General features: G+C 71.1%; 45 protein-coding genes (1 of these 45 cut by a window edge). 19 read left to right on the top strand and 26 right to left on the bottom strand.

Going from position 1 to position 51,813, the window contains the following annotated elements; translation table 11 throughout:
- Positions 1-137 precede the first annotated feature (137 nt).
- The gene (locus ACWC2B_RS28310; RefSeq protein WP_450721413.1) at positions 138-530 is read right to left on the bottom strand and encodes a VOC family protein; all 393 of its coding nucleotides are present in this window, start codon (positions 528-530) and stop codon (positions 138-140) included.
- 57 nt (positions 531-587) lie between these two features.
- Between ACWC2B_RS28310 and ACWC2B_RS28305 the strand changes: the two genes are divergently transcribed.
- The 3 genes from ACWC2B_RS28305 (at position 588) to ACWC2B_RS28295 (ending at position 3,432) form a co-directional block, all read left to right on the top strand.
- The gene (locus tag ACWC2B_RS28305) at positions 588-1,220 is read left to right on the top strand and encodes a nucleoside/nucleotide kinase family protein (protein WP_450721411.1); all 633 of its coding nucleotides are present in this window, start codon (positions 588-590) and stop codon (positions 1,218-1,220) included.
- A gap of 41 nt (positions 1,221-1,261) precedes the next feature.
- Positions 1,262-2,215 (top strand): hypothetical protein, encoded by a 954-nt coding sequence (locus ACWC2B_RS28300; protein ID WP_450721409.1) that lies wholly within the window; start codon positions 1,262-1,264, stop codon positions 2,213-2,215.
- Positions 2,216-2,301: 86 nt separating this feature from the next.
- On the top strand, positions 2,302-3,432 hold the full coding sequence (locus ACWC2B_RS28295; RefSeq protein ID WP_450721407.1) for a M24 family metallopeptidase: 1,131 nt from the start codon (positions 2,302-2,304) through the stop codon (positions 3,430-3,432).
- A 37-nt stretch (positions 3,433-3,469) separates the two neighbouring features.
- Here ACWC2B_RS28295 and treZ read toward each other — a convergent pair whose 3' ends face one another.
- Both treZ and ACWC2B_RS28285 read right to left on the bottom strand, forming a co-directional pair.
- The gene (gene treZ / locus ACWC2B_RS28290; protein WP_450721405.1) at positions 3,470-5,209 is read right to left on the bottom strand and encodes a malto-oligosyltrehalose trehalohydrolase; all 1,740 of its coding nucleotides are present in this window, start codon (positions 5,207-5,209) and stop codon (positions 3,470-3,472) included.
- A gap of 73 nt (positions 5,210-5,282) precedes the next feature.
- Positions 5,283-6,209 (bottom strand): GNAT family N-acetyltransferase, encoded by a 927-nt coding sequence (locus tag ACWC2B_RS28285; protein ID WP_450721420.1) that lies wholly within the window; start codon positions 6,207-6,209, stop codon positions 5,283-5,285.
- A 216-nt stretch (positions 6,210-6,425) separates the two neighbouring features.
- Between ACWC2B_RS28285 and ACWC2B_RS28280 the strand changes: the two genes are divergently transcribed.
- On the top strand, positions 6,426-6,983 hold the full coding sequence (locus ACWC2B_RS28280) for an FHA domain-containing protein (RefSeq protein ID WP_450721403.1): 558 nt from the start codon (positions 6,426-6,428) through the stop codon (positions 6,981-6,983).
- 68 nt (positions 6,984-7,051) lie between these two features.
- Here the strand turns inward: ACWC2B_RS28280 and lpdA are convergent, their stop codons facing one another.
- Positions 7,052-8,446 carry a dihydrolipoyl dehydrogenase gene (lpdA, locus tag ACWC2B_RS28275; RefSeq protein WP_450721418.1) on the bottom strand — a complete coding sequence of 465 codons (1,395 nt, stop codon included), beginning with the start codon at positions 8,444-8,446 and terminating at the stop codon, positions 7,052-7,054.
- A 256-nt stretch (positions 8,447-8,702) separates the two neighbouring features.
- Between lpdA and ACWC2B_RS28270 the strand changes: the two genes are divergently transcribed.
- Both ACWC2B_RS28270 and ACWC2B_RS28265 read left to right on the top strand, forming a co-directional pair.
- Positions 8,703-9,650, top strand: a complete 948-nt coding sequence (locus tag ACWC2B_RS28270) for a LysR family transcriptional regulator (RefSeq protein WP_450721401.1) — start codon at positions 8,703-8,705, stop codon at positions 9,648-9,650.
- 89 nt (positions 9,651-9,739) lie between these two features.
- On the top strand, positions 9,740-10,837 hold the full coding sequence (locus ACWC2B_RS28265; RefSeq protein ID WP_450721399.1) for a cytochrome P450: 1,098 nt from the start codon (positions 9,740-9,742) through the stop codon (positions 10,835-10,837).
- Here the strand turns inward: ACWC2B_RS28265 and treY are convergent.
- Positions 10,797-13,148, bottom strand: a complete 2,352-nt coding sequence (gene treY, locus ACWC2B_RS28260; RefSeq protein WP_450721397.1) for a malto-oligosyltrehalose synthase — start codon at positions 13,146-13,148, stop codon at positions 10,797-10,799. The genes ACWC2B_RS28265 and treY overlap by 41 nt on opposite strands.
- Before the next feature lie 81 nt (positions 13,149-13,229).
- Here treY and ACWC2B_RS28255 point away from each other — a divergent pair, with 81 nt between their 5' ends.
- Entirely contained in the window at positions 13,230-14,492 is a 1,263-nt protein-coding gene (locus ACWC2B_RS28255; RefSeq protein WP_450721395.1) for an MFS transporter, read from the top strand.
- Between the two features lie 111 nt (positions 14,493-14,603).
- On the opposite strand, the gene glgX is transcribed toward ACWC2B_RS28255, so the two are convergent.
- Positions 14,604-16,724 carry a glycogen debranching protein GlgX gene (gene glgX / locus ACWC2B_RS28250; protein ID WP_450721393.1) on the bottom strand — a complete coding sequence of 707 codons (2,121 nt, stop codon included), beginning with the start codon at positions 16,722-16,724 and terminating at the stop codon, positions 14,604-14,606.
- 324 nt (positions 16,725-17,048) lie between these two features.
- On the opposite strand from glgX, the gene ACWC2B_RS28245 reads away from it, so the two are divergent.
- Positions 17,049-18,284, top strand: a complete 1,236-nt coding sequence (locus ACWC2B_RS28245; protein ID WP_450721391.1) for an SAV2148 family HEPN domain-containing protein — start codon at positions 17,049-17,051, stop codon at positions 18,282-18,284.
- Between the two features lie 106 nt (positions 18,285-18,390).
- Complete coding sequence (locus ACWC2B_RS28240) at positions 18,391-19,113, top strand: exonuclease domain-containing protein (RefSeq protein WP_450721389.1); 723 nt, start codon at positions 18,391-18,393, stop codon at positions 19,111-19,113.
- A gap of 83 nt (positions 19,114-19,196) precedes the next feature.
- Here the strand turns inward: ACWC2B_RS28240 and ACWC2B_RS28235 are convergent, their stop codons facing one another.
- A complete protein-coding gene (locus tag ACWC2B_RS28235) occupies positions 19,197-20,108 on the bottom strand; it encodes a phosphotransferase enzyme family protein (RefSeq protein ID WP_450721387.1) in 912 nt (303 codons plus the stop codon).
- A 128-nt stretch (positions 20,109-20,236) separates the two neighbouring features.
- Here ACWC2B_RS28235 and ACWC2B_RS28230 point away from each other — a divergent pair, with 128 nt between their 5' ends.
- Genes ACWC2B_RS28230 through ACWC2B_RS28220 form a run of 3 tightly spaced genes read left to right on the top strand, consistent with a single transcriptional unit; the run spans position 20,237 to position 23,321 of the window.
- The gene (locus ACWC2B_RS28230; RefSeq protein WP_450721385.1) at positions 20,237-21,175 is read left to right on the top strand and encodes a carbohydrate ABC transporter permease; all 939 of its coding nucleotides are present in this window, start codon (positions 20,237-20,239) and stop codon (positions 21,173-21,175) included.
- A complete protein-coding gene (locus ACWC2B_RS28225; RefSeq protein ID WP_450721383.1) occupies positions 21,172-22,011 on the top strand; it encodes a carbohydrate ABC transporter permease in 840 nt (279 codons plus the stop codon). Before ACWC2B_RS28230 ends, ACWC2B_RS28225 begins: the two co-directional genes overlap by 4 nt.
- Positions 22,011-23,321 carry an ABC transporter substrate-binding protein gene (locus tag ACWC2B_RS28220; protein ID WP_450721381.1) on the top strand — a complete coding sequence of 437 codons (1,311 nt, stop codon included), beginning with the start codon at positions 22,011-22,013 and terminating at the stop codon, positions 23,319-23,321. The genes ACWC2B_RS28225 and ACWC2B_RS28220 overlap by 1 nt, the downstream gene beginning before the upstream one ends.
- A 69-nt stretch (positions 23,322-23,390) precedes the next feature.
- Here the strand turns inward: ACWC2B_RS28220 and ACWC2B_RS28215 are convergent, their stop codons facing one another.
- Positions 23,391-25,679, bottom strand: a complete 2,289-nt coding sequence (locus tag ACWC2B_RS28215; protein ID WP_450721379.1) for an MMPL family transporter — start codon at positions 25,677-25,679, stop codon at positions 23,391-23,393.
- A gap of 412 nt (positions 25,680-26,091) precedes the next feature.
- Here ACWC2B_RS28215 and ACWC2B_RS28210 point away from each other — a divergent pair, with 412 nt between their 5' ends.
- Positions 26,092-27,300, top strand: a complete 1,209-nt coding sequence (locus ACWC2B_RS28210) for a S8 family serine peptidase (protein ID WP_450721377.1) — start codon at positions 26,092-26,094, stop codon at positions 27,298-27,300.
- Between the two features lie 77 nt (positions 27,301-27,377).
- Positions 27,378-27,938 (top strand): DUF1697 domain-containing protein, encoded by a 561-nt coding sequence (locus ACWC2B_RS28205; RefSeq protein ID WP_450721375.1) that lies wholly within the window; start codon positions 27,378-27,380, stop codon positions 27,936-27,938.
- 101 nt (positions 27,939-28,039) lie between these two features.
- On the opposite strand, the gene ACWC2B_RS28200 is transcribed toward ACWC2B_RS28205, so the two are convergent.
- Positions 28,040-28,891: an aldo/keto reductase gene (locus ACWC2B_RS28200; RefSeq protein ID WP_450721373.1), complete on the bottom strand. Its 852-nt coding sequence runs from the start codon at positions 28,889-28,891 to the stop codon at positions 28,040-28,042.
- Positions 28,892-29,085: 194 nt separating this feature from the next.
- Between ACWC2B_RS28200 and ACWC2B_RS28195 the strand changes: the two genes are divergently transcribed.
- The 3 genes from ACWC2B_RS28195 (at position 29,086) to ACWC2B_RS28185 (ending at position 33,244) form a co-directional block, all read left to right on the top strand.
- Positions 29,086-29,718 (top strand): mycothiol-dependent nitroreductase Rv2466c family protein, encoded by a 633-nt coding sequence (locus tag ACWC2B_RS28195; RefSeq protein ID WP_450721371.1) that lies wholly within the window; start codon positions 29,086-29,088, stop codon positions 29,716-29,718.
- 110 nt (positions 29,719-29,828) lie between these two features.
- Positions 29,829-30,407, top strand: coding sequence for a TIGR03086 family metal-binding protein (locus ACWC2B_RS28190; protein ID WP_450721369.1), 579 nt, complete (start codon positions 29,829-29,831; stop codon positions 30,405-30,407).
- 182 nt (positions 30,408-30,589) lie between these two features.
- Entirely contained in the window at positions 30,590-33,244 is a 2,655-nt protein-coding gene (locus ACWC2B_RS28185) for a fibronectin type III domain-containing protein (RefSeq protein WP_450721368.1), read from the top strand.
- Positions 33,245-33,278: 34 nt separating this feature from the next.
- Here ACWC2B_RS28185 and ACWC2B_RS28180 read toward each other — a convergent pair whose 3' ends face one another.
- The 14 genes from ACWC2B_RS28180 to ACWC2B_RS28115 form a co-directional block, all read right to left on the bottom strand.
- Positions 33,279-34,019: a sirohydrochlorin chelatase gene (locus tag ACWC2B_RS28180; protein WP_450721366.1), complete on the bottom strand. Its 741-nt coding sequence runs from the start codon at positions 34,017-34,019 to the stop codon at positions 33,279-33,281.
- A 9-nt stretch (positions 34,020-34,028) separates the two neighbouring features.
- Positions 34,029-34,919: an ABC transporter permease gene (locus tag ACWC2B_RS28175; RefSeq protein WP_450721364.1), complete on the bottom strand. Its 891-nt coding sequence runs from the start codon at positions 34,917-34,919 to the stop codon at positions 34,029-34,031.
- Positions 34,906-35,700 carry an ABC transporter ATP-binding protein gene (locus ACWC2B_RS28170; RefSeq protein WP_053726031.1) on the bottom strand — a complete coding sequence of 265 codons (795 nt, stop codon included), beginning with the start codon at positions 35,698-35,700 and terminating at the stop codon, positions 34,906-34,908. Before ACWC2B_RS28170 ends, ACWC2B_RS28175 begins: the two co-directional genes overlap by 14 nt.
- Before the next feature lie 45 nt (positions 35,701-35,745).
- Positions 35,746-36,861: an aliphatic sulfonate ABC transporter substrate-binding protein gene (locus ACWC2B_RS28165; protein WP_450721361.1), complete on the bottom strand. Its 1,116-nt coding sequence runs from the start codon at positions 36,859-36,861 to the stop codon at positions 35,746-35,748.
- Positions 36,862-37,097: 236 nt separating this feature from the next.
- Complete coding sequence (locus ACWC2B_RS28160) at positions 37,098-38,447, bottom strand: sulfate adenylyltransferase subunit 1 (RefSeq protein ID WP_450721359.1); 1,350 nt, start codon at positions 38,445-38,447, stop codon at positions 37,098-37,100.
- Positions 38,448-39,383, bottom strand: a complete 936-nt coding sequence (gene cysD / locus ACWC2B_RS28155; protein WP_450721357.1) for a sulfate adenylyltransferase subunit CysD — start codon at positions 39,381-39,383, stop codon at positions 38,448-38,450.
- On the bottom strand, positions 39,380-39,925 hold the full coding sequence (gene cysC / locus ACWC2B_RS28150; RefSeq protein WP_450721355.1) for an adenylyl-sulfate kinase: 546 nt from the start codon (positions 39,923-39,925) through the stop codon (positions 39,380-39,382). Before cysC ends, cysD begins: the two co-directional genes overlap by 4 nt.
- A 29-nt stretch (positions 39,926-39,954) precedes the next feature.
- A complete protein-coding gene (locus ACWC2B_RS28145) occupies positions 39,955-40,668 on the bottom strand; it encodes a phosphoadenylyl-sulfate reductase (protein WP_450721353.1) in 714 nt (237 codons plus the stop codon).
- Complete coding sequence (locus ACWC2B_RS28140) at positions 40,665-40,844, bottom strand: hypothetical protein (RefSeq protein WP_053726037.1); 180 nt, start codon at positions 40,842-40,844, stop codon at positions 40,665-40,667. The genes ACWC2B_RS28145 and ACWC2B_RS28140 overlap by 4 nt, the downstream gene beginning before the upstream one ends.
- Positions 40,841-42,538, bottom strand: coding sequence for a nitrite/sulfite reductase (locus tag ACWC2B_RS28135; protein WP_450721351.1), 1,698 nt, complete (start codon positions 42,536-42,538; stop codon positions 40,841-40,843). Before ACWC2B_RS28135 ends, ACWC2B_RS28140 begins: the two co-directional genes overlap by 4 nt.
- Positions 42,539-42,651: 113 nt before the next feature.
- The gene (locus ACWC2B_RS28130; protein ID WP_310591794.1) at positions 42,652-42,735 is read right to left on the bottom strand and encodes a putative leader peptide; all 84 of its coding nucleotides are present in this window, start codon (positions 42,733-42,735) and stop codon (positions 42,652-42,654) included.
- Positions 42,736-42,852: 117 nt separating this feature from the next.
- On the bottom strand, positions 42,853-43,416 hold the full coding sequence (locus tag ACWC2B_RS28125) for a GNAT family N-acetyltransferase (protein ID WP_450721349.1): 564 nt from the start codon (positions 43,414-43,416) through the stop codon (positions 42,853-42,855).
- A gap of 42 nt (positions 43,417-43,458) precedes the next feature.
- Complete coding sequence (locus tag ACWC2B_RS28120) at positions 43,459-44,751, bottom strand: GAF domain-containing protein (protein WP_450721347.1); 1,293 nt, start codon at positions 44,749-44,751, stop codon at positions 43,459-43,461.
- 277 nt (positions 44,752-45,028) lie between these two features.
- Positions 45,029-46,663, bottom strand: a complete 1,635-nt coding sequence (locus ACWC2B_RS28115) for an acyl-CoA dehydrogenase family protein (RefSeq protein ID WP_450721344.1) — start codon at positions 46,661-46,663, stop codon at positions 45,029-45,031.
- 17 nt (positions 46,664-46,680) lie between these two features.
- On the opposite strand from ACWC2B_RS28115, the gene ACWC2B_RS28110 reads away from it, so the two are divergent.
- Positions 46,681-47,874: a YihY/virulence factor BrkB family protein gene (locus ACWC2B_RS28110; protein ID WP_450721342.1), complete on the top strand. Its 1,194-nt coding sequence runs from the start codon at positions 46,681-46,683 to the stop codon at positions 47,872-47,874.
- 37 nt (positions 47,875-47,911) lie between these two features.
- Entirely contained in the window at positions 47,912-48,637 is a 726-nt protein-coding gene (locus tag ACWC2B_RS28105) for a helix-turn-helix domain-containing protein (protein WP_450721340.1), read from the top strand.
- Here the strand turns inward: ACWC2B_RS28105 and ACWC2B_RS28100 are convergent.
- The 3 genes from ACWC2B_RS28100 to ACWC2B_RS28090 all read right to left on the bottom strand — a co-directional run.
- Positions 48,577-48,969, bottom strand: coding sequence for a VOC family protein (locus tag ACWC2B_RS28100; RefSeq protein ID WP_450721338.1), 393 nt, complete (start codon positions 48,967-48,969; stop codon positions 48,577-48,579). The two genes, ACWC2B_RS28105 and ACWC2B_RS28100, sit on opposite strands and share 61 nt — an antisense overlap.
- A 61-nt stretch (positions 48,970-49,030) precedes the next feature.
- Positions 49,031-50,509 (bottom strand): hydrogenase large subunit, encoded by a 1,479-nt coding sequence (locus ACWC2B_RS28095; RefSeq protein WP_450721336.1) that lies wholly within the window; start codon positions 50,507-50,509, stop codon positions 49,031-49,033.
- On the bottom strand, positions 50,506-51,813 hold the 3' portion of the coding sequence (locus ACWC2B_RS28090; RefSeq protein ID WP_450721334.1) for a proton-conducting transporter transmembrane domain-containing protein. It continues 306 nt past the right edge of the window; 1,308 of the gene's 1,614 nt are visible here — the last part of the coding sequence; its start codon lies beyond the right edge, outside the window; its stop codon occupies positions 50,506-50,508. The genes ACWC2B_RS28095 and ACWC2B_RS28090 overlap by 4 nt, the downstream gene beginning before the upstream one ends.

Here is a 51,813-nt window from a genome sequence, read left to right as displayed (position 1 = left end):
GGACCCTGTGGGAGAGTAGGACGCCGCCGAACAAATTGTGGGGAAAGCCCCGCACCCGACCGTAAGGGATTACGGTCACGGTGCGGGGCTTTCTCACGTTCAAGATCTCTGCGCCTGAGGCCCGGATGCAACGGCCCCTAAGCCGGCTGCAACAGATCCCAGCGGTTCCCATAGAGGTCCTCGAACACCGCCACCGAACCGTACGGTTCGTGTCGCGGCTCCTCCAAGAAGCGGACTCCGGCCGCCAGCATGCGGGCATGGTCGCCCGCGAAGTCCTCGGTGTGGAGGAAGAAGCCGACCCGCCCGCCGGTCTGGGCGCCCACGCTCGCCAGTTGAGCCTCGTCCTTCGCGCGAGCCAGAAGCAGCGAGGCCGCGCCGTTCGTCGTGCCGGGCGGGCTGACGACCACCCAGCGCGAGCCGTCCCCGCGGTCGGTGTCCTCGGCCAGTTCGAAGCCCAGAGCGCGAGTGTAGAAGTCGATGGCTTCGTCGTAGTCACGCACGACGAGCGTGATCAGTGCAATGTGCGGCATGCCTTCAAGGTTATACGTACCACCTCGCGCCGAGGAGGTCGGTGGAACAATGCGCGTATGGATCTCGACCTTGACGAGCTCGTACGCCGCGCCCGCAGCCTCGTCGTTCCCGGGCGGCGTCGCATTCTCGGCATCGCGGGGCCGCCCGGGGCCGGAAAGTCCACCCTGGCCCGGGAGTTGGTGCGGCGCCTCGACGGGCAGGCCGTGCTCGTGCCCATGGACGGGTTCCATCTCGCCAACGGGGAGCTGCGCCGGCTCGGACGCGCCGAACGCAAAGGCGCGCCTGACACCTTCGACGCTGCCGGATATGGTGCGCTGCTCGCCCGGCTGCGTTCGCCCGATGCCGGCACGGTCGTATACGCGCCGGACTTCGACCGGTCGTTGGAGGCGGCCCTGGCCGGGAGCATCCCCGTCGCCCCTGAGGTCCCGCTCGTCGTGACCGAGGGCAACTACCTGCTGCATGACGAGGGGGCCTGGGCGCAGGTCAGGGATCTCGTCGACGAGATCTGGTATCTCCATGTCGACAACCGGGAGCGGGTGCGCAGACTCGTCGAGCGGCATGTGCGGCACGGGAAGGCCCGACCGTACGCAGAGCGGTGGGTCGAGCAGTCCGACGAGGTCAACGCACGTCTTGTTGCCGCTGGGCGCGCGCGGGCGGATCTTGTCATCACGGGTGCGCTCACTGGGTAGGCTCGCAGCTCTGGCGACCGTGCGAGGGGAAGGCAGCAGACGTGGGGATATTCCGACGAGGGCCCAAACGGGACGCGAGCGACGTTCCGAGGGACCCCGAGTTCGGCTTCTTCTCGAACGGCGAGGGCGCCCGGTTCCGTGCGGTGGTCAGGGAGGCGTTCGCCGAGCTGGGCCTGGAGGTCACGGTCTACGCGGACATGGTGAAGGACAGCGGTGGCCGCCAGTTCGGCCTGGGCAATCTCGCCGCCGTCTGTCACAACGAGCCGCGCGGCCCGCGCGTGTGGCCGGAATTGATCCGTAAGCACGTCGGAATGGTGCTGCGCACCATGGACGCGCCTTCCGCACTTGAAACCATGCCGCCCGAACAGATCCGCGCGCAGCTCTACCCCCGGGTGATCAGCGGCGACGGACTCGACCCGCAGAGCTTCGGCTATGCGCGCAGTGTCGCGCCCGGCCTCTACGAGATCCTCGCTCTCGACCTCCCCGAGAGCGTCATGATGCTCACCGACGAGGCTCTCGAACCTCTCGGTAAGGTTCCTGACCTGCGCGAACAGGCCTTGCGTAATCTGCGGGAACTGCCCGTCGAGGGGCACGAGACGGTCAAGGGCGACGATGGGATGCGCTTCGACATCGTCGTCGGAGACTCGTTCTACACGGCGAGCCGGGTGCTCGCCCTGGAGGCTGTCGTACGCCAGGTCACCGGCCGCGAGGTGCCGCCGGAGGGCGCGCTCGTGGCGATGCCTTTCCGCCACCAGCTCGCCTTCCACGTCATCCGCGACTCCGGCATGGTTCTCGCCCTGAACGCCATGGCCTCGTTCGCGGCCTCCGGGTACGAGGACACTCCGGGGTCGATCAGCCCGTTCGTCTATTGGTGGCGCGGCGGCACGCTCACCCAGCTCAGCGACCGGGACGGCGAGGGGCTGCGCATCGTCGTCGGTGAGGACTTCGGCGAACTCCTGGAGCGGCTTGTCGACGACGAGACGGAGGGACTCTGACGTGCTGAGCCGAGGCTGAAAGGAGGCGGGCGGAACGGCAGTCCATCCCACTCGCGCGCCCACGGGCGTCCGGGCAGGATGAGGCCATGCCTACGACGCCCGCCCCCGCGCCTTTCACCGCCGACGACTACCGGGCCCGGATGGCCCGCGCCGCCCAGTCCGCCGCCGACGCCGGACTGGCCGGCGTGCTCGTCGCGCCCGGTCCCGACCTCGTCTACCTGACCGGCTACCAGCCGACCGCGATCACCGAACGGCTCACCGTGCTGGTGCTCGCGGCCGGTCAGGACCCGGTCCTGGTCGTGCCGACCCTGGAGGCGCCCGACGCCGCGCACGCCCCAGGGGCCGCCGCCCTGACCCTGCGGGACTGGACCGACGGCAAGGACCCGTACACCGTGACTGCTCCCCTCCTCGACGTCGACGGGCGCTTCGGGGTCAGCGACAACGCCTGGGCGATGCATCTGCTCGGGCTGCAGAAGGAGCTGCCCGGCACTTCGTACGTCGCGTTGACCGAGGCGCTGCCCATGCTGCGGGCCGTCAAGGACGAGCATGAGCTGGCTCGCCTGGAGGCGGCGGGCGCGGCGGCGGACGAGGCGTACGGCGAGATCGTGAAGGTAGGTTTCGCGGGCCGGAAGGAGACAGAGGTCGCCGCCGACCTCGCCGCCCTCCTTATGAAGTACGGCCATTCACAAGTGGACTTCACCGTGGTCGGCTCCGGGCCCAATGGCGCCAACCCGCACCACGAGGCCGGCGACCGGACCATCGAGCACGGCGACATGGTCGTCCTCGACTTCGGCGGCCTCAAGCACGGCTACGGCTCCGACACCACCCGTACCGTCCACGTCGGCGAGCCCGGCGTCGCCGAGCGGCGCGTCCACGACGTGGTGCGCGAGGCCCAGCAGGCCGGCTTCGAAGCGGTCAGGCCCGGCGCCGCCTGCCAGGACGTCGACCGTGCGGCGCGCGCGGTGATCGCGGACGCCGGGTACGGCGAATACTTCATCCACCGCACCGGCCACGGCATCGGCGTGACCACCCACGAACCGCCGTACATGATCGAGGGCGAGGAGCGGCCGCTCGTGCCCGGGATGTGCTTCTCCATCGAACCGGGTATCTATCTGCCCGGCCGGTTCGGCGTCCGCATCGAGGACATCGTCACCGTTACGGATGACGGCGGCCGGCGTTTGAACAACACCGACCGTGCTATGGCCATCGTCGAGTAACCGCCGTCAGTGGAAGAGGCGTTGAGTGGTGCGGACCTCAGCCGCCGAGGACCGCACACGACTCGGGCGGCATCACCAGCAGGCCGTCCGGGCCCGGCGCCCCGACCGGCTCCCAGGCCGCGAGGACCCGGCCGCCGCCACCGAGCTTGATCCTGGCGGCCTCCTTGGAGAGGTTGACCACGACCCGCAGATCGCCGCGCCGGTACGTCAGCCAGCGCGCCTCCTCGTCGTACGCCACCTTGACGGCCGCGAGGTCGGGATCCGTCAGATCGGGGCGGTCGCGGCGCAGCGCGATGAGCTCGCGGTACCAGGACAGGAGCCGGGCGTGCGGTTCGCCCGCGGGCTCCGTCCAGTCCAGGCACGAGCGCCGGCGCGTCGCCGGGTCCTGCGGGTCGGGGATGTCCTCGGCGGACCAGCCGTGGGACGTGAACTCCCGCCGTCTGCCCTCCTGTACGGCCCGGGCGAGCTCGGGGTCGGTGTGGTCGGTGAAGAACTGCCAGGGGGTGCGGGCGCCCCACTCCTCGCCCATGAAGAGCATCGGCGGGTACGGGCTCGTCAGCGTCAGCGTCGCCGCACAGGCCAGCAGGCCGGGCGACAGGGTGGCCGAGAGGCGGTCGCCCTGGGCCCGGTTGCCGATCTGGTCGTGCGTCTGCGCGTAGCCCAGGAAGCGGTGCGCGGGGGTGTGGGCGCGGTCGACGGGGCGGCCATGGGTACGGCCCCGGAAGCTCGAATACGTACCGTCGTGGAAGAACACGCGGGTCAGCGTCTTGGCGAGCGCGGAGAGCGGGGCGCGCGCGAAATCGGCGTAGTAGCCCTGGGATTCACCGGTCAGGGCGGTGTGCAGGGCGTGGTGGAAGTCGTCGTTCCACTGGGCGTGCAGGCCGAGTCCGCCTTCACCGCGCGGCGTGGTCGTGCGCGGATCGCAGGTGTCGGACTCGGCGATGAGGAACAGTGGCCGGCCGAGTTCGGCGGCGAGCACGTCGACGGCTGTCGAGAGCTCTTCGAGGAAGGTGTACGCACGGGTGTCGGCCAGCGAGTGCACCGCGTCCAGGCGCAGCCCGTCGAGGCGGTAGTCGCGCAGCCAGGCCAGCGCGCTCTCCAGAAGGAAGGCACGCACCTCGTCGGAGCCGGCGGCGTCCAGGTTGACGGCCGCGCCCCAGGGCGTGTGATGGGTGTCCGTGAAGTACGGGCCGAAGGCGGGCAGGTAATTGCCGGACGGGCCCAGGTGGTTGTGTACGACGTCCAGGACGACACCGAGACCATGGGCGTGCGCCGCGTCGACAAACCTCTTCAGCGCCTCGGGTCCGCCGTACGGCTCGTGCACCGCCCAGAGGGAGACGCCCTCGTACCCCCAGCCGTGCCGCCCCGGGAACGGACACACCGGCATCAGCTCGATGTGGGTGATCCCCAAATCGGCCAGATGGGGCAGCTGTTGGACGGCCGCGTCAAGGGTGCCTTCGGGGGTGAAGGTGCCGATGTGCAGCTCGTACAGGACGGCCCTCTGGAGGGGGCGCCCCTCCCAGGGATGCTGCCAGCCGAAGGTTTCGTGGACGACGACCGCGCTGAGGCCGTCAGGCCCTTCGGGCTGGCGGCGCGAGCGCGGGTCGGGCAGCACCGGGCCGTCGTCCAGTACGTACCCGTAGCGGTCGCCGGGGTGCCCCTCGGCCTCGGCCACCCACCAGCCCGCGCGCACGGGATGGCGGCCCATGGGATGGATCGCGCCCTCCAGAAGAAGAGCGGTCCGGTCGGCGTGCGGCGCCCACACTTCGAACAGCACTGGTGTGTCCCCCTGTCGTAGCCGGTTGCGACCATGGTGCGACAGACGAGGGGGACACGCCCGCGATTCGTGACTACTTCCAGACCATGTTGATCGCGCGCTCGAAGACGACGTAGCCCGCACGGGTGAACGCGTTCGCCATGGGAACGTTGGGCAGATCGGTGGCCGCGCGGATCCGGGGCACGTCCTGTTCGGCCAGGATCCGCGTCCCCTCGGAGAGGATGTCGTCGATGTAGCCGTGGCCGCGATGGGCGGGCAGCACCCCGATGTAGGCGATGATCGGGTTGTAGCTGTTGCGGGCCGGGATCACGAACCCGACGGGGTCGCCGCCGTCCTTGAGCTCGGCGATCCGCCACCACTCGCGCGGCGTCTTGAAAGACTCGAACTCTTCGTCGTACATGAGCTCCGCGGACTCGCGCGGGGTCATGGTGAGCAGTTCCTCACGGGTGTGCTCGTCGAGCGAGCCCTCCACGACGAGCGCCATCAGGGAGATGAGCTCCTCGCGGTCGGTGGCGGCACGGAACGTCAACCTCGTGGAGGCTTGGGGAAGCGGCGTGCCGGGCCGCCACTCCAGGCGCAGCCGCTCGACGAGCGGGGTCGCACCGGAGGCGGCCATGATGTTCAGCCGGGTCTCGACGACCTCGCGCGCGGCGGGGTCTTCGCGCCAGTCGCCGGGCACGAAACGGCCGTACTCGGGGCGCTCGGCGCCCGCGGCCACCACCTCGGCGGTCGCGGTCTCCAGGAGGCGCAGGCCGATCTCGTGACGCTCGGCCGCGGGCAGGGAGTCGTCGACGTCGAAGAAGTCGAGATTCTGCGGCGCATCGCCGCTCTTCCCGGTCCACCACGCGATGCGCGCCAGTACGCGGCCGTCGCGCAGCGCCACCCACATCCAGGCCGGGATGCGGCGGCCGGTGGCCAGATCGTCCTGGAGTTCGTGGTCCAGGACGTAGGAAAGCTGCTGGAAGAGCCCGAGTTCCTCGGGCCCGGCGAGCGGACGCATGGTTATGCCCGACGCGGAAGTCTGCAAGAGGATCCCCTCAGAGGTTTAAGAAGTCGGCAGACCCTAACAGGGCACGACGGCTGCCCGGCAAGGGAATTACGGCGCCCGGGTGCCTGCGTCGCAGGTCAGACCTGGGGCAGTGGTGAACGCGGGCCTCCTTCAGGAGGGCGACCCTCTGCTGGACACTTCCAGCCTTCTGGAAGGACAATCGCTGATGTGACGCCCTCCTTCGAATTCCAGACCTCCTCGGCGCCCGCGCGGCTCTCCGACGCGGAGCGCGACCGGGTGCTGGAGGTGCTGCGCGAGGGCGCCGCCGAGGGCAAGCTGTCGCACGACACGTTCCTGCGCCGCATGGAACTGGCCCTGGCCGCCCGCAGGTCGGACGAACTGATCGCCCTCACCGCCGACTTGGGCAGCGGCGGAAACCGCTGGTCGAAGGCGGTGTTCGGCGCGGTCAGCCGAGTATCCGAGTTCTCCGTCTCACTGCGCCGCGCCTGGCAGACCGAGCGGCTGCCCAAACTCCTCTTCCCGGTGCCGGGCCCGTACCCGCTGCGCATCGGCCGCGACCCCGCCAACGGGCTCCGCCTGAGCCACGAGACGGTGTCGCGGGTGCATGCCGAACTCGTCTTCCAGGCCGGCATGTGGCAGCTGCGCGACCTCGGCTCCACCAACGGGACATGCGTCAACGGGCGCCGGGTCACGGGAGCCGTCGCCGTGGCCGACGGGGACCAGGTGAGCTTCGGCCGGATGGCCTTCCGGCTCGCCACCCACTGAGTTCCCGGCCGACACCGGGCCTGTACGCGCCGTGCCAACTGGTCGGCAAGCGGCGGGGCTTGATGCCCTCACTGCTGGTGCAGGCCCCGCCCGGCCAGGGTGAGGAAGGTTTCACCGACGGCTTCCGAGAGCGTGGGATGGGCGTGGATGTGGCGCGCCACGTCCGAGGGCTCGGCGTCCCAGCCGACGATCAGCTGGCTCTCGGCGATCATCTCGGACACGTTCGGGCCGACGAGATGCACGCCGAGCACCTGCCCCGCGCGTTCGACGACCACCTTCACCACTCCGCCCTGCCCGTGCACCATTCCCTTGGCGACGGCCGTCAGCGGCATGGTGTTGACGACGACGTCATGTCCGCGGTTGCGGGCCTCCGCCTCGGTCAGGCCCACCGACGCGGTCTGCGGTGAGGAGTAGGTGACCCGGGGCACTGTCGCGTAGTCGACGGGCGCGGAGGCCACCCCGGCCAGCGTTTCGGCGACCAACAGGCCCTCCGCGAACGAGGCGTGGGCCAGGCCGAGGGAGGGAGGCGGCAGTAGATCGCCCACCACATGGATGCCGGGAACCGCGGTTTCGAGCCGGGTCCAGTCGGCCGGGGCGACGAAGCCCCGCTCGTCGACGGCGAGTCCGGCCGCGGCCAGGCCGAGCCCGTCGGTGACCGGCGCGCGGCCCACCGCGACGAGGAGCCGCTCGGCCTCGATCGTGCGGACCTCGCCGCGCGCGGTGCGCACCGAGGCACGCACCCCGTCCTCCAGGACACTCGCGTCCAGGAAGCGCGCGCCGGTCTGCACATCGATGCCGCGCTTCTTCAGTCCGCGGGTCAAGTGGCGGCTGACGTCGGCGTCTTCGAGCGGCACCAGCCGGTCGGCGGCCTCGATCAGCGTGACCTCGGCGCCCATCGACCGGTGGAACGAGGCGTACTCGACGCCGATCGCACCGCCGCCGAGGACCAGTACGGACTGCGGAAGGCCGGGCGCGAACAGCGCGTCGTCGCTGGTGACCACACGCCGTCCGTCCGCTGCGAGACCGGGCAGCATCCGGGGCCGTGAACCCGTGGCGAGCACAATGCCGCGCCGGGCCACGACGTTCCCGTGGTTCTCTACGCATACGCTTCGCGGTCCCGTCAACCGGGCACTGCCGCGCAGCACTTGAACGTCGGCATGCGACAGATGCCCTTCGACCCCCTTGTGATTGCGGGAGACGATGTCGTCACGGGTCGCCACGAGCGCCTGCCAGTCGATCGAATCCAGGCTCGCCTTCACCCCCCACCGCTCCCGCGCCTCGGCGATCCCGTCCACCAGTTCGGCGGCGTGCAGCATCGCCTTGCTGGGGATGCAGCCGCGGTGCAGGCAGGTGCCGCCGACCTTGTCGCGCTCGGCGAGCACGACCGTCAGGCCGAGGGCGGCGGCTCGCAGAGCGGTGGAATATCCACCGGTGCCGCCGCCGATGACGATCACATCGGCCATGAGGCTCTCGGCCTCAAGGTTCCCGGTGGCGCGTTCAGTCACGGATCCAGCGGCGGAACCGGTCAGGGGTTCAGCCGAGAGTCCGGTCGAGGTCTCAGTCGACGTCTCCGTCAAGATCTCCGTCAAGGTCTCAGTCATGGGGCAAGCCTCGCCCGGCCGCTGCCATGAGTCCAAGGCAATGTTCTTGTGGGGCCGATGCACAATGCTCATGGCGTGCAGGGGGCACGCGGGGCCAGTGTGACCAGGGGGACGTGGCGTGAGTCTGCGACAGATGGAGTACTTCGTCACGGTCGTCGAGGAGACGTCGTTCACCCGAGCCGCCGAGCTGCTGCACGTCACCCAGCCCGCCCTGTCCCACCAGATCAAGGCGCTGGAGAAGGCCGTCGGAGGCGAGCTCCTCGAACGACTGCCGCGCGGCGTGCGGCTCACCCCCATGGGCCGCGCCTACCTGCCGCACGCCCGGCTCGCGGTGCGCAGCGCCCTCCAGGCCCGCCGCGCGGCCCGCGCGGCGGCCGGCTCCGAGGGCGGCGAACTGCACATCGCCTCCGTGCACTCGGTCGCCGTCGGCGTGCTGCCCGAGGCATTCGCCCGGTGGCGGCGCACGCACCCCGGCGTGAGGCTCCTCCTCCACGAGTACGCCACCACCGAGGCGCTTGAGGAGTCGCTCGAACGCGGCGCCGCCGACCTGGCCGTCGGCCCGCCGCCCAAGCACTGGCAGGGTCCCGTCGTCCCCGTCGGCGAGGAGGAGATCGCGCTCGTCGTCGCCTTCGACGATCCACTGGCGGGCCGCTCCTCGGTGCGCCTCGAAGAGCTCGCCGACCACGCCTGGGTGCGGTGCACGATGGAGCCCGTCGTCGACGGCCGCCCCTTCCTCGATCTGGTCTGCGAGCGGGCCGGCTTCACCCCGCGCACCGTCGTGCGCACCGAGCACACCTCGACGGCGGTACGGATGGCCGCCGCCGGGGTCGGCGTCGTCGCGGTGCCCACCCACGTCGTACGCGGCGGGGTCGGCGAGGACTGTGTGCTGCTCTCGGTCGATCCCTCCTGGAAGCGCGCCCTGACCGTGTTCTCGCGGGTGGAGCTGGCCGGCGCCGCGGCCGCATTCACCGAGCTGCTGTGCAGGTCAGCGCCGTACGGCACCGGCGCCATCTCACCCGTACGGCCGAACGCCGATCGCGGCTGCCCGGCGGAGGTGGTCCGCTGAGAGCAGTCACCGGGCCGGGCGGCCGCCGTCGTGACCGCCGAAGGCCGCACGACCGCGCCCGCCGGGCGCCGACCGGGGAGGCGCGCGCCATGACGACCGTCGAGCCGCCGCCCGAGACAGCGCCGGCCCCGGCCCCTGCCTCGCCGCCCGAGGCAACGCCGCCCCCCACCGTCGCCTCCCCGCCCGAGACGCCTTCTCTGCCTGAGACGCCCTCGCTTCTCGGGGCCGCCGCCCGCCGCGACCCGTACGCCTTCTACCGGTTCCTGCGCGAGGAACACCCCCTGCTGTGGGACGCCAGACTCGGGGCCTGGCTGGTCAGCCGGTACGCGGATGTCGCCCCCGCGCTCGGCGACCCCGGCCTCGTCGGGCCCCGCCGGGGGCCCTGCTGCGGACCGGGCACGGTGCGCTGCACCCAGGAGTACGCCGCGCCCGAGAGCGCCTTCGCGCTGCTGCGCGAGGTGTGCGCCCGCACCGCCTACGTGCTGGCCCGCCGACTCGCCGGGCGCCAGGAGGCCGACCTGGTGGAGGAGTTCTGCCGATGGCTCCCCACCGGCACGATGGCCGCCGCGACCGGACTCTCGTACGGGGCCGTGATGGGCCGCTCCGGTGCTGTCCCGGCGCGCAGCCGGGCGGAGGCCCCCGCAGCGACCGACCTCGGCCGTCGCCGGGTCGGTACCGGGGTCGCCCTGCTCGCGGCGCGCTGCGCGGACCAGGCGGCGCTCACCGGTCAGGCGCTTGCCTCGCTCCTGGCCAACCTCCTTGACAATCCTGAGCAGTTGGAGCTGGTGAAGGCGGTGCCGGCGCTGATCGGGCAGGCGTGGGACGAATCGCTGCGGCGCAATCCGCCCGTCCATGTGGTGCTGCGCCGGGCCGTCCGTGACCTCGCGATATCTGGAGCCGCCGTGCCGGCCGGAGCCGCTGTCGCGCTGCTCGTCGGGGCTGCGAACCGTGACCCGGACCGCTTCACCGACCCCGACCGCTTCGATCTGCACCGCACCAACCCCGGCGCGCTCGCCCTCGGGCCCTCGGACTGCCCGGCCGCGCGGGTCGCCGAGCTCCAGGCGGAGTGCGCGGTGAACGCCCTGCTCACCGCCATGCCCGGGCTGCGCAGGGCCGAAGCTTTCACACCGGCCGAGAGTGGACTGCTCACCCGGGCCCCTCGCCTCCTTCTCGTTCGGCCCTCCTGAGCAGCGCCACCGGCAGCGGTGCGAACAGCTCGTCCAGAGCCACCGCACCGCTGAACTGCCGCCCCGGGCTGAGGACATCGGCCCAGCGGCCCTCCGGAAGCCGCAGCTCCGTCCCCGCCCAGCCGCCGGCCTCGGCGAGCCGCAGCGAGAGCCGGGTCACCGCCGTCACCACCTCGCCCGAGCGGCAGAACGCCACGCAGTGACCGGCGCGGGAGCCTCGTACGGCGAGCTCCCCATAGGTCGCGGATTCGCCGAATATTCCGGGGAGTTCGCGGCGCAGCCGCAACGCCGCCAAGGTGATCCTGAGCTTGGCGCCGGGGTCGGCCAGGGCGGCCCGGTCGAACCGGACCGGGCGCCGGTTGTCCGGGTCCACCAGCGCCGCGTACTCCGCCTCCGTCCCCTGGTAGAGGTCCGGCACGCCCGGCATCGTCAGATGCAGCAGCGCGGCCCCCAGACTGTTGGCCCGCGCGGCGGCCTCGACCTCCTGCGTGAACTCCCGTACCAGTAAGGCGAGTTGACCACCTGGCCCCGCCTCGACGAAGTCGCTCACGGCCTTCTCGTAGCCGGGGTCCTGCTCCGTCCAGCCCGTGTGCAGGCCGGCCTCGCGCACCGCCTTGAGCAGCGCCGCCCCGAGCCGCTCCGGCTCCGGCAGCCCGCCCAGCCCCACCGACGTCTGCCAGGCGACCCAGGCAAGATGCGGATCCGGTGCCCGTACCCCGGAGACCCGGTCGAGCAGCGCCGCCCACCGCTGGGGGCACTCGGAAAGCACCGCGATCCGGGCCCGCACCTCCGCACTGCGCTTGGTGTCGTGCGTGGACAGGACGGTTCCGGTGCTCGGCCAGTCACGGGCGAGGCGGGCGCAGAACGCGTGGAACTCGCCGGGCTCCACCGAAGGCCGCCCCGGATCCCCGCCCACCTCGTTCACCGACAGCAGCGGCGTGTACCGGTAGAAGGCCGTGTCCTCGACGGACTTGGCGTGCAGCGCCGACGACGTCTGCGCGAAGCGCGCACGGAACCGGTCCCGCTCCGGGCCGGCGCCGAGTCGGCCGAGCGCCAGATCCCGCACCACATCGACCGCGGCCGACTCCTCCGCGACCGAGAAGGCCGCCTTCGCCTCCAAGGCCGCCGAGGCTGGAAGGGCCCGCTCCGCCCCGAACCGGTAGGGCCGGTAGACCGGGACGCGGACGAGGAGTTCCCGCAGGGCGAGCCGCAGCGCCCAGGGGGCGTGGTCGCGCAGCTCGGGGCCGCCCGTCGCACAGATCCGCTGCGCGAGCCGCACCAGGAATTCGGTCTCGGCCACCAGCTCGTGGGTGAGTACCCGGTACGCCGCGCGGCGCACCGTCGGCCCCCAATGGCCGCCCCGGTCGCCACTCACACCGGTGAACTCGCCATACGGGGCGAGGAGTTGATCGAAACCTTCAGGATCGGTGAACAGGCCGTCGATGTGCCGCAGCGCGTCATATCCGGTCGTCCCGGCGACCGCCCACCCCGCCGGAAGGCGCTCGTCGCCGGTGAGGATCTTCTCGACGACCGTCCAGCGGCCGTCCGTCGCCTCGTTCAACCGCCGCAGATAGGCCTCGGGGTCCGCGAGACCGTCCGGATGGTCGACCCGCAGCCCGTTCACCACGCCGTCGTGGACCAGCTCCAGGATCTTGGCGTGCGTCGCGTCGAAGACGCTCTCGTCCTCCACCCGGAGGCCGATCAGCTCCGCGATCGTGAAGAACCGCCGGTAGTTGAGCTCGGTCCTGGCAAGGCGCCACCAGCCGAGCCGGTAGAACTGCGCGTCGAGCAGCTCGGGCAGCGGCAGGCCCGCCGTGCCCTCCCGCAGCGGGAAGCACTCCTCGCCGTAGCGCAGTACGTCACCGTCCACCGTCAGGCGGTCCAGCTCCGCGCCCAGCGGCCCGGCGAGCACCGGCAGCAGGATCCGCCCGTCGCCCGCCGCCCAGTCGATGTCGAACCACGAGGCGTACGGCGATGACGGGCCGCCGCGCAGGACGTCCCACAGCTGCCGGTTGTGGCGCGCGGCCGCCGACATGTGGTTCGGCACGATGTCGAGGATCAGGCCGAGCCCGAACCCCCTTGCCCGGACGGCCAGTTGGCGAAGGCCCGACTCGCCGCCCAGCTCCTCGCGCACTTTCGCGTGGTCGGTGACGTCGTATCCGTGCGTCGAGCCGGGCACGGCCTCCAGGACGGGCGACAGATGGAGGTGCGAGACTCCGAGCTCCGCCAGGTAGGGCAGCGCGCCCTCGGCGGCGGCGAACGGGAACCCGGGCTGGAGCTGGAGCCGGTAGGTCGCGGTGGGCTGGGTCATATGAACGTACGTACCCCGTCGGGCTGCTTCTGTTCCTTCGGCCCATGCGTATGCCCCGGTCGGCCGCGTTAGCTTCGCCTGATGGCTGGATCCCTTCAGACCTACCGCAAGGTGCTCGCCCTGACGGGGCCGGTGCTGCCCGTGATCTCCTTCCTCGGACGGCTGCCGACCGCCATGTGCCAGCTCGGCAGCGTGCTCCTGGTCGCCGAGAGCAGCGGCAGCCTGGCGACCGCCGGGCTCGCCGGAGGCGCGCTGGTCGCCGGGCAGACCGTCGCGGGCCCGCTCCTGGGGCGCGCCGCCGACCGTTACGGACAGCGCACCGTGGTGCTCGCGGCGGCACTCGCCAACGCCGCCGCGGTGACCGGTCTGGTCCTTGCCGCGCTCGCCCACCTCGCGACGGGCTGGCTGGCCCTGCTCGGCGCCCTGGCCGGGGCGAGCGTCCCCCAGGTCGGACCGCTCGCCCGGAGCAGGACCGTGGCCCTCGCGCACCGGGCCGGAGCCGACGAGCGGACCGTGGCCGGGGCGGTCTCCTTCGAAGGCACCCTGGACGAGATCTCGTTCGTCCTCGGCCCGGCCTTCGTGGGCCTGGCCGCAGCACTCGCCCACCCGGCCGCCGCGCTCCTGACGGCCGCGGCCCTGCTCGCGGTCTGCGGCACCGCCTTCGCGCTGCACCCGACGGCACGTCAGGTCACCGCCGCCCGGCGCACCGGGGCCGCAAGCCCCCGACTGCCCGGCGCGGTGTACGCCCTGCGCGCCACGATGGTCCTCCAGGGCGCCATGTTCGGCGCCTCCCAGGCGGGCATCACGGCCCTGACCGAGCAGCTCGGCCGGCCTTCGCAGACCGGGCTCGTGTACGCGGCGATGGGTGTGATGAGCGCGGCGGCCGGGCTGGCCATGGTCGCCGTGCCGGAGCGGCTCGCCCTGCAGGTCCGGTGGCGGATCGCCACCGCGGCCCTTGTCGTGCTCTGCGTACCGCTGCTCTTCGTGGACACGCTGGTCGGCCTGTACGCCACGGTGATCGTCCTCGGGGTGGCGTACGCGCCTCATCTGATCACCGTGTTCGGGCTGACGGAGCGGCTGGTCCCGGCGGACCGGCTCGCGGAGTCGATGGCGTACCTGACCAGCGGCATCGTCGGCGGTCAGGCGCTCGCGCTCGCGCTGTCGGGACGGCTTGCGCAGGACCACGGCGCGGGCGCCGCGTTCGCCGTGATGGTGGTGGCCGGGGCGCTCTGCGTGGTGTGTTCCTGGTCCGTGCGCGGGCTCGGCGGACGACGGGTGGAGGCGGCCACCGCGGATGCCGTCACCGGCGTCGCGGCGGCCCCGAGGACTCCGGTCGACAGCTGAGTCGACAGCGGACCGGACGGTGGTCGCGTTCATGGTGCCCACTGTGCCCGAGCCCACTGACAATCGAACTCCGGTGCAGGTCAGAGGCGTTGAGAGGCTGCGGCGGGCGGTCTACGCGGGCCGCCGCAGCACGGTCAGGCTCCGGCCGATCAGGCCGACCCGCTCGCCCGCCGCCACCTTCGGACCCTCGCCCGGCGGCACCCCCTCGGGCCGCGCGGTGTCCACGACCACCTGCCACTGCCGGCCGTGGTTGACCGGCACCACGAAGTCGATCGCCTCCGCACTGGCGTTGAACATCAGCAGGAACGAGTCGTCGCCGATCCGCTCGCCCCGCGGTCCCGGCTCGGAGATCGCGTTGCCGTTGAGGAAGACCGACAGCGCCTTCGCGCTCGCCGACTGCCAGTCCCGGTCGGCCATTTCCTCGCCCTCGGGGGTGAACCAGGCGATGTCGGACAGCTCGTCGTGCGTGCCCTGCACCGGGCGGCCGTGGAAGAACCGCCTGCGCCGGAAGACCGGATGGTCCCGGCGCAGCCACACCATGGCCCGGGTGAACGCGAGGAGGGTGCCCTCCGGGTCGTCGCCGGGGTCCGGCCAGTGCACCCAGGACAGCTCGTTGTCCTGGCAGTACGCGTTGTTGTTGCCGCCCTGGCTGCGGGCGAACTCGTCGCCGTGGCTGAGCATCGGCACGCCCTGCGACAGCATCAGGGTGGCGACGAAGTTCCGCATCTGCCGGGCGCGCAGCTCCTTCACCTCGCCGTCGTCGGTGGGGCCCTCGATGCCGCAGTTCCAGGACCGGTTGTGGCTCTCGCCGTCCCGGTTGTCCTCGCCGTTGGCGTCGTTGTGCTTGTCGTTGTAGGAGACGAGGTCGTTTAGGGTGAAGCCGTCGTGGCAGGTGGTGAAGTTGATGGAGGCCAGCGGCCGCCTCCCGTCGTCCTGGTACAGGTCCGACGACCCGGTCAGCCGCCCGGCGAACTCGGCGAGGGTCTGCGGCTCGCCGCGCCACAAGTCCCGTACGGTGTCGCGGTACTTGCCGTTCCACTCCGTCCACAGCGGCGGGAAGTTGCCCACCTGGTAGCCGCCCTCGCCCACGTCCCACGGCTCGGCGATCAGTTTGACCTGGCTGACCACAGGGTCCTGCTGGACCAGGTCGAAGAAGGACGAGAGCCGGTCCACCTCGTGGAACTGGCGGGCCAGCGTCGCCGCGAGGTCGAAGCGGAAGCCGTCCACATGCATCTCGGTCACCCAGTAGCGCAGCGAATCCATGATCAGCTGGAGGACGTGCGGCGACCTCATAAGAAGGCTGTTGCCCGTCCCTGTGGTGTCCTCGTAATAGCGGGGGTCCTCGGCGAGCCTGTAGTACTGCGTGTTGTCCAGGCCCCGGAAGGAGAGGGTGGGGCCGAGGTGGTTGCCCTCCGCCGTGTGGTTGTAGACGACGTCGAGGATGACCTCGATGCCCGCCTCGTGCAGGGCCCGTACCGCCTGCTTGAACTCCAGGACCTGCTGGCCGCGGTCGCCCCATGAGGCGTAGGCGTTGTGAGGGGCGAAGAAGCCGATGGTGTTGTAGCCCCAGTAGTTCGACATTCCGGCGTCCGCGAGCCGATGGTCGTTGACGAACTGGTGCACCGGCATCAACTCGATTGCTGTGACGCCGAGTCGGGTGAGGTGCTCGATGACGGCCGGGTGCGCGAGCGCCGCATAGGTGCCCCGCTGGTCCGGAGGAAGCTCCGGATGCAGCATGGTGAGGCCCTTGACATGAGCCTCGTAGACGACGGTGTGGTGGTACTCGGTGCGTGGCGGCCGGTCGTCGCCCCAGTCGAAGAACGGATTGACCACCACCGAGGCCATGGTGTGCGGCGCCGAGTCCAGGTCGTTGCGGCTGTCGGGCCGCCCGAAGTGGTAGCCGTAGACCGCCTCGTTCCACTCGATGTGCCCGCTCATGGCGCGCGCGTACGGGTCGAGCAGCAGCTTCGCCGAGTTGCAGCGGTGCCCCTTCTGCGGCTCGTACGGTCCGTGCACCCGGAAGCCGTACCGCTGGCCCGGCAGCACGCCGGGCAGATAGGCGTGGCGTACGAACGCGTCGGACTCGCGCAGCTCGACGGCCGTCTCCGAGCCGTCGTCGTGCAGCAGACACAACTCGATCCGACTGGCGGCCTCGGAGAAGACCGCGAAATTGGTCCCGGCGCCGTCGTACGTGGCACCGAGTGGGTAAGCCTGTCCCGGCCATACCTGCATGGGCAAGACTCTTCCACTTCCGCTCGGGGTGCTGAGGGGCTGTTCGGCCAGATCCTCCCCGAAAAGACGACGGTCACCCAGGACGTCCGCGTGCGCCAATGGGTGACCCGGCTCCGGAGACGCGGGGCAAGCGCTATGAATCCGCTCACCCCGACAGATAGTGCCCATCAGAACAGGCCGTATCCTCGGCCCAGTTGGGAAACTCGACTCGCCATCGGGCTGCAGCGCCTCCCGCTCCCGGAGTACCCTTCCTTGATCGTTGAAGGGCTTGCAGGGCGGGTCGGACCCGCAGGGGTTTGCCGGGGGGCGGAAGGCGGTGCGTGGGTGAGCTCGGGAGGTCTTGAGCTGCCCCCTGGTGACACGGGTCATGAGGGGGAGTCCGGCGACATCCCGCCCGGAGCGGTCTCCCTCGCGCGTCCGATGGAGATCGGGGCGGAGCTGGACTGGGGCACGGACGCCTGGAGCGAGGTGCGTACGCGTGCGCAGCGGGCCGGGCGCGCCTACATCTGGTTGAACCTGGTGGAGCAGCGGCTGCGCGCCGTGGTGGCCGCCGTGCTCCGGCCGATCTACGAGCCGGTCCACGGCGACGACTGGGTGGTCGCCGCGGCCGGCCCCGCGGGCCAGGAGTGGGTGCAGCGGGCCGTCGCGGTGCGCGAGGTCTCGCGCCGCAAGGGCTATCTGCTCGACCCCGCCGACGACAACGTGCTCAGCTTCCTCACCCTTCCGCAGCTGCGCGAGCTGATGGTGCAGCACTGGCCCTGTTTCGAGCCGTACGTGGACGACCGGCGCGATGTCGAACTCGCCCTGGACGAGCTGGAAGTGGCCCGCAACGTCGTCTCGCGGAACCGGGCGCTGAACGAGGCCGTGCTCGCCCAGGCGGAGCGTGCCTCGGCGCGGCTCCTGGATGTGCTCGGCGGTGCCAGTGGGGCGCCGGGCGCGCACCGCCTGCCCATCGACGCGGTGGAGGACCTGGTCGGCGACCGGTACGCCGATGTCGTCTCCGTCCACTCCGACCGGGTGCGCCTGCAGCGCCAGTTGCCGGCCGAGGACCTCTTCGGCGGCGCCCGCCGCCTGGACGCGACAGGCATCGGCCTCAACCTGCTGGTGCAGAACTACTCGGGGCGGCGCCTGGTGCGGCTCGCCGAGTCCGGGTGCCGCGTCCGGCTGCTCTTCCTCAACCCGGCGAGCAGCGCGGTCAAGCGCCGCGAGCGTGAACTCGGCGTGAAAAAGGGCGAGTTGAGCCGCTCCGTGGAGATGAACATCCTGCACATGCGGCGGGTGCGGGCCCAGCTGCGCGACCCGGGGGCCTTCGAGATCCAGGTCTTCGACGAGACGCCGCGCTTCACCGCCTACCTGGTGAACGGCGACGGCCCGGACGGCGTCGCGGTCGTCCAGTCCTACCTGCGCCGCGCGCGGGGGATGGAAGCACCGGTGCTGGTGCTGCGCGGGGGCGGCCGACGCGGCGTGGTGCGGCCCGGCCAGGACGTGGAGCATGGGCTCTTCGAGACGTACCGCGAGGAGTTCGAGTCGGTCTGGGTCGATTCACGCCCTGTGTCCTGAATTGTGGTGAGCTTCCCCGGGTGGATTCCGGCCGCCCGGCCGATTGTCAGTGCCGCGTGCGAGGGTGGTCGTCAACTGGGGGAAAGCACCACGAAGGAGGGGCAGCATGAGCTGGCACCTGGAGCCGCTGGTCGGCTTCGACCTGGAGACGACCGGCACCGAGCCGCGCGAGGCGCGCATCGTGACGGCCGCGATCGTCGAACTGCGGGGCGCCGACGTGGTGGGCAGGCGGAGCTGGCTGGCGGATCCGGGGATAAGGATCCCGGCGCAGGCGTCCGCGGTCCACGGGATCAGCAGCGAGCGGGCCGCGGCCGAGGGCCGGCCCGCCGCCGAGGTGGCCGACGAGATCGCCGACACCCTGGCCGGCCACTGGCGCCGGGGCGTACCCGTGATCGCCTACAACGCGGCCTTCGACCTGACGCTGCTCGCCGCCGAACTGCGGCGCCACCAACTGCCCTCGCTCAGCGAGCGGCTGGACGGCGCGTCCATAGGGCCCGTCGTCGACCCGTACACGATCGACCGCTCCGTGGACCGCTACCGCAAGGGCAAGCGCACCCTCGAAGCGGTGTGCGTCGAGTACGGGGTGGTCCTTGAGGCGGCGCACGACGCGGGGGCCGACGCGCTGGCGGCGGCCCGGGTGGCCGTGGCGATAGCCGAGCGCCACCCTCAGGTGGCGCGGCTCGAACTGGCGGAACTGCATGACCGTCAGATCCGCTGGTACGCGGAGTGGGCGGCCGACTTCCAGCAGTTCCTGCGGAAGAAGGGCACCGCCGACGCGGTCATCGACGGCTCCTGGCCGCTGCGCGAACTGGCCCCGGCCCGGGGCTGAGGCCGGTCCCTACGAGTCCGTGTCCGAACTCTGTGTCTGAACCCGGCCGGCCCGGCCGGGCTCGGACACAGACTCTGAGGCGGTCAGAACGGGTACCAGCGCACCTCGGGGTCGTCGTCGCGCAGCGAGGCGACGCGGCGGTGGAACTCCTCCAGCGCCTTCGGGTTGGTCGGGGCGTGCTGGGCGACCCAGGCGCAGCTGGCCGTCTCCCGGGCACCGCGCAGGACCGCGCAGCCGTCCCAGGTACGGACGTCCCAGCCGTAGGCGGTGACGAACGCGTCGTACTGCTCGGCGGGCAGCCCGTACCGGTCGCGGGACAGGGCCATGACGACCAGATCGTGCTCGCGGAAGTCGGCGGAGAAGGTCTCCAGGTCGACCAGGACCGGCCCTTCGGGGCCGATGTACACATTGCGGGGGAGGGCGTCGCCATGGATGGGACCGAGCGGCAGCTGCGGGGTGAGCGCCGCGGCGGCTTCCGCGAAGCCGTCCCGGCGGGCCCGCAGATATGCGGCGTCGGCCGGGTCGATCGCGTCGCCGGCCAGCTGTAGCCAGCGCTCGACACCGCCGAGGAGTTCGCGGCGGGGCAGCGGGAAAGCGGGCAGCGGCAGGGCGTGGACGCGGCGCAGGAGTTCGGCCAGGTCGGCCGGCCCCGCGGGGCGTTCGGCGGCGGGCAGCCGGTGCCACACGGTCACCGGGTGGCCCTCGACGAGCCTCGGTTTCGGCTCGGCGGCCCGCACCGCGGGCACCCCGGTCTCGGCGAGCCAGGTCGCGACGGCCACTTCGCGCTCGGCGCGCTCAAGCAGCTCCGGGTGGTGCGTGGCATCGCGGCCGACCTTGACGACCAGGCCGTCCGGCAGGGCGTGTGGGGTGCCGGGCAGCGCGAAGACCGCGTTCTCGCCCAGGGCAAGGAGCTCGGCGTCGGCCGCTCCGGCAAGCCCGCCGGGGTCGCTCAGTGCCGCCGCGGCCAGCAGTTCGCGCGCGCGTGCCTCGTCCATGGTCGTCTCCCGGTGATCGTTTCCTACCGGCCAAGTCTCGCATTCACACAGGTCGTCTTGACGAACGGACGGACCGTCAGCACGATGACGGGGGCTGTTCGGCATTACTTGACAAAGGGGTCGAAACAGTGACATCTGCGAGCGCCGGTGCACGGTCAGCCACCAGAAAGCCGACGAACAGACGCGGGGGCGGGAACGGACCCGGTGGCGGAGCCTGGTTCCTCGTGCTCCCGGCACTCGTCCCCATTCTGGTGCTCAGCGTGGGCCCGCTGCTCTACGGCATGGCGCTCGCCTTCACCGACTCGCAGTCCGGCCGCACCGCCGCCACCCAGTGGGTCGGGCTGCTCAACTTCCGGGATCTGGCGCACGACGGCCTGTTCTGGGAGTCGTTCAGGATCGGGCTGCTGTGGGCGGTAGGTGTCACGGTGCCCCAGTTCCTGCTCGCCCTCGGGCTCGCACTGCTCCTCAACCAGAAACTCCGGCTGCGCTGGCTGGTCCGGGCGCTCGCGATCGTTCCCTGGGCCATGCCCGAGGTCGTGGTCGGCATCATGTGGCGCCTCGTCTACCAGCCCGACGCGGGCATCCTCAACGAAACCGTCCGCGACCTGGGGCTCGGGGACGGCCGGGACTGGCTGACCGGCCTCGCCACCGCGCTGCCCGCCGTCATCGTCGTCGGTGTCTGGGCGGGCATGCCGCAGACGACGGTCGCCCTCCTGGCCGGGCTGCAGAACACCCCGCAGGAACTGCACGAGGCCGCCGCCATCGACGGCGCCGGCGCCTGGCGCCGCTTCACCGCCGTCACCTGGCCCGCCCTGAAGCCGGTGGCCCTCGCCATCACGGCGCTCAACTTCATCTGGAACTTCAACTCGTTCGCCCTCGTCTATGTGCTGACCAACGGCGGGCCGGGCGGGCGCACCCGGCTCCCCATGCTCTTCGCCTACGAAGAGGCCTTCCGCTACGGCCAGTTCGGATACGCGGCGGCCATGGGCTGTGTGATGGTCGCCGTGATCGCCGTCTGCCTCGCCTTCTTCCTGGTGGGCCGCCTCAAGGAAGGGGGCGGCAAGTGACCGCGCGCGCAAGGAGGTTGGGGCGCGCCGGGCAGTACCTCGCGCTGCTCGCCTATCTCGTCTTCCTGGCCTTTCCCTTCCTATGGTTGATCTCCACCGCCTTCAAACCGCCGCGCGAACTGGGCTCGCTCCACCCCACCTGGATCCCCCGGCACCCCACGCTCGCCAACTTCCGCCAGGCCTTCGACGACCAGCCCCTGCTCCACGCCGGGCTGAACAGCCTGATCGCCGCCGTCTCCGCAGCCCTGATCGCGGTGGTGATCGCCACACCCATGGCGTACGTCATGGCCCGCCACCGGGGTCGGCTCGCGGCCGCCGCCACGGGCTGGGTGGTGATCAGCCAGGCGTTCCCGTTCGTCCTGCTGATCATTCCGCTCTTCCTCGTCCTGAAGAACCTGCACGCGATCAACTCGGTGGCCGGTCTGGTCATGGTGTACGTGGTCTGGTCGCTGCCGTTCGCGCTCTGGATGCTGAACGGCTACGTACGCGCCGTGCCGCCCGAGTTGGAGGAGGCGGCCGCCGTCGACGGCGCGGGACGGCTGCGCACCCTCGTCTCGGTCACCGCGCCTCTGCTCGCCCCCGGGATCGTGGCCACCGCGCTCTTCGCCTTCATCACGGCGTGGAACGAATTCTTCTTCGCGCTCGTTCTGCTGAAGACCCCCGAGAAACAGACCCTGCCCGTCGTCCTCACCCATTTCCTCGGCGCGGAGGGAGTCGCCGACCTCGGCCCGCTCGCGGCGGCCGCCTTCCTCGCCACCCTGCCCTCCCTGGCGATCTTCGCGATCATCCAGAAGCGGATCACCGGCGGCATGCTGACCGGGGCGGTGAAGAGCTGATGGGGACCCATGAACAGACCGGACACGTAAAGCTGTTGACCGTGGCGGCGGCGTTGGCTCTCCTGCTGTCACTGCTCGCCGGGTGCTCGGACGGCGACGTCGGGGGCGGGGGAGTCATCAGGCTCCGATTCCAGTCCCTGGCCTGGCAGAAGGAGTCGGTCGACGCCACGAAAGCCCTCGTCAAGGAGTGGAACGCGACGCATCCCGGGATCCAGGTCCAGTACGTGCAGGGCAGTTGGGGCACCGTCCACGACCAGCTGCTCACCGCCTTCGAGGGCGGTGAGGCGCCCGACGTCATCCACGACGCCTCCGACGACCTCGCCGACTTCGCGTACGGCGGCTACCTCGCGGACCTGGGCGGCCTGCTGCCGCAGCGGCTCAAGGACGACATCCCGGCGCAGAGCTGGGAGACGGCCACCTTCGACAAGAGGGTCTACGGGGTGCCGTTCCTCCAAGAGCCGAGGGTACTGATCGCCAACACGAAGACCCTCAAGTCCTCCGGGGTACGGATCCCCACACCCGAACAGCCGTGGAGCTGGCCCGAGTTCAGGCAGGTGACGAAGAAGCTGAGCGGTGACGGAAAGTACGGCGTGGCCTGGCCGCTCAAGGAGCCCGTCTCGGTCACCCTCAACCTGGGCCTGTCCGCAGGCGGACGGCTCTTCGTACGAGGGGCCGACGGCAAGGCGAAGGTGGAGTTCACGGCGGGCGACGGGATCGTCCCCGACACCGTCCACGACCAGGTCAACATCGACAGGAGCGCGGCGCGCACCACCCTCGGCATGGGCGGCTCGGACACGCTGCCCGGCTTCTTCGGCGGCAAGTACACGATGGTGTCGCTCGGGTTCTCCTACCGCCAGCAGATCGTGCAGCAGGCCCCGCCCGGCTTCGACTGGACGGTACTTCCGGCCCCGGCGGGCAGCGCGGGCCTGGACCAGGGGGCCAGCCCGCAGACCCTGTCGGTCGCCCAGGGCAGCCCGCACAAGAAGGAGGCCGCCCAGTTCATCGACTTCATGCTGAGCCCGGCGAACATGGTGCGGCTCGCCAAGGGTGACTGGATGTTGCCGACCGGAACCGAGGCGCTCAAGGACCCGGTCCTGCACACCGCGAAGGACGGCTGGGCGACCGGCACGGCGCTCGCGCCGTATCTGAGACCGGCCCTCGCGCAGTCGGTGCGGGGCTACCCGGAGTGGAAGGACAAGGTGGCCACCCCGGCCCTGCAGGAGTACTACAGCGGGGCGATCGACGCGGCCGAGTTGAAGAAACGCCTGGTCCGGGACGGGAATCGGGTCCTGGGGCGCTATCAGCGCTGAGGCCGGGACTGGGCGCCGCAGCGCCCAGCCCAGCTCAGCCCCTCCCCGCCCCGCACCCGGCCGGGCCCCTCAGACCCGTACCGCTCCCTCCGGGTGTCCCGGCCCGTCCCCCGGGCGGGCCGGGGCGGTCTTGGTCGGCGGCGGCTCGACGGCCTCGTCGTGCGTGAGGTCGGGCAGCCACCCGAGCCACTTCGGGAAGTACCAGTTGCGGTCGTCGAGCAGGGCCATCACCGCCGGGAGCAGCACACCGCGGATCAGGGTCGCGTCGATCAGTACGGCGGTGGCGAGGCCCACGCCCATCTGTTTCATGGACTGCATCGACAGCGTGCCGAAGATCGCGAACACCGCCACCATGATGACGGCCGCGCTCGTCACGACGCCCGCCGTCGTCACCACGCCGTGGGCGATGGCGTCCCGGGTCGTACGCCCCTGGAGCTTCGCCTCGCGGATCCGGGACACCACGAAGACGTGGTAGTCCATCGACAGGCCGAACAGGATGACGAAGAGGAAGAGCGGCAGCCAGGAGATGATCGCGCCGACGCCCTGCGCGCCGACCAGCGAGGCGCCCCAGCCGTGCTGGAAGACGGCCGTCAGAATGCCGTAAGCCGCCCCCACCGAAAGGAGGTTGAGCACGATCGAGGTGATCGCGACGGTGAGCGACCGGAAGCAGAGCAGCATCAGGAGGAAGGCGAAGACCACGACGAACGCGAACACCGGGGCCACCGCGCCGACGATCTGGGCGTTGAAGTCCTTCGACCCGGCGACCTGACCGGTGACGGGCGCCTTGAGTCCTGTCACCTTGCCGAGCGTGTCGGGGCGTACGTGGTCGCGGAGCAGGTCCAGGCTCTTCTCGGCCTTGCCCTGGTCGGACCCGCCGACCAGCGGGACCGAGACGATCGCCACGTTCTCGGCGTCGTGGGTGGCCACTTCGACGGGACCGTGCGAGGCGCCCGAACTCAGTGCCCGCGCACGGAAGTCGGCGAGGGCTCGACGTACCTCGGGGGCGTTGATGTCGGTTGCCTTGACGACGACCTGGGCCGGGCTGGCCCCGCCGGGGAAGGCTTCGTTCACGCGGTCGTAGGTGCGTACGACGGGCAGTGAGTCGCCGAATTCCTGATCCAGGGTGAGGTTCTGGGTGTGCATGCCGACCGCGGGCAGCGCGATCGCGATCAGCGCGCCGGCCGCCACGGCCAGGGCGGTCCTCGGCCTGCGAAGCACCGCGCCGAGTACGGCGCGCCAGACGCGGCTCTCGCCGTTCCGGTTGGCCTTGCCGCGCTTGAGGCGGTTGAGGAACGGCACCCGGCCCTTCTCGACCCGCTCGCCGAGCAGGGAGAGCAGCGCGGGCAGCACGGTCACCGAGCCGACCATCGCGACCGCGACGACCATCAGGGACGCGAGGCCCATGGCCTCGAACTCGGCGAGGCCGGTGAAGAGCATGCCCGCCATGGCGACGCACACCGTCACACCCGACACGATGATGGCCCGGCCGCTGGTGGCGGCCGCGATGGCAAGGGCCGTCCGCGCGTCACGCCCGGCGGCCCGCTCCTCGCGTTCGCGGCGCAGATAGAAGAGGCAGTAGTCGACGCCGACGGCCAGGCCGACCAGGAGCATCACGGAGTTGGCGGTGTCGCTCATCGGCTGGAGGTGACTGACCACCGCCATCAGACCCATCGTCGCGACGATCGCAGTGATGGCGAGGGCCACCGGGAGGAGCGCGGCCACCAGGGCGCCGAACGCGATGAGCAGGATGCCGAAGGCGACGGGCACCGCCGAGTACTCGGCCTGCTGGAAGTCGTTGCCGAACGCGTCGCTGAACGTCTTGTTCATGCTGGCGCCGCCGATCTCCTCGATCCGCAGCCCCTGGTGGTCGCTCTGGACCTTGGCCACCGCGTCCAGGACCGGCGCGATGCGGTCCTTGGCCGTGTCCGGGTCGCCGCGCACATCGAACTGCACGAGCGCGCTGTGCCCGTCCTTGGAGATGGTCTTGGTGTCGTAGGGAGAGGTCACCTTGGTGACCTGGCCCGTCCCCTCCACGGCCTTCACGACGGCGGCGACGGCCGAGCGGAACTCCGGGGCGGTGGCGTTCGTTGCCGAACCACCCTGTCCGACCGACTGGATGAGGACGGTCTCGCCCGCCGGCTCCTTCAGACCCGCATCCTCGATGATCTGCGCCGCCTGGCCGACCTCGCCCGACAACTGCTGGCTCTGCTTCACATCGGCCCGCCCCGAGGCCGAGCCGGCCACTGTCGCGAGCACGACGAACAGCAGCCAAATCAGCACCGCCGCCCATCGATGGCGGGCGCTCCACCCGCCCGCGCGGGCCGCGACCCCGCGCACCTTCGTGACCCCGTGCACCATGTCCGGTCTCCCCCTTGGCGGCCGACGGCCGGGCGCCGTCCGAACCACCCTTCGACGTTAGGGGTGCGATCCGGCCGTCTCGTCGTGCTCTCAGGTGAGCCCGCAGGACCCGGGCTCATCCCTGCGGTGTGGAGACATCCCCGAGGAGACGTACCGAAGCCCCTTACACGTAAAGGAAGTTGGGACTGGAAAAAGGTCGGCGAGTTCACACAGAGTGTCCATCAGCCCTTCACAGAGCCCGAGTTGCCCGTTCCTGGCCGGTTTCTGATTACGAAACCTTGTTGGGTAAGTCACAGCTGTATGAAGTCCTTGATCTGCGCGCGTCAATCGGCAAGGGTTTCGAACCAGCCCCGGAAAGTTTCCGTCCGGTAGGCAAACCCCCCACAAATAGTGACGAGGAGACCCCCTCTTCATGGCAACTCACAAGCGTGCGAGCAAGAAGATCAAGCTCACCGCGGCGATAACCGCCGTCGTGGCAGCGGCCGGAGTGACCGTACTGAACTCCCCGTTCGCCGGAGCCACCCCCGCGGAAGGCACGGTCTACGGGCTGAACGCCAAGGACGCGGTCGACGGAAGCTACATCGTCCTGCTCGACAAGGCGGCCACGGCCGAATCCAAGCGCAAGCTCGCCGAGGAGTACGGCGGCACGCTCCAGCGCGACTACTCCTCCTCCCTCAACGGCTTCTCCGCCAGCGGGCTTTCGGAGACCGACGCCAAGCGCCTCGCCGCCGACCCCTCCGTCGGCAAGGTCGTGCAGAACAAGAAGTTCCACATCAGCGCGGAGCAGGCGAACCCGCCGTCCTGGGGCCTTGACCGGATCGACCAGGCAGACACCAAGGGCGACGGCAAGTACACCTACCCGGAGAGCGCCGGGGACGGGGTCACCGCGTACGTCATCGACACCGGAGTCCGCATCTCCCACAAGGACTTCGGCGGGCGGGCCTCCTACGGCTTCAACGCGGTCGACAACAACGACAAGGCCGACGACGGCAACGGCCACGGCACGCACGTCGCGGGCACCATCGCGGGCGCCGAGCATGGCGTGGCCAAGAAGGCGAAGATCGTCGCCGTGCGCGTCCTCGACAACCAGGGCTCCGGCAGCACCGAGCAGGTCGTCGCCGGCATCGACTGGGTCACCAAGAACCACAAGGGCCCCTCGGTCGCCAACATGAGCCTCGGCGGCACCGCCGACCCGGCGCTCGACGCGGCCGTCCAGAAGGCGATCGCCTCCGGTGTCACCTTCGGCATCGCGGCCGGCAACGAGTCCGCCGACGCGGGCAACAGCTCGCCGGCCCACGTGAAGGAGGCCATCACCGTCGCCTCCTCCACCAAGGACGACAAGCAGTCCGACTTCTCCAACTTCGGTTCGGTCGTCGACATCTACGCCCCCGGCTCGGACATCACCTCCGACTGGAACACCAGCGACTCGGCCACCAACACCATCTCCGGTACGTCCATGGCGACCCCGCACGTCGTCGGCGCCGCGGCCGTCTACCTGGCCGGCCACAAGGACGCCACCCCGGCCCAGGTCTCCGACGCCCTCACCAAGGGCGCCACTGCCGACAAGATCTCCAACGCGAGCCCCGGCACCCCGAACAAGCTGCTGAAGATCGTCGAGTAGACGCCATTCGGCAGCACCGAACGGCGGCCCCCGTGCCCGTCCCCCACGGGGCGCGGGGGCCGTCTTAGGGTGAGCCCATGACGACGACGTACGCCGCTCTGCTGCGCGGCATCAATGTGGGCGGGAACAGAAAAGTTCCCATGGCCGACCTGCGGAAAATCCTGGTCGAGCTCGGCCACGCCGATGTGAAGACGTACCTCAACAGTGGAAACGCCGTCTTCAGCAGCGCCTCCCGCGACCAGGACGCGCTCGCCGCGGGCCTGGAGGCCGCCATGGAGAAGCACTTCGGCTTCCGCGTCGCCTGCATGGTGCGCAGCGGCCCCTATCTGCGGTCCGTCCTCGACGCCTGCCCCTTTCCGGCCGACCGGCTGGAGGGCAGGCAGCTGCACGCCACCTTCTTCGCGGGGCCGCCCGTCACCGCCGACCGCTTCGCCTCCATCGACCAGGCCGCCTTCCTCCCCGAGGAGTTCCGGCTCGGCGACCAAGTGCTCTATCTGTACGCGCCCGAGGGTCTCGGCAAGTCGCAGCTCGGCGCCGCGCTGTCCCGGCCCGGCCTGCTCAAGGGCATCGAGGCGACCTCCCGGAACTGGAACACCGTCAAGGCGCTGGTGGAGATGACGGAGGCGGCGGGCGCCTGAGGCGTAACGCCGACCCGTCGAGGCGGCCGTCGAAGGGGAGCTGCGGCTGCTCGACCCCGAAGTGCGCGGCACTGTTCACGGCGCCGCATTCGGTCGACTCCTCAGGACGCCCGAAGGGCATCCAGCGTCTTCAACTCCCCTTCAGACAGCTCGACTTGAGCCGCATCCAGGTTCTCGTCCAGATGTGCCGGTGAGCCGGTGCCGGGCGTCGGGCACAGGACGGGGGAGCGGTGCAGCAGCCAGGCCAGGGCGAGCTGCCCCCTGGTCGCGCCGTGCTGCCGGGCGATCCGGTCGAGGCCGGCCGCCGCCTCGCCGGTGAGGGCGCCGTTGGCCAGCGGGAACCAGGGCAGAAACGCCAGACCGTGCGCCTCGCACAGGGCGAGCACCGCCGCGGACTCCCGGTCCAGGAGGTTGAAGCGGTTCTGCACCGAGGCGATGCCGGTCAGCCGGAGCGCCTGCTCCACCTGCTCCGCCGAGACGCTGTCGAGTCCGATGTGCCGGATCTTGCCCTCCTGCCTCAACTCGTCCAGCGCGCCCAGCTGTTCGGCCATGGGCACCTCGGGGTCGAGCCGGTGCAGCTGGTACAGGTCGATGGTCTCCACCCGCAGCCGGCGCAGGCTCGCCTCGCACATCGCCCGCAACCGCTCGGGCCGCCCCGCGATGTGCCAGGCGCTGTCGCTGGTCCGTACGACTCCGCCCTTGGTCGCGATCACCAGATCGGCCGGGTAGGGGTGGAGGGCCTCGGCGACGAGTTCCTCGGCGAGGTCCGGGCCGTAGTTGTCGGCGGTGTCGATCAGTGTGACACCCCGCTCGACCGCCCGGCGCAGCACGGCGAGCGCGTCCGCCCGCTTGCCGCGCGGACCCCAGTAGCCGGGCCCGGTGAGCTGCGCGGTGCCGAAGCCGAGCCGCCGCAGGGGCCGGTCGCCGCCGAGTACGAAGGTCTCAGAAATCATGGCCGGACGGTATACGACCACCCGCTGCGTTCTGGCAGACGGGTCGAGCCCCGGTGCGAGGGCCAAGAGGACCAAGGGGACGGGTCGAGGCGACGGCCGACTAGGGGGCCGAGCCCGTCGAGGTCAAAATGGCCCAGTGATCAGAGGCGGCATTGGACCAGTGGTGAGGGCCATTGCAAAGCTACGCTCGACCCATGACGAACACCACGACAGACCCCGCGCAGCGCACCACCGTCGACTTCTACTTCGACCCCGCCTGCCCCTTCGCCTGGATCACCTCCCGCTGGATGCTGGAGGTCGAGCGGCACCGCGACATCGAGCTGCGATTCCGGCCGATGAGCCTCTACTTCCACAACATCGGCAATGAACTCCCGGACTGGTACCGGGACTTGGTCGACCGTTCGATCGGCCCCGTCCGGGTCGCGGTCGCGGCGGCCGAGACGCACGGCGACGGCGTGCTGCGCGACCTGTACACCGCCTTCGGCACCCGCATCCACCAGGACAAGAACCAGGACTTCGACGAGGTGATCGCCCAGTCCCTCGCGGAGCTCGGCCTGCCCGCCGCACTCGCCGAAGCCGCCCATGACCAGGCGTACGACGAGGCGGTGCGCCGCAGCCACGACGCGGGCAAGGACCCGGCCGAGGACGGCTACGTCGGCACTCCGACCATGCACTTCGACGGCAAGGTCTACTTCGGCCCGGTGCTCAGCTCGATCCCGCGCGGCGAGGAGGCGGCCCGGCTCTTCGACAGCGTGCGCACGATCGCCGCGTACCCCGACTTCTTCGAGCTGAAGCGGACCCGGACGGGCTCGCTCAGCTTCGACTGAGACCACCTCTTCGGCCGGAGACCACCTCAAGACTTTCGAACGGGACCACCGCAAGACTCCTGTCGCGTTTTTTCAATACCGGGGAAGGGGCGCGACGGCACGCTGGGCGCATGAAGAACGAACACCGTGCCATGACCGAATGCGCAGCAGAGGCCGCCCGCATCGCGCGCGGCGTCACCCCCGGGCAGCTCGCCGGGCCCACTCCCTGCCGGGAGTGGGACGTGCGGGCGCTGGTCAACCACTGGGTCCTCTACACCTCGCACGGCCTGGAGCACCGGGCCCTGCGCAAGCCGCTCCCGGACGACCTCACCGCGCGCGACTTCACCGCCGACGCCGACTGGGCCGAGCGGTACGCCGCCCAGCTCGACCGGGCCGTGGCCGCCTGGGCCGACCCGGCGGTGTGGGAGGGCGAGGTCGATCTGGGCGGGACGGCGCTGGGCGCCGCACACATCGCTTCGATGGTGGTCAAGGAGATGGTGGTGCACGGCTGGGACGTCGCGCGCGCCACCGGGCAGGAGGTGCGGATCTCCGAGGAGTCCGCCGCGTTCGTGCTGAAGGTCGTCGAGGACAACGCCGAGCTCTACCGCCAGTACCAGGGCTTCGCCGACCCCGTCGAACTGCCGCCCACAGCCACCACGCTGGAGCGAGCCCTGGCTGCCTCGGGCCGCGACCCGCACTGGGCCGCCTGAGCCCAAGTCGTACTCCAGTGATCCCCCCACTTCAAGTGATCCGGCTCAAGTGATCGGATGACTAAGGGGAGTTGGCGAGAACGCGGGAGGGATCCGGGCCGATGTGTTGACCGTGGTACGTCAATGCTCCTACCTTTCCAGTGGCTCAGGGGCCGGTCCCGTGAGCCCCACTGGGAGGGACCATGCCCGCATCCCGGAGCGCGCCACGGACGGCGCCCCGAAGAGCCGCCCCGATCCTCGCGCTCGCCGCCGCCCTGGCCCTGGGGGTCCCGGGTCTCGTGCCGTCGGCCACGGCCCACGTGCCGCACGCGTCCTCCGCCGATGTGTACGTGTCCCCGACCGGGAGCGATTCCGGCGACGGCACCGCCCGGCACCCCGTGAACAGCCTGCCGCGCGCCCGAGACCTGGCGCGCGGCAGGGCGGCGCACCAGACCGCCGACCTCACCATTCACCTCGCCCCGGGCACCTACCGCACGGACGAGCCGCTCGAACTCGACGCCCGTGACTCGGGCCGGAACGGCCACCGGATCATCTGGCAGGGTGCGGGCGCCGGGGCCACCGTCATCAGCGGGGGCCGCAAGGTCGAGGGCTGGCAGCCGGTGCCCGGACGCCCCGGGTTCTGGTCCGCGCCCGCGCCCCAAGGGCTCGGCGACACACGGCAGTTGTACGTCGGCGGCGTGCGCGGTCAGCGCGCAAGAGGCGAGGTGCCGGTCGGCCTCACGGTCACGGACACCGGCTACACCGCGACCTCCGACGCCATCGCGCACTGGCGCCACCCCTCGGACGCCGAGTTCGTGTACACCAGCGGCGAGGCCCTCTGGAACGTCGAGCGCAACGGCCTCGGCCAGTGGACCGAACCCCGCTGCCCGATCGCGTCCGCCAAGGGCACCGCGATCACCATGGCCCAGCCGTGCTGGGACAACTCCAACAAGCGCGTCGAGTTCCCCGACCGGCCCGGCCGCACGGTGAGCATGGTCGGCCCCGGCAAGCTCACCAACAACGGCAAGGCGTCCTACGTCGAGAACGCCTACGAACTCCTCGACCAGCCCGGCGAGTGGTACCTCGACCGCACCGCGCACACCGTGTACTACCTGCCGCGCCAGGGCGAGGACCCGAGGAACGCCGACATCGAGGCGGCCTCCGCCGAAAAGCTGCTCGACGGGCACGGCACGGCCACGGCGCCGCTGCACGATGTCGCCTTCCAGGGGCTCCAGTTCAGCTACGCGACCTGGCTGACGCCGTCCGGCCCCGAGGGCTTCTCCGAGATCCAGGCCGGCTACACCATCACCGGTACCAAGGGCTGGGCGACCCAGGGCCTGTGCGGCTTCACCCCGGGCGGCACCTGCCCCTTCGCCTCCTGGACGAAGATGCCGGGCAACGTGTCCTTCTCGTACGCACGCGACATCGACATCAGCGACAGCACCTTCGCGCACCTGGGCGCCGCCGGGCTCGAACTCGGCGCCGGCACCACCAACTCCACCGTGCGTACCACCGTGTTCACCGACATCTCCGGAAACGGAATGGAGATCGGCGGCGTGGACGGGAAGACTCCCGCCTCGGGCATCGAAGTGACGGACAATCACCTCTACGCGCTACCACGGGAGTTCCACGGCGGCGTGGGCATCCTCAACGGCTACACCCGGCACAACACCATCGCGCACAACCAGCTCGACCACCTCGGCTACAGCGCGATCTCGATGGGCTGGGGCGGCTGGCCCGACAAGATCGGCTCACCCGCGACTCCCAACCCGAGCCACGACAACGCCGTGCGCGACAACCTGGTCTTCGACTACATGCAACTCCTGGACGACGGCGGAGGCGTCTACACCCAGGGCCTGACCGGCACGTCGATGGCCGACGGCGAGAAGGTCACCGGCAACGTCATCCACGACCAGTGGGGACTCGGCAAGAGCGTCTACACCGACAACGGCTGCACCTACGAGACCGTCCAGGGCAACGTCCTGTACGGCGCCGCGTACGCCAACGTCGCCGGCCGCCACACCGACTACCGCGACAAGCTCGGCAACAACGACCCGACGCTGATCAAGGACAACTGGTGGGAGGAGGGCACCGCCGACGGCGACAGCAAGGGCCTGGTGACCACGGGCAACCACATCATGGCCACCCTCGCCGACGTGCCCCCGGACGTCCTGGCGGGCGCCGGCATCGAGCCCGCGTACCGCTCGGTCCTCGACCGTACGACGCAGGCGGTCTCGGTGCCGGACGCCCCGGCGCGCGTGGCCACGAGCACGGCGGGGGCCGATGCTCTGTACGCCACCTTCAACCCGACGTATGCGGACGGTGCTTCGCCGCTGACCGGCTACACCGCGCACGCCCTGCGCCCCGACGGGACGGAGGCCGCGACGGCGGACATCACGGCGGCGGACTTCAAGAGGCAGGCGTACGTGCGGGTCGGTCGACTTGACGCCGCCGAAGGACCTTTCAGGGTTGTCGTCACCGCACGCAACGCCCATGGCGAGAGCGCCCCGTCGCCAGCCTCGGCGCCGCTCGCGCCGACTGCGGCCGTCGCGCTGCCGGGAGCGCCGACCGGCGTCAGGGCGCGGGCCGGATCAGGCGCCGTGACAGTCGCCTGGACACCGCCCGCAGCGACGGGCGACGCCAAGGTCATCGGCTACCGGATCACCGTCTCGGACGGGCGGATCGTAGAGGTCACCGGGCGGGACGCGCTGGTCACCCAGCCGTCGGCGAAGGGGATGTTCCGGGTGGTGGGCGGGCTTGCGCCGAGGGCGGCGTACGGGTTCACAGTGGCTGCGGTGACGGGGGCGGGGGTTGGGCCTGAGGTCGCGGTCCGGGGGACGACGTCGGCCGACGGGTAGGGGAACACCGGGGTCCGGGGCGGAGGCCCAGGGGTCAGGCTGTCAGGGCCGGGAGGCCGACCCGGGTTCGGGACTCGTCGTAGCGGAGGAGGAGTAGGCGGGCCAACTCCGGTGCCGCACCCAGGACTTCGGACAGCACGTCCGCCCCCGCCGCACCCCGCGCGATCCGGTCCGGCAGGAAACCGGGGGCGATGACGTACGGGGCTACGGCGACGCGCCGCACGCCCAGGGCCCGCAGCTCCCGTACGGCGTCTTCCGTGCGGGGCAGGGCCGCGGAGGCGAACGCAGGCCGCACGGCGCACCAACCGGTGTGCCGCAGCTCCCGCGCGATTTCAGCGATCACTGCGATCGCCTCCGGGTCGGTGGAGCCCGCCGAGGCCAGGACGACCCCGGTCGAGGGCTTGTCGGCGGGGTCGAGGCCCGCTTCGTACAGTCGCCGTTCCAGCGTGGCGAGCAGCAGGGATGAGGGGCCGAGGACGTCCGCGAGGCGGATGTTCAGGCGGGCCGGCGCCCGGTCTAGGACCGCCGGGATGTCCGCCTTGGCGTGGAAGGCGCGGGTCAGGAGGAGGGGGAGGGCCACCACGTCCCGTACGCCTTCCAGGGCGAGGCGGTCCAGGATCTGTGGCACGGACGGTGCGTTGAAGTCCAGGAATCCGAGCTCCACGCGCACCCCCGGCCTCAGCGACCGCACCCGCCGCACCAGGGCGTGGACGGTCGCGGCGTGCCGGGGGTCGCGGCTGCCGTGGGCTATGACGAGGAGGACCGGGCGGCGCATGGGGCGTCCTCAGCTCTTCACCAGCAGGCCGCGGCCGCGCAGCACCCTGCGCTCCAGCGGGCTGAAGATCAGCAGGTCGATGGCGATGCCGACGAGCAGGATCAGGATGATCGCCAGGAAGATGCCCGGCATGTCCGAGTTGTTGCGGCCGTTCTCCAGCAACTGGCCGAGCCCGAGGCCGAGATCGGGCGAGGAGGCGATGATCTCGGCGGCCATCAGCGAACGCCAGGAGAACGCCCAGCCCTGCTTGAGGCCGGCGAGGTAGCCGGGCAGCGCGGCCGGCATCAGGATGTGCCAGGCGCCGCGCACCCCGGTCGCGCCCAGCGTGCGGCCCGCCCGCAGATACAGCGGCGGCACCTGGTCGACGCCGGATACGAGACCGTTGGCGATGGAGGGGACCGCGCCGAGCAGGATCACCGCGTACATCATCGAGTCGTTCAGGCCGAGCCAGAGGACGGCCGGGGGGACCCAGGCCACCGACGGCAGCGACTGGAGTCCGGACAGGATCGGGCCGATCGCCGCCCGCACGAACTTGACCCGGGACACGAGCAGACCCAGCGGCGTGCCGATCGCCAGGGCGAGGAGGAAGCCGAGGAGGCCGCGCGAGACGCTGGTCCACACGACGTCGAGCAGGGTCCCCTGGAGCCACATGTCGCGCAGGCTCGACCACACCGCGGAGGGCGCGGGCAGCTTGTACTCGTCGGTGACCTTCGCCGAGACCAGGACCTGCCACACCACCAGGACCAGGGCGATCGCGGTGAGCGGCGGCAGGACCTTCTTGACCAGCACCTCGCGCACGGGGGCGCGGTGGGTCTGGACGGTTTCGAGCGCGTCGAGTCCCGCTTCGAGGCTGCCCAGGTCGGGGGAGTCCTTGACGTCAGTGGTCTCAGTGCTGGCCATGGCGGCGGATCTCCCCACGCAGTTGTTCAGTGATCTCGACGGAGAGCTCAGCCACTTCGGCGTCCTCGATGCGGCGCGGCTGGTCGATGTCGACCGTCCACTCGTGGGCCACCCGGCCGGGCCGCGAGGAGAGCAGCACCACGCGCTGCGCGAGCCGGACCGCCTCGCGCACGTTGTGGGTGACGAAGAGGACCGAGAGGTTCGTCTCGCGCCAGATGCGGGTCAGCTCGTCGTGCAGGACGTCGCGGGTGATCGCGTCGAGGGCCGCGAACGGCTCGTCCATCAGCAGGAGTTGTGAGTCCTGGGCGATCGCGCGGGCCATCGCGACACGCTGGCGCATGCCGCCGGACAGCTCGTGCACGCGCTTGCCGTACGCACCCTGGAGGCGGACCAGGGCGAGGAGTTCCTCGGCCCGCTCGCGCCGGTCGTTCTTGGGCACCCCGCGCAGCCGCAGGGCGAGCTCGATGTTCTTGCCCGCGGTCAGCCACGGGAACAGGGCGTGCTCCTGGAACATCAGGGCCGGCCGCCCGCCGGGCGTCTCGATGGTGCCCGCGGTGGGCGCGTCCAGGCCCGCCACCAGGTTGAGGAGCGTCGACTTCCCGCAGCCGGAGGCGCCCAGGAGGGTGACGAACTCGCCCGGCGCGACATCGAGCGAGATGTCGTCGAGGACGAGCTGCGGTCCCGCGGGACCGTTGAAGGACTTCGAGACATGCCCGATGCGGGCGGCGTACTCGTGCGCTGCCGCCGTGCGGTCCGTGGCCTTGGCGAGTGCGGTGGCCATGGTCGTCACCTCCTGGGAAACCTGTGAACCGGCTGGTTTTGGGGACTACTTGACGCCGAGACCGGCGTCGCCGACCTCGGGCCTGCCCAGGGACTTGAGGACCTTGTTGAGCGGGTCCAGGTCGTAGATGCCCTTGAGGTCGGGCTTCTTGAGGAGGCCGGCCTTCACCGCGTGGTCGGCCTGCGCCTGGAGGCTGGCCGCCAGCGGGTCGTCCAGGGTCTGGATGGACTTCCACGCCGGGTCGATGATGTTCGCCGGCAGCTCCTTGCCGGAGAGCTTCTTGAGCGCGGCGTTCGCCGAGGCCTTCGCCTGGTCGGGGTGGGTCGCGATCCACTCGTTGGTCTTCACCGAGCCGCGCAGGACCGCCTCGACGACGTCGGGGTGCTCCTTGAGGAACTTCTGCGACACGATGACGTTGGTGATCACGAACTGGCGGTCCGGCCACAGATCGGACTCGTCCACGAGGACCTTGCCGCCCTCCTGCACCAGCTTGGACGCGGTCGGCTCGGGCACCCAGGCACCGTCGACCGAGCCGGACTTGTAGGCATCCGGGGTGATCTTGTTGTCGGTGCGGACCACGTTGACGTCGCCCTTGCCGCTCTGCGCGTCGACCTTCCAGCCCTTGTCGGCGAGCCAGTTCAGGAACGCCACGTCCTGGGTGTTGCCGAGCTGGGGCGTCGCGATGTTCTTGCCCTTGAGCTCGTCCACCGACTTGATCTTCTCGGGGTTGACCACCAGCTTCACACCGCCGGACGCCGAGCCGCCGATGATGCGCAGGCTCTGCCCCTTGGACTTGGTGAAGCCGTTGATGGACGGCGAGGGGCCGATCCAGCCGATGTCGATCGAGCCCGCGTTGAGGGCCTCGATCTCGGAGGGCCCCGCGTTGAACGTGGACGTCTTGACCGTGGTGCCGCCCAGCTCCTTCTGGAACAGCCCTTCCTGGACGCCGACCAGCGCCGTGGCGTGGGTCAGGTTCGGGAAGTAGCCGATCTTCACGGAGTCGGCGGAGAGCTTCTTCGCGCCGTCCGCGGCGGGCGCGGCCTTCCCGGCGTCGTCCTTGTTCGCGGCGGAGCCGTAGCCGCACGCGGCGAGCGCCCCGAACAGCAGGGGCAGGGTGGCGGCGGCGACGAGGCTGCGCCTCAAAGCGGAGCTGGCAGGCACGGGAGGGTTTCCTCTCGGAGGCCCGGTGCTTACGTCCGGCGGAGTCTCAACTCCGGGACGCGGCCGGGAAGTCGGCAGGTCTTCGGTGCGGGGGAGGATGGTGCATCCGGGCGCGCGAGCGGTGCGCGTACGTCATCGCGCACATCGGGCGACCCCGCCCTGGCCGCTGCCGAGGGCGCCGCTGCCTACCCGGCCGCCCTCCTTCGCGAAGGTCGAGTAGATGTCATGACGGCCCATCAGAAGTCCCAACCCTCTTCGTCCTCAACGGAGTTGAGAACCTTGTGGGTGGCGAACGACTCGCCCGCCATGCCGGCCGCGAGCGTGGTGCCGTCCGCCGGGTCGATCAGCAGGAATGATCCGGTGCGCCGCGAGTCGGCGTACGAGTCGAGCGCGAGCGGCTCGGCGGTGCGCACCTTGACCCGGCCGATGTCGTTGGCGACGAGCTGGCCCGGGTTGGGGTGCTGGGAGAGGTCGTCCAGGGTCAGCCGGGACGGGATCTCCTTGACGATCGCCTTGACCGTGCGGGTGGTGTGCTTGAGCAGCACCCGCTGACCCACCGTCAGGGGCTGGTCGGCCACGTGGCAGACGGTCGCCTCGACGTCCTGGGTGGTGGCGGGCGCGTCGCCGCTCGGCACGATCAGGTCGCCGCGCGAGATGTCGATGTCGTCCTCCAGGAGGAGGGTGACGGACTGCGGCGTCCAGGCGATGTCGACGGCCTCGCCGAGCAGGTCGATCCCGGCGATCCTGCTGGTGCGCCCCGAGGGGAGCACGGTCACCGGCTCGCCGACCCGGAACGTACCCGCGGCGATCTGGCCCGCGTAACCCCGGTAGTCGGGGAGCTCGGCGGTCTGCGGGCGGATCACGTACTGCACGGGAAGGCGGGCGTGGCAGGAGGTCAGGTCGTGGCTGACCGGGACCGTCTCCAGGTGCTCCAGAACGGTGGGGCCGCCGTACCAGTCCATGTTGGCGCTGGGCTCCACCACGTTGTCCCCGGCGAGCGCCGAGATCGGGATCGCCGTGATCTCCGGGACGCCCAGCTCGCTCGCGTACGCGGTGAATTCCTCGGCGATCTTCGCGAAGACCTTCTCCTCGTACGCCACCAGGTCCATCTTGTTGACGGCGAGGACCACGTGCGGGACGCGGAGGAGGGCCGCGACCGCGGCGTGTCGGCGGGTCTGCTCGATGACACCGTTGCGGGCGTCGACCAGGACCACGGCGAGGTCGGCGGTGGAGGCGCCGGTCACCATGTTGCGGGTGTACTGCACGTGCCCCGGGGTGTCGGCCAGGATGAACCGGCGGCGCGGGGTCGCGAAGTAGCGGTAGGCCACGTCGATGGTGATGCCCTGCTCGCGCTCGGCCCGCAGGCCGTCGGTCAGCAGCGCCAGGTCGGGGGCTTCCTGACCGCGCTTGAGCGAGGCCGCCTCGACGGCTTCGAGCTGGTCGGTCAGGACCGACTTCGAGTCGTGCAGGAGCCGGCCCACCAGCGTGGACTTGCCGTCGTCGACGGACCCGGCGGTCGCGAAGCGCAACAGGGTGGTGGCCGACAGATCAGCCAACTGCACTGCGGAATCAACGGAGTTGGACATTTAGAAGTACCCCTCGCGCTTGCGGTCTTCCATCGCGGCCTCGGACATCTTGTCGTCGGCGCGGGTGGCACCCCGCTCGGTGAGCCTCGATGCGGCGATCTCGGTGATGACGGCGTCCAGCGTCGTCGCGTCGGAGTCGACGGCGCCGGTGCAGGACATGTCGCCGACGGTGCGGTAGCGCACCAGACGGGTCTCGACCGTCTCCTCGGCCTTCGGGCCGCCCCACTCGCCGGCGGTCAGCCACATCCCGGACCGCTTGAACACCTCGCGCTCGTGGGCGAAGTAGATCCCCGGCAGGTCGATGTCCTCGCGGGCGATGTACTGCCACACGTCCAGCTCGGTCCAGTTGGACAGCGGGAACACCCGGACGTGCTCGCCGGGGGCGTGCCGGCCGTTGTAGAGCTGCCACAGCTCGGGGCGCTGGCGGCGCGGGTCCCACTGCGAGAACTCGTCGCGCAGCGAGAACACCCGCTCCTTGGCGCGGGCCTTCTCCTCGTCCCGGCGGCCGCCGCCGAACACCGCGTCGAAGCGGTGCCGCTGGATGGCCTCGGTCAGCGGCACCGTCTGGAGCGGGTTGCGCGTCCCGTCGGGCCGCTCGCGCAGCTTGCCCGCGTCGATGTACTCCTGCACCGAGGCGACGTGCAGGCGAAGCCCGTGCTCGGCCACCACCCGGTCGCGGTAGGCGAGGACCTCGGGGAAGTTGTGCCCGGTGTCCACGTGCAGCAGAGAGAAGGGAACGGCCGCCGGGGCGAACGCCTTCAGCGCCAGGTGCAGCATGACGATGGAGTCCTTGCCGCCGGAGAAAAGGATCACCGGCCGCTCGAACTCACCCGCCACCTCACGGAAGATGTGCACCGCCTCGGACTCCAGAGCGTCCAGGTGGCTGAGCGCGTAGGGGGTGTCGGTGCCCTCGCTCACGGTGATTGCCGACGTCATGCCAGGCCCCTCTCGGTGAGCAGCGCATGCAGCGCGGCCGCGGACTCCTGCACGGTCTGGGTGTGCGACTCGATCCGCAGATCCGGCGCCGAGGGCGCCTCGTACGGGTCGTCGACGCCGGTCAGACCGCTGATCTCGCCCGCCGCCTGCTTGGCGTACAGACCCTTCACATCGCGTACGGAGCAGACCTCCACCGGCGTCGCGACGTGCACCTCCAGATAGGCGGTGCCCTCGCTCTGGTGGCGCTTGCGCACAGCCTCGCGGCTGTCCGCGTACGGGGCGATCACCGGGACGAGCGCCTTCACTCCGTTGGCGGCGAGCAGTTCGGCGACGAAGCCGATCCGCTGCACATTGGTGTGCCGGTCCTCGCGGCTGAAGCCGAGGCCCGCCGAGAGGAACTCGCGGATCTCGTCCCCGTCGAGCACCTCCACCCGGTGGCCGCCCTCGCGCAGCCTGCCCGCGAGCTCGTACGCGATGGTGGTCTTGCCGGCGCTCGGCAGACCGGTCAGCCAGATGGTGGCTCCCGCCTCCGTCACGCTCATCGAAGTCTCCTGATCATTCTGACGGTCCGTCATCCGTGCAGCCCGCACTCGGTCTTGTTGCGTCCGGCCCAGCGTCCGGCGCGCGCGTCCTCGCCCTCGGCGACCCGGCGGGTGCAGGGGGCGCAGCCGATCGAGGGGTAGCCGTCCATGAGGAGCAGGTTGGTGATCACGCCGTGTTCGGCGACGTAGGCGTCCACGTCGTCCTGCGTCCAGCGGGCGATCGGCGACACCTTGACCTTCTGCCGCTTCTCGTCCCAGCCGACCACCGGGGTGTTCGCCCGGGTCGGTGACTCGTCGCGGCGCAGCCCGGTGGCCCAGGCGGCGTACGAACTCAGGCCCTCTTCAAGGGGCTTGATCTTGCGCAGGGCGCAGCACAGGTCGGGGTCGCGGTCGTGCAGCTTGGGGCCGTACTCGGCGTCCTGCTCGGCGACGCTCTGGCGCGGGGTCAGCGTGATGACGTTGACGTCCATCACCTCGGCGACGGCGTCGCGGGTGCCGATGGTCTCGGGGAAGTGGTAGCCGGTGTCGAGGAACACCACGTCCACGCCGGGCATGGCGCGTGAGGCGAGGTGGGCCACGACCGCGTCCTCCATGGAGGAGGTGACGCAGAACCGCTTGCCGAAGGTGTCGGCGGCCCACCGCAGGATCTCCAAGGGGGAGGCCTCTTCGAGGTCCCGCCCCGCCTGCTCGGCGAGCGCCCTGAGGTCCTCGGCGGTGTACTCGGCGGTCTGACTCGCCGTCATATCGCTTCCCCTCCACGGTCGTTGCGCTGAACTCCACGGGCGAGCAGCCCGAGGAACTTCAACTGGAAGGCCCGGTTGCATGCCGCGCATTCCCACGCGCCGTGTCCGGTCTCGTTGGGACGCAGGTCCTCGTCGCCGCAGTACGGGCAGTGGAAGGGGGCCGCACGCTCGCTCATGACAGGGCCTCCTCGCTCGCGCGGGCGGTCCAGGCGGCGAACCGCTCGCCCTCGGTGCGCTCCGCCTGGAAGCGCTTGAGGACGCGCTCGACGTAGTCGGGCAGCTCGGCGGAGGTGACCTTCAGGCCGCGGACCTTGCGGCCGAAGCCGGCCTCCAGGCCGAGCGCGCCGCCCAGGTGCACCTGGAAGCCCTCGACCTGGTTGCCCTCGCCGTCCAGGACGAGCTGGCCCTTGAGGCCGATGTCGGCGACCTGGATGCGGGCGCAGGAGTTGGGGCAGCCGTTGATGTTGATGGTGATCGGCTCGTCGAACTCCGGGATGCGGCGCTCCAGTTCGTCGATGAGCGAGGCGCCGCGCGCCTTCGTCTCGACGATGGCGAGCTTGCAGAACTCGATGCCGGTGCAGGCCATGGTGCCGCGCCGGAACGGCGAGGCGTTGACCTTGAGGCCGAGCGCCTCCAGGCCGGACACGAGCGAGTCGACCCGGTCCTCCGCGACGTCGAGCACGATCAGCTTCTGCTCGGCGGTGGTGCGCAGGCGGCCCGAGCCGTGCGTCTCGGCGAGCTCGGCGATCTTGCTCAGGGTGGTGCCGTCGACGCGTCCGACGCGGGGCGCGAAGCCGACGTAGAAGCGGCCGTCGTTCTGGCGGTGCACCCCGAGGTGGTCGCGCCAGACGTCCTTGGGCTGCTCGGGCGCCGGCCCGTCGAGGAGCTCACGCTTCAGGTACTCGTCCTGGAGGACCTGGCGGAACTTCTCCGGCCCCCAGTCGGCGACCAGGAACTTCAGGCGGGCGCGGGTGCGCAGGCGGCGGTAGCCGTAGTCACGGAAGATCGAGATGACGCCCTCGAAGACGTCCGGCACCTCGTCCAGGGGCACCCAGGCGCCGAGCCGCACGCCGAGCTTGGGGTTGGTGGAGAGCCCGCCGCCGACCCACAGGTCGAAGCCGGGCCCGTGCTCGGGGTGCTCGACGCCGACGAACGCGATGTCGTTGATCTCGTGCGCGACGTCCAGCTGCGGGGAGCCCGAGACGGCCGTCTTGAACTTGCGGGGCAGGTTGGAGAAGGCCGGGTTGCCGATGAAGCGGCGGTGGATCTCGTCGATGGCCGGGGTGCCGTCGATGATCTCGTCCTCGGCGATCCCGGCGACGGGAGAGCCGAGGATGACACGCGGGGTGTCGCCGCAGGCCTCGGTGGTGGACAGGCCGACCGCTTCGAGGCGGTTCCAGATCTCCGGGACGTCCTCGATGCGGATCCAGTGGTACTGGATGTTCTGCCGGTCGGTGAGGTCGGCGGTGCCGCGCGCGAACTCCTGCGAGATCTCGCCGATCACCCGCAGCTGCTCGGTGGTGAGCCGGCCGCCGTCGACGCGGACGCGCAGCATGAAGTACTCGTCGTCCAGCTCCTCCGGCTCCAGGATCGCGGTCTTGCCGCCGTCGATGCCCTGCCGGCGCTGCGTGTAGAGGCCCCACCAGCGCATCCGGCCGCGCAGGTCGTTGGGGTCGATCGAGTCGAAGCCGCGCTTGGAATAGATCGTCTCAATGCGTGTCCGCACATTGAGACCGTCGTCGTCCTTCTTGAACTGCTCGTTCCCGTTGAGGGGCGTGAAATGGCCGACGGCCCACTGGCCTTCACCACGGTGGCGCCCGGGCTTGCGGCGGGGCGTGGTGGCGGCAGGGTTTTCTGGGGTGGCGGCCATGGCGTATGTCCTTCGGGACTGCGGGTGGGCGGCTCTGACCTGCACACTCGCGCTTCGGCGCGGCGGTGCGCAGTCAGGACAAAGGGGAAGGGATCGCGGCGTTGCTGGAGGAGTCAGCGTGCCGGACAGATGGCGCTGGACATGCGGCCGAGGTCGACGTGCCGCCGACTCACCAAGGCAATTCCAGTTCCAGACATGACGGAAGCGTGTCACGGGACTTTAGACCCAGTCCACCACTATCCAGAATGTGGACATTGGTGTCCCGAATGGTGGGACGATGTGTCCCGGGTCACCCGCGGACCGGCCCGCGCGCCTCAGAACGCCCCCGGCCAGGGTCCCGGCGCCGCGGTGTCCTCGGCCTGCTCCTCCTTGGTCTCGAAGAGCTTGAAGCCGCGCCTCAGATAGTTGTCCATGGCGTGCTCCCCGTCCAGGGAGCAGGTGTGCAGCCACACCCGCTCGGTGGCGGGCAGCCCGGGCCAGCGCTCGGCGAGGTCCCAGGCCCGGCGGATCCCGTACGACAGGAGGTGGCCGCCGATCCGGCGGCCGCGGAAGGCGGGGATCAGGCCGAAGTAGACGATCTCGACCGAGCCGCCGGGCTGGGCCTCCAGCTCGACGTAGCCCGCGGGCGTGCCCCGGTCGTAGGCCACCCAGGTCTCCGTGCCCGGCTTGGCCAGCGCCCGCTCCCACTCGGCGTACGACATGCCCAGGCGGTCGATCCACTTGATGTCGCCGCCGACCGCCGTATAGAGGAAGCGGCTGAACTCCGGCGAGGGGACCTCGGCGCGCACGATCGTGATGTCGCCGGCCGGCTCGGCGGCCGGGCGCAGATCGTCGACGGAGGTCTGCTCAAGGGACCAGGTGGTCACGGTGATACTCATGCGGCCCAGGCAATCATGCGGGTCGCGATGCTTCAACGCAGGTCAGGGGTGGCGGCCCCGGGCCAGTCTGACCGTCGGGGACGAGGAGTGGGGGAGCAGGTCCGACGGGAGGTCCGGCCGGACCACCTCCACGTGAACGTCCTCGCTGAAGCGGTACGGGCGGTGCGCGAGGACCTCCGCGAGACCACGGCGGAGCCGTGACATCTCGGCCCGTACGGTCACCGTGCGCGTCGGGTCCTCGAAAATGTCCTGCGCGAGCTGGGCGGCGCTGCGGCCCTCCCGGTTCTGGGCCAGGACGAACAGCAGCTCGGCGTGGCGGGGGCTGAGCTCCTGTGTCCAGCTGCCCACGTCGCCCGAGACCGTCACCGAGCAGCGCCGGGGCCGGCTGAGGTCGAGCATGACCCGCCGGGCTGTCGAGGTGCCCGGGCCGGCGCCGTCTCCGTCGACCTGGACGAGCCGGCCGCCGGGCAGCGGCTCGACCGTGCACATGCCGAGCGAGGGCAGCCACACCCGGCCCGAGCGCGGCGACTTCGGCAGCGCGAGCCGGTCGGTGGGCGGCATACCGGTGACCGCGGCCACCCAGCCGTTGTCGTCGACGGCGAGCGCCCGCCCGCCGATCCGGCAGAGCACCGGCGCGGCCACCGTGCGCAGCCGGTCGAGGGCCGCGAAGTGCCGGTTGCGCAGCTCGGCCACGGCGAGCCGGGTCACCGAGGTCACGAAGGACAGCGTGGCCGGGTGCATGGTGCTGAGCGGCCCGCTGACGTCCACCACCCCGAGCAGCCGCCCGTCGCGCGGGTCGACGATGGGCGCGCCCGCGCAGGTCCAGGTGTGGTGGGTGGCGACGAAGTGCTCGGCCGAGAACACCTGCACCGGCCGGCCGGTGACGAGCGGGGTGCCCACCCCGTTGGTGCCGACGGCCGCCTCGCTCCAGTCGGCGCCCACCTCGAAGCCCAGGGTGTCCGCCTGCTTCAGAACGGACGGATGCCCCTCGCGCCACAGCAGCCGCCCCTCGGCGTCCGAGACCACCATGATGTGCTGGGCGGCGTCCGCCACCGACACCAGGGCGTCCCGCAGCACCGGAAGGACCTCGCTCAACGGCGAGTGCTGTCTGCGCCGTTCGACCTCGGCCAGCGGAAGCAGCCCGGCACGGTACCCCCCGTCCGGATTGAGCCCGCTGTCGAGCATCCGCCGCCAGGACTCCTCGATGTCCGTACGCGGCACGACCTTCGTGCGCCGGCCCTCAAGCGCGGCCGCACGCATGCTCTTCAGGAGCCGGGTCGCCTCCCGGGAGTCCATCGCGGCCAGCCGGGCCACGTCGAGCGTGTTGGTCCCCACGGAATCCTCCTGCTGTCGACACCGGCGTCCGTCACGTACGGATCCACGCGTGTCCTGAATTCATCGTGCCCGTCCGGGAGTTGGCGCGCGGCGATATGCCGCACATGGTTGCAACCCTTTGCAACCCTCGCGAACAGTCGGGCGGGGGTACCAAGGTAAGAGGGCACCGGAAGTTCGGTCGTCATGCTCCCCCCGTGGACGCATGAGAACGCGGGGGTGGTGCCGTGTCGGCGCAGCACCACCCCCGACGGACCTTTTCGGCCGCGGCGGCCTCCGCTCACACCTCGGCGCGGGCCCGCTCCACCACCGACGCCAGATCCAGCGAGTGCGGCAGCGTCCCGAACGCCGCCCCCCAGTCGCCGCCGAGCCGCGAGGCGCAGAACGCGTCCGCGACCTGAGGCGGCGCCCAGCGCACCAGCAGCGAACCCTGGAGCACCAGTGCCATCCGCTCCACGAGGCGCCGCGCCCGCGCCTCGATGCCCTCCAGATCGGCGAGTTCGGTCAGCAGGTCCTTGATCGCCGCGTCCAGGCGGTGGTCCGCGCCCCGCGCCTTTCCGACCTCCTGGAGGAACGCGTTGATCGCCTGCGGCTCGCGCTGGAGCGCCCGCAGCACGTCCAGGGCCTGCACGTTGCCCGAGCCCTCCCAGATCGAGTTCAGCGGCGCCTCCCGCAGCAGCCGCGGCATCCCGGACTCCTCGACGTACCCGTTGCCGCCGAGGCATTCGAGCGCCTCACCCGCCACCGGCGTACACCGCTTGGTGACCCAGTACTTGGCGGCCGGCACCGCGAGGCGCAGAAACGCCCGCTCCTCCTCGGTGTCGGCGTCGTAGGCGGCCGCCAGGCGCAGCGCCAGCGTGGTGGCCGCCTCCGACTCCAGGGCCAGATCGGCAAGGACGTTGCGCATCAGCGGCTTCTCGACGAGCAACCCACCGAACGCACTTCGGTACGAGGAGTGGTGGACCGCCTGCGCCACCGCCTGCCGCATGATCGCCGCCGAGCCGATCACACAGTCGAGCCGGGTCGCCGCCACCATCTCGATGATGGTGCGCACCCCGCGCCCCTCCTCACCGACCCGGCGCGCCCACGTCCCGTCGAACTCGACCTCGCTGGAGGCGTTCGACCTGTTGCCCAGCTTGTCCTTGAGCCGCTGGATCGCGAACACGTTGCGCGTGCCGTCGGCGAGAACCCGCGGCACCAGGAAGCACGTGAGCCCGCCGGGCGCCTGGGCAAGCACCAGGAACCCGTCGCTCATCGGCGCCGAGCAGAACCACTTGTGCCCCGTCAGGACGTACTCGCCGTCGGCGGAGAGCGGCACCGCGGACGTCGTGTTCGCCCGCACGTCGCTGCCGCCCTGCTTCTCCGTCATGCCCATCCCGAAGAGCACCCCGCCCTTCTCGGCGGCGGGCCGCAGCCCCTGCTCGTACACGTGTGAGGTGAGCCGCGGCTCCCACTCGGCGGCGAGCGCCGGGTCGGTGCGCAGCGCGGGCACGGCCGCGTGCGTCATGGAGACGGGGCATCCGTGCCCGCCCTCCGCCTGCGTCCACACCAGGAACCCGGCGGCCCGCCGCACATGCCCGGCGGGCCGCCCCCAGGCGTCGGTGAGCCCGGCGGACACGGCCTTGCCGAGCAGCCGGTGCCAGCTGGGATGGAACTCGACCTCGTCGATCCGGTTGCCGTACCGGTCGTGGGTGCGCAGCTTCGGGGGGTTCTCGTTCGCCAGCACACCCCACTCCTGGGCCTGGGCCGATCCCGCGGTCCGTCCGAGCCCCGCGAGCTCCTCGCGTACCTCGTCGAGGAGCTCCGGCGCGGTGTGCCGCTCGACGGCCTCGGTGAGGGCCCGGTCGGCGGTGAAGACGTCGTACCCCACCAGGGGCGGAGCCTGGTTGGTCACTGTGTGGGTGGTGGCTGCCATGCCGATACGGTAAGGACGTGCAGCCAGCAAATGAAACACCCGAGCGGACATCCGGCCGCCTTCATCGGGCCCGCGTCCTCTACCGCAACGTCTCGAAGCGGAAATTGGGCTGGCTGCTGCTCAAGGACACCGTCAACTCCTGCGTCGAATACCGCATCCTGGGCCTGGCCGCCGAGGCCGCGTTCTTCACCCTCCTCTCGCTGCCCCCGCTGCTGCTCAGTGTCATCGCGCTGCTCGGTTACGTGGACGGCTGGACCAACACCCACACCGTCGCCAGCATCGAGCAGAACATCCTGAACGCGGCCGGAACCGTACTGTCCGACCGCGGCGTGCACGAGTTCGCCCAGCCGCTCCTCGACGACGTCACCAAGGGCAAACGCCCGGAAATCGTCTCCATCGGCTTCGCCATCGCCCTGTGGTCGGGCTCGCGCGCCGTCAACGTCTTCATCGACACCATCACCGTGATGTACGGGCTCGACGGGCACCGCGGCATCGTCAAGACCCGGCTGCTCTCGCTGCTCCTGTACATCGTGGCGCTGCTCATCGGCGCGGTCGTGCTGCCGCTCGCGGTGGTCGGCCCGGACCGGGTGGTGGAGCTGATCCCGTGGGGCACGGACGTGATCAGTTTCCTGTACTGGCCGACGATGATCCTGCTGTCCATCGCCTTCCTGACCACCCTCTTCCACGTCTCGGTGCCGGTCCGCTCGCCGTGGATCGAGGACGTGCCGGGCGCCCTGGTCGCCCTCGCGATGTGGGTGCTCGGCTCGTTCCTGCTGCGGATCTACCTGACCAGCACGGTCGAGGGCCCCACCATCTACGGCTCGCTCGCCGCCCCCATCGCGGTGCTGCTGTGGATCGGCATCTCGGCGTTCGCGGTGCTGGTGGGCGCGGCCGTCAACGCGGCCATCGACCGTGTCTGGCCGTCGGTCGCCACGGCCGCCGCCCGCGAGGCCAGCGACCGGGTGCGCACCGCGCAGGCCGCCCAGCTCGTGGCCCGCGCCCAGCCGGCCCAGCCGGTGCTCTTCGACGGCGGTGAGGACGACGACGAGGCGGGCGACCCGGGGATGCCGTCCGAGTTCCCCGAGCGCTGGTCGAGGTTCCTGCCCCCGGACGACGTGAAGTCCCGTCTGCACACCGCGAAGAAGCCCGAGGACAAGCCGCAGGAGAAGCCCCCGCACCACCACGAGAAGTCCCCGCGCGACCACGACTGACCGGAGGGCCACGCGGGCACCGCACTATCCTCGAAGCATGTACCGAGAGCGGCCCTCCCGGCTTTCCGGCGCCGTCGTCTGGACCCGGACCGTGGGCGGGTCCGGCGATGCGCGGCCGGTCCTTCCGGACGGCTGCATGGATTTGCTCTGGTGCGAGGGCCGCCTCCTGGTGGCGGGCCCCGACACCCACGCCTACGTACCCGACGCGGCCCCCGGCACGCGCTACGCCGGGATCCGCTTCGCGCCCGGTGCGGGGCCCGCCGTCTTCGGCGTCCCGGCGCACGAGCTGCGCGACACCCGGGTCGCGCTCGACGCGATCTGGCCCGGCGCCGAGGTGCGCTCGCTCGTCGAACGGATCGGCGAGGCGGCCCGACCGGCAGCCGCCCTCGAAGCCGTGGCGCTGGCGAAGGTGCCAGGACCCGACCCGCTGACGCGCGCGGTGGCGGACCGGCTTGCCGCCGGGTGGAGCGTCACCGCCACCGCCGCCGAGGCCGGCCTCGGCGCCCGCCAACTGCACCGGCGCTGCCTGGACGCCTTCGGCTACGGACCGAAGACGCTGGCCCGCATCCTGCGCCTCCAGCGCGCCCTGGACCTCGTACGGCGGGGTGTGCCGTACGCCGAGGCCGCGCTCGCCGCGGGCTGCGCCGACCAGGCCCACCTCGCCCGCGAGATGCGCTCGCTTGCCGGGATGACGCTGACCGACTACGCGAGCGCGGCGAACAGCGAGACCTCCACGCCGTCCGGGTCGTGGACGACCGCATAGCGCTGCCCCCAGAACGCGTCCCAAGGCTTGAGGTGGCCGTCGTACCCGGCCGCCACCAGCGCGTCGTACGTCGCGTCGACCTCGCCGGGCGAGTCACAGGCGAAGGCAAGCCCCGTACGGGCACCGCCCTCGGGGCGTGTCCAGTCCGGGTCGAAGGAGCGGATGGTGTCCTCGGTGTCCCACAGGATCCGCGTGCCGCCGGGGAGCGTGCACTCCACATGCGGCTGGGCGTCCGCGTCGGCCGGAACGGGGAGGCCCAGGCGGCGGTAGAAGGCGAGTGATGCGGCCATGTCGGCCACCACCAGGCCGATGGAGTCGAGTCGTGGAGTCATGACCTCACCGTAGGCAGCGGACCGGATGCGGGTCTTGTACGAAACGGACACGCGGCGGTCGTCAAAGGTCGTTGCCCGCGTACGACAGGTTGAAGCTCTTGTTGGCGAGGGGGAAGTCGGGGACGATCGTGTCCGCCAGGGCGACCGGCAGCGCCGGCCAGTTGAAGAACGACGGGTCCACCGGCTTCACCCGGGTCAGCGTGCCGTCGGGGGCGAGCTCGACGCGCGTGGTGATCGCGCCGCGCCAGCCCTCGACGATCCCGGTTCCGCTCGATCCCGCGGGGCGCCTCGGCAGCGGGGCCGTCATGTCGCCGGGGCGCAGCTCCGCCGCGAGCCGCGCCGCGAGTTCGAGCGAGGCCTGCGCCTCCTCGGCCCGCACCAGGAAGCGGGCCAGGACATCGCCCGACGCCTGGGTGGCCGGCACCTGCGGGCGGCCCTCGGTGGTGAAGGGGTGGCCGAAGCGCGCGTCGGCGTTCAGGCCGCTCGCCCGCGCCACATAACCCAGGCACCCCAGGTCCTGCGCCGCCTTTGCGCTGAGCGCGGCCGTGCCGGTGAACCGGTCGCGTACCGTCGCATGGCCGAGGGCGAGCTCCGTGATCTCCCCGAGGTCGACGGCGATCCGCGCCAACCGCGCCGGGTCCGGCACCGAGGCGAGGCGGGCCCCGCCGGGCACGACCGCGCCGCGCAGCAGCCGGTGCCCGGTCGTCGCATCCGCGAGGCGCAGCAACTGCTCGCGGATGCGCAGCGCATGGGAGTTGAGGACACCGTGGCCGACGTCGTTGCACAGCGCGCCGAGGTCGGCGACGTGGTTGTGCAGCCGCTCCAGTTCGAGCAGCAGGGCCCGGGCCCGCCGGGCCTCCTCGGACACCTCGACGCCGTACGCCTCCTCGACCGCGAGGCAGTACGCGAGCCCGTGCCCGACCGCGGTGTCCCCGCTGACGCGTTCGGCGAGCCGCAGGCCTCCCGCCGCGTCCCGCCCCTCGAAGAGCTTCTCGATGCCCTTGTGCACGAACCAGAGCCGGGCCTTGAGCCGGATGATGGTCTCGCCGACCACCGAGAACCGGAAGTGCCCCGGCTCGATGAGCCCGGCGTGCACGGGGCCCACCGGGATCTCGTACACCCCGTCCCCCTCGACCGCGAGGAACGGATAGGGCCCCTCCTGCTCGCCGAACGGCGGCGCGGCCCCGGCGTCGGGCCGCATCGGGTACCAGCCGCGCGGCCAGTGGTAGTGCCGCACGAGCCGGTGGGGGAGCGGGTGCTCGCGCGGCACCACGCCGTGCAGATCCCGCATCTCGCGCTCGAACCGCCCGGCGGGGAAGGAGAGTTGGGCCAGCGTGGGGACCGAGGGGTGGTCCGCGTCGAGACGTACATGGAGTTCGGTGCGGGTGTCGGGCGGCCCGGAGGCGAACAGGTACACCACGCGCACCGCGTCCTCGTCGTGATGCGCGGCCACCAGCGCGAGCCGCTGCCCGGAGTCGAGCAACTTCCTTGCCTGGCAAGGGAGTTCGGACGAGCCGATCTCCTCGGTCCTGCGGTTCATCGGGCGGCCCCCGCGGCGATCCGGGCGGCCGCGGTGAGCAGCGGCAGCAGTGGTTGTACGGTCAGGCCGAGCGCGGCGCAGCACAGCAGTCCGGCGCCGAGGGGCAGCCCGCGGGCCGCGCCGATCCGTACCGGCGCGGTGAGGTCCGCCGGGGCCGGGCCGAGCACCATGTGGGCGGTGCGGGCGGCGAGCGCCGCGAACGCGACAAGGGCGAGGAGCAGGGCGACGGCCAGCGGCCACCCCATGCCGGTGGCGAACCCGGCGCGCGCCAGGCCGAGTTCTGAGGCGAACAGCGCGAACGGCGGCAGTCCGAGCAGTGTCACCACGGACAGCGCGAGCGCGCCGCCGAGGCCCGGCGAGAGGGCGACGAGTCCCCGGATCCGACCGATCCGCGAGGTGCCCCGCAACTGGAGCAGCTGCCCGGCGGAGCAGAACGCCACCGTCTTGGCCAGCCCGTGCCCGGCGATGTGCAGCAGCACGGCCGACAGGGCGAGCGGCCCGCCGAACGAGGAACCGAGCGCGATGAGCCCCATGTGCTCCATGCTCGAATACGCCAGCATGCGCTTGTAGTCGCGCTGGGCGAGCAGCAGCCCGGCCGCGAGGGCGAGGGTGAGCAGCGCGATCGCGGCGAGCAGCCCGCGCGCGAACGCGGTGCCGAGCACCAGGTCCCCGATCACCTTGTACCGCAGCACCGCGCAGAACGACACGGCGAGCAGCACCCCGGACATCAGCGCCGACACCGGCGAGGGCGCCTGGCTGTGCGCGTCCGGAAGCCAGGCGTGCAGCGGTACGAGCCCTGCCTTGGCGCCGTAGCCGAGTACGACCAGGGCGATGCCGAGCCGGGTGACGTTCGGGTCGAGGCTGCCCGCGTGGGCGACCAGGACCCGCCAGTCGAGCGCGCCCGCCTCCGGGATTCCGGCCCGGCGGGCGGCGTAGTAGACGAGCACGGTGCCGAGGAAGGCGAGCGCGATCCCCGCCGAGCAGATCACCACGTACTTCCAGGCCGCCTCGACGGAGGTGCGGGTGCGGCGGTGGCCGACGAGGAACGCGGTGACGACGGTGGTCGCCTCCACCGCCACCCACAACACCCCCAGATTTCCGGCGAGTACGGCCAGGCACATCGCGGCGAGGAAGGCGTGCACCAGGAGGTGGTAGCGGTGCACGGTCCGGTCGGAGGCCCGCCCGGCCGCCCGCTCCCCGGCCAGATGCGCGGGCCCCGCCGCGACCGCGAGCGCCGCCACGGCCCCCACGACGAGCAGCATCCACACGGTGAGCGCATCGGCCCGCAGCACCTCACCGAAGGC

The organism is Streptomyces sp. NPDC001415, from assembly GCF_053597395.1.
The sequence above is the reverse complement of the archived record's forward strand: the minus strand, read 5'-3'. Positions and strand labels throughout refer to the sequence as shown.

Coding starts and splice junctions, on each gene's coding strand:
- cysD (WP_450721357.1), bottom strand. CDS start 39,383: ATGACGTCGGCAATCACCGTGAGCGAGGGCACCGACACCCCCTACGCG.
- ACWC2B_RS28135 (WP_450721351.1), bottom strand. CDS start 42,538: ATGGCCGCCACCCCAGAAAACCCTGCCGCCACCACGCCCCGCCGCAAG.
- ACWC2B_RS28145 (WP_450721353.1), bottom strand. CDS start 40,668: ATGACGGCGAGTCAGACCGCCGAGTACACCGCCGAGGACCTCAGGGCG.
- ACWC2B_RS28220 (WP_450721381.1), top strand. CDS start 22,011: ATGGGGACCCATGAACAGACCGGACACGTAAAGCTGTTGACCGTGGCG.
- ACWC2B_RS28125 (WP_450721349.1), bottom strand. CDS start 43,416: ATGAGTATCACCGTGACCACCTGGTCCCTTGAGCAGACCTCCGTCGAC.
- ACWC2B_RS28100 (WP_450721338.1), bottom strand. CDS start 48,969: ATGACTCCACGACTCGACTCCATCGGCCTGGTGGTGGCCGACATGGCC.
- ACWC2B_RS28240 (WP_450721389.1), top strand. CDS start 18,391: ATGAGCTGGCACCTGGAGCCGCTGGTCGGCTTCGACCTGGAGACGACC.
- lpdA (WP_450721418.1), bottom strand. CDS start 8,446: ATGGCCGATGTGATCGTCATCGGCGGCGGCACCGGTGGATATTCCACC.
- ACWC2B_RS28095 (WP_450721336.1), bottom strand. CDS start 50,509: ATGAACCGCAGGACCGAGGAGATCGGCTCGTCCGAACTCCCTTGCCAG.
- ACWC2B_RS28295 (WP_450721407.1), top strand. CDS start 2,302: ATGCCTACGACGCCCGCCCCCGCGCCTTTCACCGCCGACGACTACCGG.
- cysC (WP_450721355.1), bottom strand. CDS start 39,925: ATGAGCGTGACGGAGGCGGGAGCCACCATCTGGCTGACCGGTCTGCCG.
- ACWC2B_RS28170 (WP_053726031.1), bottom strand. CDS start 35,700: ATGGCCACCGCACTCGCCAAGGCCACGGACCGCACGGCGGCAGCGCAC.
- ACWC2B_RS28180 (WP_450721366.1), bottom strand. CDS start 34,019: ATGCGCCGCCCGGTCCTCCTCGTCATAGCCCACGGCAGCCGCGACCCC.
- ACWC2B_RS28195 (WP_450721371.1), top strand. CDS start 29,086: ATGACGAACACCACGACAGACCCCGCGCAGCGCACCACCGTCGACTTC.
- ACWC2B_RS28190 (WP_450721369.1), top strand. CDS start 29,829: ATGAAGAACGAACACCGTGCCATGACCGAATGCGCAGCAGAGGCCGCC.
- ACWC2B_RS28105 (WP_450721340.1), top strand. CDS start 47,912: ATGTACCGAGAGCGGCCCTCCCGGCTTTCCGGCGCCGTCGTCTGGACC.
- glgX (WP_450721393.1), bottom strand. CDS start 16,724: ATGCAGGTATGGCCGGGACAGGCTTACCCACTCGGTGCCACGTACGAC.
- ACWC2B_RS28130 (WP_310591794.1), bottom strand. CDS start 42,735: ATGTCTGGAACTGGAATTGCCTTGGTGAGTCGGCGGCACGTCGACCTC.
- ACWC2B_RS28215 (WP_450721379.1), bottom strand. CDS start 25,679: ATGGTGCACGGGGTCACGAAGGTGCGCGGGGTCGCGGCCCGCGCGGGC.
- ACWC2B_RS28185 (WP_450721368.1), top strand. CDS start 30,590: ATGCCCGCATCCCGGAGCGCGCCACGGACGGCGCCCCGAAGAGCCGCC.
- ACWC2B_RS28210 (WP_450721377.1), top strand. CDS start 26,092: ATGGCAACTCACAAGCGTGCGAGCAAGAAGATCAAGCTCACCGCGGCG.
- ACWC2B_RS28160 (WP_450721359.1), bottom strand. CDS start 38,447: ATGTCCAACTCCGTTGATTCCGCAGTGCAGTTGGCTGATCTGTCGGCC.
- ACWC2B_RS28235 (WP_450721387.1), bottom strand. CDS start 20,108: ATGGACGAGGCACGCGCGCGCGAACTGCTGGCCGCGGCGGCACTGAGC.
- ACWC2B_RS28265 (WP_450721399.1), top strand. CDS start 9,740: ATGACGACCGTCGAGCCGCCGCCCGAGACAGCGCCGGCCCCGGCCCCT.
- ACWC2B_RS28115 (WP_450721344.1), bottom strand. CDS start 46,663: ATGGCAGCCACCACCCACACAGTGACCAACCAGGCTCCGCCCCTGGTG.
- treY (WP_450721397.1), bottom strand. CDS start 13,148: ATGACCCAGCCCACCGCGACCTACCGGCTCCAGCTCCAGCCCGGGTTC.
- ACWC2B_RS28255 (WP_450721395.1), top strand. CDS start 13,230: ATGGCTGGATCCCTTCAGACCTACCGCAAGGTGCTCGCCCTGACGGGG.
- ACWC2B_RS28200 (WP_450721373.1), bottom strand. CDS start 28,891: ATGATTTCTGAGACCTTCGTACTCGGCGGCGACCGGCCCCTGCGGCGG.
- ACWC2B_RS28305 (WP_450721411.1), top strand. CDS start 588: ATGGATCTCGACCTTGACGAGCTCGTACGCCGCGCCCGCAGCCTCGTC.
- ACWC2B_RS28140 (WP_053726037.1), bottom strand. CDS start 40,844: ATGAGCGAGCGTGCGGCCCCCTTCCACTGCCCGTACTGCGGCGACGAG.
- ACWC2B_RS28205 (WP_450721375.1), top strand. CDS start 27,378: ATGACGACGACGTACGCCGCTCTGCTGCGCGGCATCAATGTGGGCGGG.
- ACWC2B_RS28310 (WP_450721413.1), bottom strand. CDS start 530: ATGCCGCACATTGCACTGATCACGCTCGTCGTGCGTGACTACGACGAA.
- ACWC2B_RS28285 (WP_450721420.1), bottom strand. CDS start 6,209: ATGCGTCCGCTCGCCGGGCCCGAGGAACTCGGGCTCTTCCAGCAGCTT.
- ACWC2B_RS28175 (WP_450721364.1), bottom strand. CDS start 34,919: ATGGCCAGCACTGAGACCACTGACGTCAAGGACTCCCCCGACCTGGGC.